Origin of the sequence: Candidatus Caldatribacterium saccharofermentans (genome assembly GCF_050267035.1) — a bacterium.
In the GTDB taxonomy this organism is placed as follows: Bacteria; Atribacterota; Atribacteria; order Atribacterales; family Caldatribacteriaceae; genus Caldatribacterium; species Caldatribacterium saccharofermentans.
In genome coordinates this window covers 506,478-560,164 of sequence record NZ_CP187957.1, presented here as the reverse complement: position 1 = coordinate 560,164, position 53,687 = coordinate 506,478, and the positions used below count along the sequence as shown (strand labels likewise).

Annotated in this window: 62 protein-coding genes and 3 tRNA genes (2 of these 65 cut by a window edge); 46 read left to right on the top strand and 19 right to left on the bottom strand. The window is 57.0% G+C overall.

Annotated elements, in window-relative coordinates; all coding sequences use genetic code 11:
- The 4 genes in view from ACPT9Q_RS02910 to ACPT9Q_RS02895 are tightly spaced (at most 5 nt apart) and all read left to right on the top strand, a layout consistent with a single transcriptional unit that may run on beyond the window.
- On the top strand, positions 1-404 hold the end of the coding sequence (locus ACPT9Q_RS02910) for an NAD(P)/FAD-dependent oxidoreductase (protein ID WP_427366704.1). 982 nt of this gene lie to the left of the window's left edge; 404 of the gene's 1,386 nt are visible here — the last part of the coding sequence; its start codon lies off the left edge, out of view; the stop codon is at positions 402-404.
- Positions 401-1,159, top strand: a complete 759-nt coding sequence (gene surE / locus ACPT9Q_RS02905) for a 5'/3'-nucleotidase SurE (RefSeq protein WP_427366247.1) — start codon at positions 401-403, stop codon at positions 1,157-1,159. The genes ACPT9Q_RS02910 and surE overlap by 4 nt, the downstream gene beginning before the upstream one ends.
- A 5-nt stretch (positions 1,160-1,164) precedes the next feature.
- Entirely contained in the window at positions 1,165-1,446 is a 282-nt protein-coding gene (locus tag ACPT9Q_RS02900) for an acylphosphatase (protein ID WP_017872147.1), read from the top strand.
- Position 1,447: 1 nt separating this feature from the next.
- Positions 1,448-2,110, top strand: coding sequence for a protein-L-isoaspartate(D-aspartate) O-methyltransferase (locus ACPT9Q_RS02895; protein WP_017872146.1), 663 nt, complete (start codon positions 1,448-1,450; stop codon positions 2,108-2,110).
- Here ACPT9Q_RS02895 and ACPT9Q_RS02890 read toward each other — a convergent pair.
- A complete protein-coding gene (locus ACPT9Q_RS02890) occupies positions 2,031-3,488 on the bottom strand; it encodes a sodium:solute symporter family transporter (protein WP_017872145.1) in 1,458 nt (485 codons plus the stop codon). The two genes, ACPT9Q_RS02895 and ACPT9Q_RS02890, sit on opposite strands and share 80 nt — an antisense overlap.
- Positions 3,481-3,642 carry a hypothetical protein gene (locus tag ACPT9Q_RS02885; protein WP_017872144.1) on the bottom strand — a complete coding sequence of 54 codons (162 nt, stop codon included), beginning with the start codon at positions 3,640-3,642 and terminating at the stop codon, positions 3,481-3,483. Before ACPT9Q_RS02885 ends, ACPT9Q_RS02890 begins: the two co-directional genes overlap by 8 nt.
- A gap of 67 nt (positions 3,643-3,709) precedes the next feature.
- On the opposite strand from ACPT9Q_RS02885, the gene ACPT9Q_RS02880 reads away from it, so the two are divergent.
- From ACPT9Q_RS02880 to wecB, 17 genes are all read left to right on the top strand, one after another.
- A complete protein-coding gene (locus ACPT9Q_RS02880) occupies positions 3,710-4,255 on the top strand; it encodes an isochorismatase family cysteine hydrolase (protein WP_427366243.1) in 546 nt (181 codons plus the stop codon).
- The gene (ftcD, locus tag ACPT9Q_RS02875; protein ID WP_017872142.1) at positions 4,228-5,121 is read left to right on the top strand and encodes a glutamate formimidoyltransferase; all 894 of its coding nucleotides are present in this window, start codon (positions 4,228-4,230) and stop codon (positions 5,119-5,121) included. Before ACPT9Q_RS02880 ends, ftcD begins: the two co-directional genes overlap by 28 nt.
- A 98-nt stretch (positions 5,122-5,219) precedes the next feature.
- Positions 5,220-5,705 carry an Hsp20 family protein gene (locus tag ACPT9Q_RS02870; protein ID WP_017872141.1) on the top strand — a complete coding sequence of 162 codons (486 nt, stop codon included), beginning with the start codon at positions 5,220-5,222 and terminating at the stop codon, positions 5,703-5,705.
- Between the two features lie 83 nt (positions 5,706-5,788).
- A tRNA-Pro gene (locus ACPT9Q_RS02865) sits at positions 5,789-5,866 on the top strand.
- Positions 5,867-5,882: 16 nt separating this feature from the next.
- Positions 5,883-6,467 (top strand): 1-acyl-sn-glycerol-3-phosphate acyltransferase, encoded by a 585-nt coding sequence (locus tag ACPT9Q_RS02860; protein WP_026137171.1) that lies wholly within the window; start codon positions 5,883-5,885, stop codon positions 6,465-6,467.
- Positions 6,457-7,800 carry a hypothetical protein gene (locus ACPT9Q_RS02855; RefSeq protein WP_427366241.1) on the top strand — a complete coding sequence of 448 codons (1,344 nt, stop codon included), beginning with the start codon at positions 6,457-6,459 and terminating at the stop codon, positions 7,798-7,800. Before ACPT9Q_RS02860 ends, ACPT9Q_RS02855 begins: the two co-directional genes overlap by 11 nt.
- A complete protein-coding gene (locus tag ACPT9Q_RS02850) occupies positions 7,794-8,633 on the top strand; it encodes an MEMO1 family protein (protein WP_017872139.1) in 840 nt (279 codons plus the stop codon). Before ACPT9Q_RS02855 ends, ACPT9Q_RS02850 begins: the two co-directional genes overlap by 7 nt.
- Positions 8,634-8,734: 101 nt before the next feature.
- Positions 8,735-8,935 carry a cold shock domain-containing protein gene (locus ACPT9Q_RS02845; RefSeq protein WP_017872138.1) on the top strand — a complete coding sequence of 67 codons (201 nt, stop codon included), beginning with the start codon at positions 8,735-8,737 and terminating at the stop codon, positions 8,933-8,935.
- A gap of 106 nt (positions 8,936-9,041) precedes the next feature.
- Complete coding sequence (gene rpmE / locus ACPT9Q_RS02840) at positions 9,042-9,248, top strand: 50S ribosomal protein L31 (RefSeq protein WP_017872137.1); 207 nt, start codon at positions 9,042-9,044, stop codon at positions 9,246-9,248.
- A gap of 18 nt (positions 9,249-9,266) precedes the next feature.
- Complete coding sequence (gene thyX / locus ACPT9Q_RS02835) at positions 9,267-9,923, top strand: FAD-dependent thymidylate synthase (protein ID WP_017872136.1); 657 nt, start codon at positions 9,267-9,269, stop codon at positions 9,921-9,923.
- On the top strand, positions 9,896-10,813 hold the full coding sequence (locus ACPT9Q_RS02830) for a DUF1385 domain-containing protein (protein WP_427366238.1): 918 nt from the start codon (positions 9,896-9,898) through the stop codon (positions 10,811-10,813). Before thyX ends, ACPT9Q_RS02830 begins: the two co-directional genes overlap by 28 nt.
- The gene (prfA, locus tag ACPT9Q_RS02825) at positions 10,795-11,865 is read left to right on the top strand and encodes a peptide chain release factor 1 (RefSeq protein WP_427366236.1); all 1,071 of its coding nucleotides are present in this window, start codon (positions 10,795-10,797) and stop codon (positions 11,863-11,865) included. Before ACPT9Q_RS02830 ends, prfA begins: the two co-directional genes overlap by 19 nt.
- Before the next feature lies 1 nt (position 11,866).
- Positions 11,867-12,781, top strand: coding sequence for a peptide chain release factor N(5)-glutamine methyltransferase (gene prmC, locus ACPT9Q_RS02820; protein WP_427366234.1), 915 nt, complete (start codon positions 11,867-11,869; stop codon positions 12,779-12,781).
- Positions 12,739-13,191, top strand: a complete 453-nt coding sequence (gene rpiB / locus ACPT9Q_RS02815) for a ribose 5-phosphate isomerase B (protein WP_017872132.1) — start codon at positions 12,739-12,741, stop codon at positions 13,189-13,191. The genes prmC and rpiB overlap by 43 nt, the downstream gene beginning before the upstream one ends.
- The gene (locus ACPT9Q_RS02810) at positions 13,136-13,642 is read left to right on the top strand and encodes a deaminase (RefSeq protein ID WP_051040737.1); all 507 of its coding nucleotides are present in this window, start codon (positions 13,136-13,138) and stop codon (positions 13,640-13,642) included. Before rpiB ends, ACPT9Q_RS02810 begins: the two co-directional genes overlap by 56 nt.
- Positions 13,632-14,687 (top strand): MraY family glycosyltransferase, encoded by a 1,056-nt coding sequence (locus ACPT9Q_RS02805; RefSeq protein ID WP_427366231.1) that lies wholly within the window; start codon positions 13,632-13,634, stop codon positions 14,685-14,687. Before ACPT9Q_RS02810 ends, ACPT9Q_RS02805 begins: the two co-directional genes overlap by 11 nt.
- On the top strand, positions 14,674-15,810 hold the full coding sequence (gene wecB, locus ACPT9Q_RS02800) for a non-hydrolyzing UDP-N-acetylglucosamine 2-epimerase (protein ID WP_427366229.1): 1,137 nt from the start codon (positions 14,674-14,676) through the stop codon (positions 15,808-15,810). The genes ACPT9Q_RS02805 and wecB overlap by 14 nt, the downstream gene beginning before the upstream one ends.
- Here wecB and atpC read toward each other — a convergent pair whose 3' ends face one another.
- Genes atpC through ACPT9Q_RS02750 form a run of 10 tightly spaced genes read right to left on the bottom strand, consistent with a single transcriptional unit; the run spans position 15,811 to position 22,243 of the window.
- On the bottom strand, positions 15,811-16,233 hold the full coding sequence (atpC, locus tag ACPT9Q_RS02795) for an ATP synthase F1 subunit epsilon (protein ID WP_026137170.1): 423 nt from the start codon (positions 16,231-16,233) through the stop codon (positions 15,811-15,813).
- Positions 16,230-17,639: a F0F1 ATP synthase subunit beta gene (atpD, locus tag ACPT9Q_RS02790; RefSeq protein ID WP_427366227.1), complete on the bottom strand. Its 1,410-nt coding sequence runs from the start codon at positions 17,637-17,639 to the stop codon at positions 16,230-16,232. Before atpD ends, atpC begins: the two co-directional genes overlap by 4 nt.
- A complete protein-coding gene (locus ACPT9Q_RS02785) occupies positions 17,632-18,486 on the bottom strand; it encodes a F0F1 ATP synthase subunit gamma (protein ID WP_017872126.1) in 855 nt (284 codons plus the stop codon). Before ACPT9Q_RS02785 ends, atpD begins: the two co-directional genes overlap by 8 nt.
- Complete coding sequence (locus ACPT9Q_RS02780; protein WP_427366225.1) at positions 18,486-20,006, bottom strand: F0F1 ATP synthase subunit alpha; 1,521 nt, start codon at positions 20,004-20,006, stop codon at positions 18,486-18,488. Before ACPT9Q_RS02780 ends, ACPT9Q_RS02785 begins: the two co-directional genes overlap by 1 nt.
- Entirely contained in the window at positions 19,990-20,244 is a 255-nt protein-coding gene (locus ACPT9Q_RS02775; RefSeq protein WP_427366223.1) for a F0F1 ATP synthase subunit delta, read from the bottom strand. Before ACPT9Q_RS02775 ends, ACPT9Q_RS02780 begins: the two co-directional genes overlap by 17 nt.
- Entirely contained in the window at positions 20,234-20,749 is a 516-nt protein-coding gene (atpF, locus tag ACPT9Q_RS02770; RefSeq protein WP_427366221.1) for a F0F1 ATP synthase subunit B, read from the bottom strand. Before atpF ends, ACPT9Q_RS02775 begins: the two co-directional genes overlap by 11 nt.
- A gap of 14 nt (positions 20,750-20,763) precedes the next feature.
- Positions 20,764-21,030 carry an ATP synthase F0 subunit C gene (gene atpE / locus ACPT9Q_RS02765; protein ID WP_017872122.1) on the bottom strand — a complete coding sequence of 89 codons (267 nt, stop codon included), beginning with the start codon at positions 21,028-21,030 and terminating at the stop codon, positions 20,764-20,766.
- Positions 21,031-21,068: 38 nt separating this feature from the next.
- A complete protein-coding gene (locus ACPT9Q_RS02760) occupies positions 21,069-21,734 on the bottom strand; it encodes a F0F1 ATP synthase subunit A (protein WP_017872121.1) in 666 nt (221 codons plus the stop codon).
- Positions 21,718-22,005: a hypothetical protein gene (locus ACPT9Q_RS02755; protein WP_017872120.1), complete on the bottom strand. Its 288-nt coding sequence runs from the start codon at positions 22,003-22,005 to the stop codon at positions 21,718-21,720. The genes ACPT9Q_RS02760 and ACPT9Q_RS02755 overlap by 17 nt, the downstream gene beginning before the upstream one ends.
- Positions 21,986-22,243: an AtpZ/AtpI family protein gene (locus ACPT9Q_RS02750; protein WP_017872119.1), complete on the bottom strand. Its 258-nt coding sequence runs from the start codon at positions 22,241-22,243 to the stop codon at positions 21,986-21,988. Before ACPT9Q_RS02750 ends, ACPT9Q_RS02755 begins: the two co-directional genes overlap by 20 nt.
- Before the next feature lie 99 nt (positions 22,244-22,342).
- On the opposite strand from ACPT9Q_RS02750, the gene ACPT9Q_RS02745 reads away from it, so the two are divergent.
- The 14 genes from ACPT9Q_RS02745 to ACPT9Q_RS02680 all read left to right on the top strand — a co-directional run bounded on the left by ACPT9Q_RS02745 (position 22,343) and on the right by ACPT9Q_RS02680 (position 35,286).
- Positions 22,343-22,417 (top strand) — tRNA-Gly (locus ACPT9Q_RS02745).
- A 221-nt stretch (positions 22,418-22,638) separates the two neighbouring features.
- The gene (nusA, locus tag ACPT9Q_RS02740; RefSeq protein WP_017872118.1) at positions 22,639-23,685 is read left to right on the top strand and encodes a transcription termination factor NusA; all 1,047 of its coding nucleotides are present in this window, start codon (positions 22,639-22,641) and stop codon (positions 23,683-23,685) included.
- Positions 23,682-23,987, top strand: a complete 306-nt coding sequence (rnpM, locus tag ACPT9Q_RS02735) for an RNase P modulator RnpM (RefSeq protein ID WP_017872117.1) — start codon at positions 23,682-23,684, stop codon at positions 23,985-23,987. The genes nusA and rnpM overlap by 4 nt, the downstream gene beginning before the upstream one ends.
- Positions 23,965-25,893, top strand: coding sequence for a translation initiation factor IF-2 (infB, locus tag ACPT9Q_RS02730; RefSeq protein WP_427366218.1), 1,929 nt, complete (start codon positions 23,965-23,967; stop codon positions 25,891-25,893). Before rnpM ends, infB begins: the two co-directional genes overlap by 23 nt.
- Positions 25,890-26,171: a DUF503 family protein gene (locus ACPT9Q_RS02725; RefSeq protein WP_017872115.1), complete on the top strand. Its 282-nt coding sequence runs from the start codon at positions 25,890-25,892 to the stop codon at positions 26,169-26,171. Before infB ends, ACPT9Q_RS02725 begins: the two co-directional genes overlap by 4 nt.
- A 10-nt stretch (positions 26,172-26,181) precedes the next feature.
- Complete coding sequence (rbfA, locus tag ACPT9Q_RS02720) at positions 26,182-26,529, top strand: 30S ribosome-binding factor RbfA (RefSeq protein WP_017872114.1); 348 nt, start codon at positions 26,182-26,184, stop codon at positions 26,527-26,529.
- Positions 26,526-27,512: a DHH family phosphoesterase gene (locus ACPT9Q_RS02715; protein WP_017872113.1), complete on the top strand. Its 987-nt coding sequence runs from the start codon at positions 26,526-26,528 to the stop codon at positions 27,510-27,512. Before rbfA ends, ACPT9Q_RS02715 begins: the two co-directional genes overlap by 4 nt.
- An 18-nt stretch (positions 27,513-27,530) precedes the next feature.
- Positions 27,531-28,418 carry a tRNA pseudouridine(55) synthase TruB gene (gene truB / locus ACPT9Q_RS02710; RefSeq protein WP_017872112.1) on the top strand — a complete coding sequence of 296 codons (888 nt, stop codon included), beginning with the start codon at positions 27,531-27,533 and terminating at the stop codon, positions 28,416-28,418.
- Positions 28,408-29,382 carry a riboflavin kinase gene (locus ACPT9Q_RS02705; protein WP_427366214.1) on the top strand — a complete coding sequence of 325 codons (975 nt, stop codon included), beginning with the start codon at positions 28,408-28,410 and terminating at the stop codon, positions 29,380-29,382. The genes truB and ACPT9Q_RS02705 overlap by 11 nt, the downstream gene beginning before the upstream one ends.
- Positions 29,383-29,514: 132 nt before the next feature.
- Complete coding sequence (locus tag ACPT9Q_RS02700; RefSeq protein ID WP_427366213.1) at positions 29,515-30,861, top strand: TolC family protein; 1,347 nt, start codon at positions 29,515-29,517, stop codon at positions 30,859-30,861.
- Positions 30,858-32,186: an efflux RND transporter periplasmic adaptor subunit gene (locus ACPT9Q_RS02695; protein WP_427366211.1), complete on the top strand. Its 1,329-nt coding sequence runs from the start codon at positions 30,858-30,860 to the stop codon at positions 32,184-32,186. Before ACPT9Q_RS02700 ends, ACPT9Q_RS02695 begins: the two co-directional genes overlap by 4 nt.
- A gap of 9 nt (positions 32,187-32,195) precedes the next feature.
- Positions 32,196-32,951, top strand: a complete 756-nt coding sequence (locus ACPT9Q_RS02690; protein WP_427366209.1) for an ABC transporter ATP-binding protein — start codon at positions 32,196-32,198, stop codon at positions 32,949-32,951.
- Positions 32,948-34,165 carry an ABC transporter permease gene (locus ACPT9Q_RS02685; RefSeq protein ID WP_427366207.1) on the top strand — a complete coding sequence of 406 codons (1,218 nt, stop codon included), beginning with the start codon at positions 32,948-32,950 and terminating at the stop codon, positions 34,163-34,165. Before ACPT9Q_RS02690 ends, ACPT9Q_RS02685 begins: the two co-directional genes overlap by 4 nt.
- Positions 34,166-34,179: 14 nt before the next feature.
- Entirely contained in the window at positions 34,180-35,286 is a 1,107-nt protein-coding gene (locus ACPT9Q_RS02680; protein ID WP_427366205.1) for a TolC family protein, read from the top strand.
- Here ACPT9Q_RS02680 and ACPT9Q_RS02675 read toward each other — a convergent pair.
- Positions 35,280-35,353, bottom strand: a tRNA-Gln gene (locus ACPT9Q_RS02675). The genes ACPT9Q_RS02680 and ACPT9Q_RS02675 overlap by 7 nt on opposite strands.
- Positions 35,354-35,495: 142 nt before the next feature.
- Here ACPT9Q_RS02675 and ACPT9Q_RS02670 point away from each other — a divergent pair.
- On the top strand, positions 35,496-36,788 hold the full coding sequence (locus ACPT9Q_RS02670; RefSeq protein WP_427366203.1) for a DJ-1/PfpI family protein: 1,293 nt from the start codon (positions 35,496-35,498) through the stop codon (positions 36,786-36,788).
- On the opposite strand, the gene ACPT9Q_RS02665 is transcribed toward ACPT9Q_RS02670, so the two are convergent.
- From ACPT9Q_RS02665 to ACPT9Q_RS02655, 3 genes are all read right to left on the bottom strand, one after another.
- Positions 36,785-37,801 (bottom strand): YbgA family protein, encoded by a 1,017-nt coding sequence (locus ACPT9Q_RS02665; RefSeq protein WP_427366201.1) that lies wholly within the window; start codon positions 37,799-37,801, stop codon positions 36,785-36,787. The genes ACPT9Q_RS02670 and ACPT9Q_RS02665 overlap by 4 nt on opposite strands.
- Before the next feature lie 230 nt (positions 37,802-38,031).
- A complete protein-coding gene (locus tag ACPT9Q_RS02660) occupies positions 38,032-39,264 on the bottom strand; it encodes a serpin family protein (RefSeq protein ID WP_427366199.1) in 1,233 nt (410 codons plus the stop codon).
- Between the two features lie 12 nt (positions 39,265-39,276).
- The gene (locus tag ACPT9Q_RS02655; RefSeq protein ID WP_427366197.1) at positions 39,277-39,741 is read right to left on the bottom strand and encodes a methylglyoxal synthase; all 465 of its coding nucleotides are present in this window, start codon (positions 39,739-39,741) and stop codon (positions 39,277-39,279) included.
- Between the two features lie 73 nt (positions 39,742-39,814).
- Here ACPT9Q_RS02655 and ACPT9Q_RS02650 point away from each other — a divergent pair, with 73 nt between their 5' ends.
- From ACPT9Q_RS02650 to ACPT9Q_RS02625, 6 genes are all read left to right on the top strand, one after another.
- Positions 39,815-40,912 carry a tetratricopeptide repeat protein gene (locus ACPT9Q_RS02650; protein WP_026137338.1) on the top strand — a complete coding sequence of 366 codons (1,098 nt, stop codon included), beginning with the start codon at positions 39,815-39,817 and terminating at the stop codon, positions 40,910-40,912.
- A 202-nt stretch (positions 40,913-41,114) separates the two neighbouring features.
- Positions 41,115-42,131, top strand: coding sequence for a rhamnose ABC transporter substrate-binding protein (gene rhaS / locus ACPT9Q_RS02645; RefSeq protein ID WP_017873611.1), 1,017 nt, complete (start codon positions 41,115-41,117; stop codon positions 42,129-42,131).
- 59 nt (positions 42,132-42,190) lie between these two features.
- Positions 42,191-43,735, top strand: a complete 1,545-nt coding sequence (locus ACPT9Q_RS02640; RefSeq protein ID WP_017873610.1) for an ATP-binding cassette domain-containing protein — start codon at positions 42,191-42,193, stop codon at positions 43,733-43,735.
- Complete coding sequence (locus tag ACPT9Q_RS02635) at positions 43,725-44,753, top strand: ABC transporter permease subunit (protein WP_017873609.1); 1,029 nt, start codon at positions 43,725-43,727, stop codon at positions 44,751-44,753. Before ACPT9Q_RS02640 ends, ACPT9Q_RS02635 begins: the two co-directional genes overlap by 11 nt.
- The gene (locus ACPT9Q_RS02630) at positions 44,743-45,732 is read left to right on the top strand and encodes an ABC transporter permease subunit (RefSeq protein ID WP_017873608.1); all 990 of its coding nucleotides are present in this window, start codon (positions 44,743-44,745) and stop codon (positions 45,730-45,732) included. The genes ACPT9Q_RS02635 and ACPT9Q_RS02630 overlap by 11 nt, the downstream gene beginning before the upstream one ends.
- 3 nt (positions 45,733-45,735) lie before the next feature.
- On the top strand, positions 45,736-46,542 hold the full coding sequence (locus ACPT9Q_RS02625; protein ID WP_017873799.1) for a DeoR family transcriptional regulator: 807 nt from the start codon (positions 45,736-45,738) through the stop codon (positions 46,540-46,542).
- 254 nt (positions 46,543-46,796) lie between these two features.
- Here the strand turns inward: ACPT9Q_RS02625 and ACPT9Q_RS02620 are convergent, their stop codons facing one another.
- Entirely contained in the window at positions 46,797-47,570 is a 774-nt protein-coding gene (locus tag ACPT9Q_RS02620) for an acyl-CoA dehydratase activase (RefSeq protein WP_427366193.1), read from the bottom strand.
- Positions 47,571-47,720: 150 nt separating this feature from the next.
- Between ACPT9Q_RS02620 and dhaK the strand changes: the two genes are divergently transcribed.
- From dhaK to ACPT9Q_RS02600, 4 genes are all read left to right on the top strand, one after another.
- A complete protein-coding gene (gene dhaK / locus ACPT9Q_RS02615) occupies positions 47,721-48,719 on the top strand; it encodes a dihydroxyacetone kinase subunit DhaK (RefSeq protein WP_427366191.1) in 999 nt (332 codons plus the stop codon).
- A 13-nt stretch (positions 48,720-48,732) separates the two neighbouring features.
- Positions 48,733-49,377, top strand: coding sequence for a dihydroxyacetone kinase subunit DhaL (dhaL, locus tag ACPT9Q_RS02610; protein WP_427366189.1), 645 nt, complete (start codon positions 48,733-48,735; stop codon positions 49,375-49,377).
- Positions 49,378-49,380: 3 nt separating this feature from the next.
- On the top strand, positions 49,381-51,183 hold the full coding sequence (locus ACPT9Q_RS02605; protein WP_427366188.1) for a DUF2207 family protein: 1,803 nt from the start codon (positions 49,381-49,383) through the stop codon (positions 51,181-51,183).
- A 264-nt stretch (positions 51,184-51,447) separates the two neighbouring features.
- On the top strand, positions 51,448-52,611 hold the full coding sequence (locus tag ACPT9Q_RS02600; protein WP_427366187.1) for a M24 family metallopeptidase: 1,164 nt from the start codon (positions 51,448-51,450) through the stop codon (positions 52,609-52,611).
- A gap of 528 nt (positions 52,612-53,139) precedes the next feature.
- Here the strand turns inward: ACPT9Q_RS02600 and rd are convergent.
- Positions 53,140-53,298 carry a rubredoxin gene (rd, locus tag ACPT9Q_RS02595; protein WP_017873734.1) on the bottom strand — a complete coding sequence of 53 codons (159 nt, stop codon included), beginning with the start codon at positions 53,296-53,298 and terminating at the stop codon, positions 53,140-53,142.
- Positions 53,299-53,358: 60 nt separating this feature from the next.
- Positions 53,359-53,687: the 3' end of a ZIP family metal transporter gene (locus ACPT9Q_RS02590; RefSeq protein ID WP_427366186.1), read on the bottom strand. 421 nt of this gene lie beyond the right edge of the window; only the last 329 of its 750 coding nucleotides appear in the window; its start codon lies off the right edge, out of view; the stop codon is at positions 53,359-53,361.

Sequence of the window (53,687 nt, the reverse complement as noted above, 5' to 3'; positions counted from 1 at the left end):
TGGTCAGCGGTGGGGTCATCATCCAGAGGCTCCGGGACCTGCAGCTTGGCCGGCGTTCCACCTCCGAGCGTATTGCGAAATCTGTGGTCAAGCCCACGCTTGAAGGGGCAAGCCCGGGAGATCTGAGCTTTGTGCTCCCCTACCGTTTCCTCCAGGATATTCTGGAAATGCTCACAGCTCTTGACCGTTTCATTCCCGGGATCAACTCCCCCCATACGCTCCTTTACGGGGTGGAGGTGAAATTCTATTCCTCAAGGGTTGAGCTCCGGAGAAACTTAGAAAGCGAGATTCAGAACCTCTTCCTCATCGGGGACGGAGCAGGCATTACCCGGGGTCTTGTGCAGGCCTCGGCATCAGGAGTAGTGGTGGCCCGGGAGATCCTTCGAAGGGTAGGGAAACGATGATGGAGCGCATACTCATCACCAACGACGATGGGTTCGAGAGCCCTGGAATACGGGCTCTCGTGCGGGCATTCCGGAAAGAAGCGGAGATCATTCTTGTTGCTCCCCGAGAGGAACGGAGCTGTTCAAGCCACAGCATCACGGCCCGGAATCCTCTACGGGTGCGGGAAGTTGAAGTGGAAGGAGTGCGGGGGTATGCGGTGGATGGTACTCCTGCTGATACGGTCATCCTTGGCCTGAATCTTTTTCCAGACATTGACTTTGTAGTTTCGGGAATTAACCGCGGACCGAACCTTGGTTTTGATGTGTTCTACTCGGGAACGGTGGCGGCTTCGCTTGAGGCCGCAATGTCGGGGATTCCGGCACTCGCGGTGTCGCTGGTCCTCAATGGCTACGAGAACTACGACCTTGCGGCAGCGATTGCCGTGGAGGTGTGGAGGACTTTCAGAGATATCCTTCGGGGGGAACGGAACCTCGTGCTGAACGTCAATGTCCCCGATGTACCCGGTCGAGAGTTCCTGCGGGGTCTTCGCATTACTGAACTCGGGGACCGATTCTACGTCACCGGGGTGCGGGAGATTGCCCAGAGCAACGGAGAGCGAGTGTTCGTCTTTGAGGAGGTCCAGAGGGATCCCCTCTTTCTCGAGAACTCCGACTTTGAGGCCGTTCGGGAGAACAGGGTTTCCGTGACCCCTCTGCGACCCAATCTCACCGACTACCTTGTTCGGCGAAGACTCGTGGGGATTCTGGCGAGGTGAGAGTGATGCGGCAATGGGTGCAGGGTCGGCTGGTCCTTCGGGGGAGAGTGCAGGGCGTGGGGTACCGGTACTTTGTGCTCCGGAAGGCAGGAGAGTTTGACGTCACCGGGATGGTGCGGAATCTCCCCACGGGAGAGGTGGAGGTCATCGCTGAGGGAGAAGAGGGGGAGGTCCGTCGTTTCTTTGAGGAGGTCAAAAAAGGGCCTGCGTCGGCCCATGTGACCTCTTTCACTGAGGAGTGGTTGCCTTTTAGCGGTCTGTACCACGATTTCCGGGTAGGGTACTGAGATGCACGACGATGGAGCTTGTGAGCGCCGGAAGAAAATGGTGGAACGCCAGCTCATTGCCCGGGGGATCGCCGACCAGCGAGTACTTGAGGCCTTTTTAAAGGTTCCCCGCCATCTCTTCGTTCCGGAGGAGTACGAGGATCTGGCATACCAGGATTCCCCGCTCCCAATAGGAAGCGGACAAACCATCTCGCAGCCCTATATCGTTGCGCTCATGCTGGAGCTTCTGGAGCTTTCGCCCGAGGACCGGGTGCTTGAAATTGGCACGGGTTCGGGGTATCAGACGGCGCTTCTGGCAGAAATCGTTCGCGAGGTCTACAGCATAGAGCGCATTCCAAAGCTTTTCTTTGAGGCCAAGGAACGACTGCACCGCCTTGGGTATACAAATGTATACCTTTTCCTTGGCGATGGGAGCAAGGGCCTGCCAGAATTCGCTCCCTACGACAAGATCATCGTCAGTGCCTGCGCGAAACACATTTACGAGGCGTGGGTTGAGGAGCTCCGGGAGGGGGGAATCATGGTCCTTCCCTTAGAAGATGCCCACGGCCAGAGTCTCGTCCGGGCCTGGAAAAGGAAGGGGAAACTCAGGCTTGAGTACCACGGCGGTTGCATTTTTGTCCCTCTCGTTGAGGAGGATGCTCACGGGGAGCAAGAAAACCTGTGAGGAGGTAGACGCCGGAGGCCACCCCAAGGACTGAAGGGGCTGTCCATCCGCCAAAAATCCTTACTCCCGCAAGCTGCAGAAGGGCAAGCACGGCTCCAAGGACCATGCTGAGAAGAGCGGCCCTGTCGCTTTTTCGCCTGCTGAAGAACGTGCCGACAATGGTCGGCACCACGCTGAGGAGTCCAAGAGAAGAAGTGACCGAGAGCAGGGCAATGAGGTTGAATCGCCCCAGGGCAAAGAAGAAGACGGCAAGGCAGAGCAGAGGGATGAAGAGGAGCTGGGCGAAGAGGAGCCGTTTTTGCTCGGAGATACCCTTTGGGAGGATGTCCTGAAGGAAGAGCGAGGAGAGGGTGAGGATGATGGAGTCGGCGGTAGAAACGGCTGCGGAGATAATCCCCACCACCACGAAAAGGGCAATCCAGGAGGGGATGGGGAACTCCAGAAGCAAGGTGGGTGTGGCAAGATCGGGGTTTTTCAGGCCTGGCAGAAGCACCAGGGCTCCAAACCCTAAAGTGACGGTGATGAGGGTGTACACAAAACCGTACCCCAGAAACCCTGTAATGGTTTTGCGCATTTCTCTGAGGTTTGCTGGCACAAGAAGCCGCTGGAAAACCTGGGGATTGGAGATACTGAAGAAGAACCAGGGAAGGGAGAGGTTGAGAAAGGTTCGAAAAGTGAAAAAGCCGTTTCCCGGAACGCTCAACCACTGGGGATGAGTGGTCTCGACTGTGTGAAAGAAAACGGAGAATCCCCCAAGAAGGCGCACGACCACGAAGAAGACTAAGGCGATAGAGCTTACCATCATGATGCCTGCCTGGAGTGCATCAGTTGCTGCCACGGAGCGAAGTCCAGCAATTGATGTCCAGAGGATGATGAAACACAGGGCAAGGAGCAGTCCCACAGGATACCCGATTTTCCCTCGGGAGAGCACCTCAAGGAGGTACCCGATTCCTGTGAGCTGCACGGAGGTATAGGGGATGAGGAAACCCGAAACGATAAGGGCGTACACAGTTCCCACCAGGGGATTCTGATACTCGAGGCTCAGGACCTCTCCAGGGCTCACGCATCCGTGACGTTTGCCGGCTTCCCAGAACTTCGGTCCCACAAGGACTGCCCAGAAAAGCCCCGAGAGGTAGATGAGCTCAAAGCCTAAAGCACCCACACCTCCGCGATAGGTGAGGCCCACGAGCCCAAGCATCATGAAGGCGCTGTAGGTGGTGGCACCGTAGGAGAGGGCGGCAACGAGCCAGTGGAGTTTTCGTCCCGCCAGGAAGTACTCGATGAGACTCAGGCGAGCTCCTCTCCGGACTGCCAGGGCAAAAGCACTCCCCCATCCGGCATAGAGCGCGATGGCAAGCCAGAGGTACTGCTCACTCATGCCAGGACCTCATCATGCGGAGGAGAAGGAGAATGGCCAGAATCGCAAAAATGTTCCAGAAGAGGAAGCTCCCACTGAAGCGCTGTACCCGGGAGAGGACGGTGAAGGGAAGAAGGTAGGCCAAGACCACAAGGGAAAGAAAGGCAAGAAGCACTCTCCTCCCTCCCCGCTTTTTGCTACAATGTAGCAGAAAGTGAGACGGGAGTAAAGGGGGGAGAGGGATGCCCAGAGCCTTTCTGGTCATCGATATGCTCAACGACTTCGTGCATCCCGATGGGGTGCTTTTTGTGGGGCATCAGGTGCAGGGGGTCATCGCCACCATTGGAGAACTCCTTGAAGAACGGAGAAAGCAGAAAGACCTCATCGTCTACGTGTGCGATGCCCATCGCAGGGATGACGCCGAGTTCCGGCTCTTTCCACCGCACTGTGTGGAAGGGACCTGGGGGGCCCAGGTGGTTGCGGACCTTGCGCCCCAGGAGGGGGATTTCGTCCTCCCGAAAACGAAGTTCAGCGCTTTCCTTGGAACACCCCTTGACCTCATTCTCCGGGAAAAGAACATCACGCACCTTGAGCTTGTAGGGGTGTGCACGAACATCTGTGTGCTGTACACTTGCGCCTTTGCGCGGATGCTCCATTACGAGGTAACGGTTTTCCGGGAGGGGGTAACCTCCTTTGACCTTGGAGCCCATGAGTGGGCGCTCCGGGAGATGGAGAACACCCTGAGGGCGGAGGTTCGCTCATGCGGGAAGTTATCCAGAGCGCAGTGAACGTGAGCACGTCGTCTTCTGCAGTTGTTCAGGAGATAGTGGAGCGTCTTGCTGCTTTTGAGGGCCTGAAGGTGGCGGATTATTCTCTGGACCCGGACCACAACCGCTCGGTTGTCACCCTCCTTGGGACCCAGAAGGCCCTGGAGGCGGCTGTCCCTGTTTTTTTCGAGGTTGCCGAAAAGTACCTTGATATTCGCCTGCACCGGGGAGAACATCCCCGCATCGGCATTGTGGATGTGGTCCCCTTCACGCCCTGGAGGGGCGTCGGGATGGAAGAGTGCAAGGCACTGGCCTGGCGGGTTGGGGAGGAAATTGCCCGCCGTTTCCGCGTTCCGGTGTATTTCTACGGGGAAGCCGCAAAAAGGCCTGAACACCGGGACCTTTCGCAGATTCGCCGGGGAGGGTACGAGGCACTGCGAGAGGAAATCGCCCGGATTCCGGAACGCTTTCCCGATGTCGGCCCCTGTGAGGTGCACCCCACGCTGGGGGCTACAGCTATAGGAGCTCGGGGACCGCTTGTGGCCTTCAACGTGAATCTCAGAACCCAGGATGTCGGTGTGGCTCGAAAAATTGCCGCACGGGTTCGGGAAGGGTTGCAGGCAGTGAAGGCCATCGGGGTTGAACTGAAAACCCGGGGGATGGTTCAGGTTTCCATGAACGTCCTGGACTTCCGGCGGAACTCGCTCCTTGAGGTTTTCAGGTTTGTGGCCCTTGAAGCTCGCCGGTATGGAGTGGACGTGGCAGGATCAGAGATCATCGGTCTTGTCCCCCTCGAGGCTCTGGTAGATCTTGCGCAGGTTGTCCTCGGCGTTCCCGATTTGCGGGTGAGTCAGGTGGTGGAGCACCATCTGACAGACGGTTTTTGACTTTTTTTGACTAACCCCCTTGACAGTTTGACCTTATTTGATTATAATGGGAGCCGGAATTCGGGAATGCTTGAACAGGGCGAAAGGAGGGATGACCTATGGTGAGAAGAAGCGTTCCTGCCCGTCGTGAAGAGCGGCGAGTAAGCCCGATTCGGAGACTCTGGGATCTCTTTGATCTCCGTAGCGACCTTGACGAAATCTTCGACGAACTCCTGGAGGCACCATTCTTCAGCACACCGTCCTGGTTCGGCAACTTCCCTGCTGTAGACGTTGCTGAAACTGAGAACGAGGTCATTGTCAAGGCGGAAATCCCAGGAATTGATCCCAAGAACCTCGAAGTGCACGTCACCGAAGATTCCCTGGACATCAAGGGTGAAGTGAAGGATGAGTGGGAGGAACGGGACGTTGGATATTGCCGCAGAGAGCGTTACTGCGGTACCTTTGAACGTACCATTGCCCTTCCGGCAAAGGTGAAACAGGACGAGGTGAAGGCGCAGTACAAGGATGGCATCCTCACCATCACGCTCCCCAAGGTCGAACCGAGCAAGCCCAAGGCCAGGAAAGTCGAAATCGAGGTGGCATAGCATTCCAAGAAAAGCCCCGGAGAGGGAATCCTCTTCGGGGCTTTTCTTTTTCCCCCAAAATGTGTACAATGTAGAAGAGGTGTCGGGGCGTGGCGCAGCCTGGTAAGCGCACACGGTTCGGGACCGTGGTGTCGGCCGTTCAAATCGGCTCGCCCCGACCAGTTTCCGGGTGATAGGATGATCTATTATCTCTGTAAGTACCTCGCCCTGTTTCTTCTTAAGCTCTTTTCCTCCTTTCGGGCAAGTGGCAGAGAGCATATTCCCCGGCATGGTCCCTGTTTCCTGGTTTCGAACCATTCGAGCTACCTCGACCCCGTGGTCCTCGGGTGCGCTTCGCCCAGGCGTGTGTACTTTGTGGCCAAGGAAGAGCTCTTTCGGAATCCCCTCGCTGCGTTTTTCCTGAGACAGCTCGGGGCCTTCCCCCTGCGAAGGAGCGAAGTGGATAAAGAGGCAGTGCAGACAATTTTTCGGCTCCTTCGGGAGGGGAAGGTGGTCTGTTTTTTCCCCGAGGGAACCCGGAACGAAGGAACGCTTTTGCCTTTCCGCAAGGGTGCCCTGAAGCTTTTGCTTCGGGGGAATGTCCCAATTGTGGTGGCGAGCATCCGGGGAACATACGAGAGCTTTTCCCGGCACCGGAAGTTCCCCCGCCCCTTTCCCATCCGGGTGGTGTTTTCCCCACCCTTTTCTCCGGAAGGCCTGACCCCTGAGACCCTTGAAGGGGAAATACGCAAACGCATGGAGGTTGCCTTCCATGGTTCGTAGAATGCTCCTCATCGTTCTTTTTGGCTTTCTTTTGACCTCTCCGGCACTTGCCCTGGTTTTCAGGGTCGATGCGGTTTTTGAAGAAGTGGGGGGAGAGATGCCCTTTCTGGACTACCCGGTGGGCATTGCTGTGGACGACGTAGGGGGAAGGGTATTCGTGAGCGACTGGGGGAATAACAGGGTTCTGGTGCTTGAGAAAACCGGAAAGCTTCTCCGAGAAATCAGAGACCTGAAAAGTCCTGTAGGGCTTGCCCTTGACAGAGAAGGGAGGAAGCTCTTTGTGGTGGAACAGAAAGGGAACCGGGTGGCTGTCTTTGACCTTGAGACGCTCAGTCCCCGGGGGAGCCTGAAGACCAGAAAGACGCCCCTGAGTGAGCCCCGGGGGATCTGGGTAGCGCAGGATGGTACGGTGTATGTTGCGGATACAGGGTGGTCGCGTATCGTGGTCTTTGGGGTTCAAGGGGAGGAGCTCTTCTCTTTTGGTCGGGAGGGCATGGGGGATAACGAGTTCTATCAGCCCAGAGGGGTGGCTCGAGACCCGCAAGGGCGCATCTGGGTGATGGATACCCTTCATCACTGTGTGAAGGTTTTCGACGAGAAGGGGAGCTATCTCTTTCGTTTCGGTGAGGGTCTCAATCAACCCCGCTACGTCGGCTTTTTTGGCGATCTTGCTTTTCTCTCCGATTACCGAAACCACCGGATTCTCGTCTATGACCTCCAGGGAGTGCTTCAAGGCGCTATTGGTGAAGAGGAGAAGCTCTTCTCTTTCCCTGAGGGGCTCTGGATTGACGGTGAGGGGAAGCTCTGGGTGGCTGATGCTGGGAACAACCGGATTGTCCGGATCGACCTGGGGTACCTTGCCTCTCCTGAGGAGTACCTGAAAACCCTCCTTGCGGAGGGGAAGGACGAGGAATTCTTTAAGGTCCTGGGTCGCCTGTCCCCTGAGGTCCGAAGACAACCCGGAGTCGGTCGTTTGCTCTTTGAGGCGTATGAGCGCCAGGGAGACCTTGAAGCGCTCATTGCCCAGGCGGAGGAGCTTTTTCTCTCCGATGAAGAGGAACGCTCCCGGTGGAAGAGGACGCTTGGCGAGCTCTACGCCGAACAGGGACGTATCCTCACCGGGCAGGGCGCTTTTGAGGAAGCGAAGGACTTCCTGCTCCGGTCTTTCCGGTACGGTCGACTGGCCTCGCTTTTCTCCTACCTCTGGGTGGCCTTCTTGGATGCAGGAGGAGAATATCTTGGCATCCTTTTGCTTCTGGTGCTTTTGGGTGTGTTACTCTTTGTCTACCTGCGGCTTCGAGCCGAGCGGGAGAGGAGGTGGCGCCGGTGGTGAGGAAGGAAGCGGTGGCAGGGTACTTCTATCCGGGGAAGGTTGAGGAGCTGCGGCTTCTTTTTGAGGAACTCTCTGCCTCTGCGTCGCGGGTTTTTCCGGAAGATCTCTCTGGGGTTCAGGATGCCAGTGGTGTGGTGAGCCCTCACGCCGGGTACATCTACTCGGGGGTGGCTGCCTGCGTTGCCCATCGCTTTCTCGCCCTTCTTCCCCCTGCACAGACGATTGTGCTCCTTGGTCCAAATCACCGGGGGGTGGGGAAGCGGGTGGCCATAAGCAGCGTTGAGTACTGGCAGACTCCTCTGGGGCAGGTGCCTGTGGACAGGGAATCGGCGGAGTTCCTTCTCTCGTACTCTTCAATGTTTGCCCTGGATGAGCTGGCGCATCAGTTTGAGCATTCTCTTGAGGTTCAGGTCCCCTTCCTCCAGTACTTCTTGCCCTACGAATTTCAGATTCTCCCCATTGCTCTGCTTTCCCAGGACAGGGCAACGTCTGAAGTCCTGGGGGAGGCCCTTTTTGCCCTCTCGGAGAAGAAGCGGATTCTCGTTGTGGCAAGTAGCGACTTCTCTCATTACGAGCCGGAGGCAGTGGCCCGGACCAAAGACAGAGAAGTCATCGAACGCATCTGCGCCCTGGATGTTGAGGGATTCTACCGGGTGCTCCGGGAAAAAGACGTGAGCGTCTGTGGACCTGGAGGAATTGCCGCACTCCTTGTGTACCACAAAAAGCGGGGAGGGAAAAGGGGCGAACTCCTCTTCTACACCCACAGCGGTGAGGTAACGGGTGAACGGCACCAGGTGGTTGGGTACGCGGCGGTTGCCTTCCCTCTGCCGTGAAAAAATATTTTTCCTTTCCCCTTGACAGGGGGTGCAGAGGGTGGTACTCTAAGCGCAACGCTTGCGCAGGCGTCAAGTTCAGATTGAGGAGGCTCAATTCAATGGCAACAGGAAAAGTCAAGTGGTTCAGCACCACCAAAGGGTACGGGTTCATCTCTTCCGACCAGGGTGGTGACGTGTTTGTGCACTACACGGCAATCGAAGGAAACGGCTTCAAGACTCTCGAAGAGGGTCAGGCAGTGGAGTTCGATATCCAGCAGGGGGCAAAAGGCCCTCAGGCTGTCCGCGTACGAAGAATATAGCATTCTTCCGGAAAAGCCAAAAAGCCCACCACACTCGTGGTGGGCTTTTTCTTTTTCTGTCCCCATGCTATAATTATTCCCACGCGCTGAAAGGAAGGTGGAGGATATGAAAAAGGGCATTCACCCTGAGTACGCTGAGACCCGGGTCATCTGTGCCTGCGGGAATACGTTCGTGACAAGGTCGACGAAGTTCCCCGAAATCCGGGTAGAAATCTGTGCCAAGTGTCATCCCTTCTTCACCGGTCAGCAGAAACTGGTAGACACGACCGGAAGAGTGGAGAAATTCCGCAGTAAATACGGGGATAACTACTGACCCGGTCCCGCGAACTCCATGCGGGTGACCCTCCTTGCCCACACCCCTGATCCTGAGAGAGCTATCGCCCTGGCTGCAAGGGTCTGTTACAGCAAGGAACCTCCTCAGGATATCGCCCCTGAAAAGGCCAGGAAGCTCATTCGGGAACTCTTTGCGCGGGGGCATGAGTCGGTGCTGGAACACGCTTTCTTTTCTTTTCTCCTTGAGGGTATCTCCCGGGTGACCTCCCACCAGCTTGTCCGGCACCGTCTGGCGTCCTATGCTCAGCAGAGCCAGCGGTACGTGGACCTTGGAGAGGCGAGCTTCGTCTGTCCGCCCTCGATTGCCGAACACCCCCGTGCTAAAATAGTATTCGATGGGGTCATGGCCCATGCCCGGGAGGCGTACGAGGAGCTCTGCCGCCTTGGGGTGGCAAGAGAAGACGCCCGGTACGTTTTCCCTCAGGCCGTGGCGACCAATATTGTCGTTTCCCTGAACGCGCGGGAACTCCTGCACGTTGCCCGGGTACGCCTGTGTCGCCGGGCGCAGTGGGAAGTTCGGGAAGTGGTGCTGAGGATGATCGCGGAAGTAGGGAAGGTTGCGCCGGTTCTTGCAGAAATCGCCGGCCCTCCCTGCAAGTTCGGCCCCTGTCCGGAGGGGGAGAAGGGTTGCGGAAGACCATGGGGGACCCCGTGAGGAGAGAAGGATTTTGTGACATTGGAGGGCAAGCGCTGATTGAGGGAGTGATGATGCGGAGTCCTCACCGCCTGGCGATGGCGGTGCGCCGGCCCGATGGGAGCATTGTTCTCGAGGTCCGGGAAGAGGTTCCCCTTTCGCGCCGGAGCCCCTTCTTTGCCCTTCCGGTGATTCGGGGAATGGTGGGCCTTGTCGATTCACTGGTGGTGGGCCTTCGGGCGCTCTCCTATTCCGCTCAGGTGGCCCTTGATGAGGAGCATCGCCTTACCGGTTTCGATATGGGGCTGGCCCTGCTCCTTGCCGTGGGTCTTTTCGTGGGGCTTTTTGTTGCCCTTCCCACGTTTTTGACCTCGCTCCTTGACCGTTTCCTGCACTCCACCGTGGTGTACAATCTCGTAGAGGGGGCAATCCGGGTTGGCGTTTTTCTTCTGTATCTTCTTGTAATTTCGAATCTCCGGGATATTCGGAGAGTCTTCGAGTACCACGGGGCGGAGCACAAAGCTATTTTTACCTTTGAGGAAGGAGAGGAACTTACGCCTGAGAATGCGGCGAAGTTCACCACCCGTCATCCCCGTTGCGGGACGAGCTGGCTGCTCCTTGTCATGGTGGTAAGTGTCCTCATCTTCTCTTGTCTTGGAAGACCGGGGGTTTTTATCCGGATCCTGAGCCGGGTTCTTGTGGTGCCTCTTGTGGCAGGGCTGGCCTATGAGGCAGTGAAGCTACTCTCACGCCACCGCCAGAGCCTCATTGCCCGTCTTGTGAGTCTTCCTGGTCTCTGGCTCCAGTACCTCACAACCCGCGAGCCGGATAAAGACCAGCTTGAAGTGGCCTTTGCGGCGCTGCGGGGGAGTCTCGGGGAGGAGTACACGCCATGTGGCGAGAAAAGGTGAAGGCTATCGTCGAGCAGTACCGGGAGCTCACCGAGAAGATGGCCCATCCCGAGGTGGTGCAGGATCTGGCCCGCTACCGCAGTTACGCCCAGACCATTGCAGAAATCGAACCCATTGTGGAGAAGTACGAGGAATACGAGCGGGTGGAGCGGGAACTCGAGGAGGACCGGCTTTTACTCCGGAGTGAACACGATCCGGAACTCCGGGAACTCCTCGAGGAGGAAATTGCCCGGCTTAAGGAGCGCCACGAACAGCTTGAAGAAGAACTCAAGGTCATGCTCCTTCCCAGAGATCCCCGGGACGACAAGGACACGCTGGTGGAGATTCGGGCCGGTGCGGGAGGGGAGGAAGCGGCGCTCTTTGTGGCCGACCTTTTCCGGATGTACACCCGCTTCGCCGAGCGCCATGGTTTCAAGGTCGAGGTTATGGATGCAAGCCCCACGGAGCTTGGGGGGTTCAAGGAGATTATCTTTGCCGTGGAAGGGAAGGGTGCGTACAGCAAGTTCAAGTTTGAAAGCGGTGTGCACCGGGTGCAGCGGGTGCCCATCACCGAAGCCAGCGGTCGTATCCATACCTCTACGGCAACGGTGGCGGTGCTTCCTGAGGCCGACGAGGTTGAGGTAGTCATTCGGCCGGAGGATATTCGGGTGGAGATATTCCGGGCGTCCGGGCCTGGTGGGCAGCACGTGAACACGACCGATTCCGCCGTTCGGATTACCCATCTCCCCACGGGGATTGTGGTCACCTGCCAGGACGAGCGGTCGCAGCACAAAAACAAAGCAAAAGCCTTACGGATTCTTCGGGCCCGGCTCCTTGACCTGGAACGAAAAGCCCAGAAAGAGGCTATTGACCGGGAACGGCGGGCACAAATCGGCACCGGAGAGCGGAGCGAGCGTATCAGGACCTACAATTTTCCTCAAAACCGGGTGACGGACCATCGCATCAACCTTACCCTGTATCGCCTGGAGTCCGTTCTCGATGGAGACCTCGATGAGATCGTTGAGGCCCTTGCTGCTGAGGAACGGGCCAGGCTCCTGGAGAAGGTTGGATAGGGTGACGGTCAGAGAGCTCTTCCGGAAAACGGTGAGAACGCTGCGCGAGCGGGGTATTCCTTCCCCGACGCGGGAAGCTCGTCTTCTTCTGGGGAAGCTCCTTGCGACCTCGCCAGCACGGCTTTACCTTTTCTGGGACCAGAGGGTTCCCGAAGAGGACGAGCGAATGTTGCAGGCTCTGGTTGAGGAACGCCTTCTCGGTGTGCCCCTCCAGTACGTCCTTGGAGAGTGGGAGTTTTTCTCCCTGCCTTTCCGCCTGAGGCGAGGGGTCTTCATCCCCCGGGTGGATACCGAAGCGTGGGTGGAAGAGGCAGTGGTCCTCCTCCACTTCCTCTCGGGGAAAAGGAAACAGCTTGTGGGATGCGACCTGTGCTGCGGAAGTGGTGTCATCGGGCTTTCCTGTGCTTTCTTCGTGCCTGGCCTTGTCCTTTACGGAGTGGATATCTCGGAAGATGCGGTGGCTTTAGCCCTTGAGAATGCCCGTTTTCTTGGTCTTGAGGAACGGGTAACGTTTCTTGTGGGGGACCTTTTCAGCCCCTTTGCATCGCGGTCTTTGACCTTTGACGTCATCCTCTCTAACCCTCCTTACGTTCCCGTGGCTTCCTGGGAGAAGCTTGAGGAGGGTATTCGCCTGTATGAACCCCGGGAGGCGCTGTGTGGGGGAGAGGATGGGCTTGAGGTGATACGGAGAATCCTCCGTGAGGCCCCCCGTTTCCTCCGGGAAGGAGGATTCCTCTTCATCGAACATGACCCCTCACAGAAAGAGGCGGTGGCCGAACTCGGAGAAAAAAGTGGCCTGACGTATGTTCGGGCTCTTCGGGATTACACCGGGAGTATCCGGGCAAGTGTGTTGCAGCTTGGGAGGGAGAGGGAGTGCGAATTCTCATCGGATGCGACCACGCCGGCTTTCACCTGAAAGAAGACCTCAAGGCGTACATCCAGTCCCTGGGATATGAGGTTGAGGATTACGGTGTGCACCAGGAGGAAGCCTATGATTACCCTGATGTGGCCTTCAGAGTGGCGGAGGACGTCGCCCGGGGAAGAGGCGACCGGGGGATTCTCATCTGTGGAACCGGGGTGGGGATGGCTATTGCCGCGAACAAGGTTCGGGGCATCCGGGCAGCTCTGTGCCATGACGTCTTCTCTGCCCGGGCTTCCCGGGAACACAACGACGCTAACATCCTCACCATGGGAGAACGGGTGATCGGGAAAGGCCTTGCCCGGGAGATTGTCCGGGTGTGGCTTCAGAGCGAATTCCAGGGGGATCGACATGCCCGAAGAGTGGCCAAAATCCGTGCCTACGAAGAGCGAAAGACCGAGGCCTGACTGGGATGAGTACTTCATGGCCATTGCCCACCTTGTGGCCACACGTTCAACCTGCATTCGCCGCCAGGTCGGTGCTGTGCTTGTAAAGGAGAAGCGGATTCTTGCCACCGGCTACAACGGTGCGCCAAGCGGTGTGGCCCACTGTACGGAGGCTACCTGCCTCCGGAATCTGCAGAATGTCCCCCCCGGGCAGATGCACGAACTCTGCCGGGGTCTCCATGCAGAACAAAATGTGATTATTCAGGCTGCCCTCTATGGGGTGAGTACCAGAGGGTCGACGCTCTACTGCACCCACAAACCCTGTATCCTCTGCGTGAAAATGCTCATCAACGCCGGAATTGTCCGGATTGTCTATGAGAACCCCTATCCGGACCCTCTGGCCGATACGCTTTTAGAAGAGGCAGGGATTAAAGTTCTGGCGTTTTCGGGAGGGCAAGTCGGTGATTCGTGAGGTGCTCTTTTTCCCGTTCCTGGCTTTTCTCTGTGCCCTGGGGTTAACACCCCTCGTCATCAGGTGGAGTGAATGCCGGGGGTGTCTGGATTTACCTGACGGGGAGCGCAAAATCCACGATCGGCCTGTGTCTCGCCTTGGAGGGATAGCGGTTTTTGGGGCCTTTTTCATCGCCCTTTTGCTTCTTGCCCTCTCTTTCCCCCTTACACTTTCACCCCTTTTTCTTCTGGGGATTGGGGTCATTTTTGCCACAGGGCTTTGCGACGACTTCTGCTCTCTCCCTCCCTGGGGGAAGCTCGCCGGCCAGTGTCTGGGGGCGGTGCTTTTGCTTTCTGGGGGTGTGGTCATCCGTTTTTTCACGCTCCCCTGGAACCACGTGGTGTACCTGGGCTGGCTTGGGTACCCTCTTACCATGCTCTGGATTGTGGGGGTATCCAATGCCCTCAACCTCATCGATGGGCTTGATGGGTTATCTGGAGGAGTGGGTGCCATTGCGGCCTTCACCCTGGGGGTTATCGCCTGGCAGGAAGGGCGTGTGGAGCCGGCACTCCTTTCGCTCCTTCTTGTGGGGTCGATCCTTGGCTTTCTTCTGTACAACTTCCCCCCTGCCAGGATTTTCCTCGGCGATGGTGGGGCGCTGTTCCTTGGGGGAATGCTGGCAGTTATTTCGGTTCAGGGGGCTTTAAAAAGCGCTGCAGCCTTCACCCTGGCGCTTCCGAGTCTCATCCTCGGTGTCCCGATTTTCGACACCCTTTTCGCCATCGTGCGTCGCAAAAGGAACCGCCTCCCTATCGCTTCCCCTGACCGGGGGCATCTCCACCATCGTCTCCTTGAGCGGGGGTATTCAAAGCGGGAGACGCTCATCATCTTCTACGGTCTCAGTGCGCTCTGCGGGGCGGTGGCCGTTTTTATGAACGCTTTTCTCGCCAACAGTACCTATTCGCTCCTGCTCTTTTTCCTCTTCGTTCTCTTTTTCCTGAGCCTTGGAAGAAACCTCCGGGTGACTGAGTTGCCCAGGGAGAAGAAGTCCATTGCCAGAGATTAGCGTTGCTTTTGTTCTTGGAACAAGGCCGGAAATCGTGAAACTTGCCCCCGTTGTGCTTGCCCTGCAAAAGCGCCAGGAATTCCTTCCCTGGATCGTCCACACCGGTCAGCACCGGGAAATGGCGGAGACCTTTTTCGCCGTTTTTGGTCTTTCTCCCCGGTACGATTTACAGGTCATGGTCAAGCAGCAGTCCCTCTTCTACCTCACCTCCCGGATTCTCGAGGATCTTGAAAGGGTCTTTCGCTCGGATCGCCCGGATCTCGTCGTCGTTCAGGGGGATACCACATCGGCGTTCTGCGGTGCCCTGGCGTCTTTCTATCTTCGGGTTCCCTGTGCTCATATTGAGGCAGGGCTCCGGACCTTCACGAAATACAGTCCCTTCCCTGAAGAGATGAACCGTGTCCTCATCGGACGCCTTGCGGACCTCCATTTTGCCCCCACCTCCCGGTCCCGGGAGAACCTCCTCCGGGAAGGCATTCCGGATGACAGAATCTTTGTCACAGGGAATACGGTTGTGGATGCCCTCTTTGCCGTCCTTGGAAGACACACCACCTTTGAGCACCCGGTTCTGGCCCAGGAGGTACAGGATGGTGTGACCATCACGGTCACAGCGCATCGGAGGGAAAATTGGGGAGAGGGAATTGCCGAGGTTGCCCTGGCCGTCAGGGATCTCGTGGTTTTACGGGAGGACGTGCGGGTCTTTTTCCCCCTCCATCCCAACCCCCTGGTGAGGGAAATGGTGGAGAGGGAACTCGCTTCAGTCCCCCGGGTGTTTCTCCTCGATGCTCTCCCGTATCCGGACTTTGTGCGATTGCTTGCCAGAAGCCATGTGGTGGTGAGCGACTCAGGAGGAGTTCAGGAGGAGGCTGCGGCACTGGGGATTCCGGTTGTGGTGACCCGGGATACCACAGAACGGCCGGAAATCATTGAGTGCGGCCTCGGGGTGCTGGCCGGATGCCGGAGGGAATCCATTGTTCGGGCGGTAGTGGACTTCCTTGAGAAGGGGGTAGTACAGCGAAGGGCACATGTGTTTGGGGACGGCAGGGCTGCAGAACGAATCGTTCAGGTTCTCCTGCAGTTTTTTGGCTTTCCCGGGGTGTATGAGGAATTCACTCCGGGATGATTACCCTCGAGGCGACCTTTTGAGACTTGAGGCGGCACGGAGGCGTGCCAGCGACCGCAGGAGTGCTGCCTGGGCCCGGGCAAAATCCACCTCTCTCCCGCGTTCTCTGAGTCGCCTTTCTGCTCTCCTGGCGGCTTCCTGTGCCCGTGCAACGTCAATCTCGTGAGCCTCTTCGGCACTGTGGACAAGGAGGGTGACCTTTTCCTGGGTGACCTCGGCCACTCCCCCACCCAGGGCGAAGAATTTCTCTTCCCCGTCTTCGGTTCTGCAGTACAGCACCCCGATGAGGAGTTCGAAGACAGCCGGAGCATGTCCGGGGAGAACACCCCGTTTGCCATCGGGGCATTCGAGGATGAGGGAACGAACCCCCTCAACGGTGATGCGCCTTTCCGGGGTGAGGATATCGAGGGTCATCGTCCTCATGATTTTCTGAGCTCCCTCACTCTGGCCTCCACCTGAGCAATGGTTCCCGTCATGTAGAAGGCCTGCTCTGGCCAGGCGTCGCACTCACCGTTTACGATCATCTCCACGCCCTTCAGGGTCTCCTCCCGGGGGACAAACTCTCCCGGAATTCCGGTGAAAGGCTCTGCGGTGAAAAGAGGCTGGGTGAGGAAACGCTGGAGCTTTCTTGTGCGGTTCACCACAAGCTTGTCTTCCTCGGAGAGTTCCTCAACACCAAGAATGGCGATGATGTCCTGAAGCTCGAGGTAGTGGGCGATGAGCTTTCGCACCTCCTGTGCCAGGCGATAGTGCCGCTCCCCCACGATGGTTGGATCAAGGGCCCGGGAAGTGGACTGGAGGGGGTCAACCGCCGGATAGAACCCCTGCTCGAAGAGCCGCCGTGAGAGGACCGTGATGGCGTCAAGGTGGGCAAAGGTTGTTGCTGGAGCAGGGTCTGTAAGGTCATCGGCAGGAACGTAAATTGCCTGCACCGAGGTGATGGAACCGTTGACCGTTGAGGCAATCCGCTCCTCAATCATGCCGATTTCCTCAAAGAGCGTGGGCTGGTATCCCACAGCCGAGGGAATGCGTCCAAGGAGGGCTGAGACCTCTGCCCCTGCCTGGACGTAACGGAAGACGTTGTCGATGAAGAGGAGAACATCCTGGGAGAGTACATCCCGGAAGAATTCCGCCATGGTGAGAGCAGTGAGGGCCACACGGAATCGTGCTCCAGGTGGTTCGTTCATCTGCCCGAAGACCAAAACGGTGTGACTGAGCACCCCGCTTTTCTGCATCCCAAGCCAGAGTTCGTTCCCCTCCCGGACACGTTCCCCCACACCGGCGAACACCGATACTCCCCGGTGGGTTGTGGCCGTGCGGTGGATGAGTTCCATGATGAGGACAGTCTTGCCCACTCCTGCTCCCCCAAAAAGCCCTGTTTTCCCTCCCCGGACATAGGGACAAAGGAGGTCAACAATTTTGATGCCCGTTTCAAAGATTTCGGTGGAGGCGATTCGCTCGCTGAGGGGCGGAGCGGGACGGTGAATGGGGTGCTTGGTTTGTGTCCGTACCGGTCCTTTCCCATCAATAGGTTCTCCAAGGACGTTGAACATGCGCCCCAGGGTTTCCTTCCCCACCGGAACTTTAATGGGTTCTCCGGTATCCTGTACAGGCATACCCCGCTGCAGGCCAGTGGTATCCTGGATGGCGATGCAGCGAACCCGTCCCTCACCGAGGTGACTGTGGACCTCAAGAACCAGGGGATCTCCCCGGTTTTCCTCATTTCTCTTTGGGACGAAAAGAGCGTTGTGGATGGCCGGGGTTTCCCGGGGTGGGAAACGAACGTCCACCACCTGACCGATAACCTGTTCGATCACACCCTCACCCATGGATATCACCCTCCTCGAGCTTGCGAAGCGCTTCGGCGGCCCCTGTGACCTCATTGAGCTCCTGGGTGATGCTTTCCTGGCGTTTTTTGGCGTAAAGGAGTGAAAGAGCTTCGAGGGTTTCCCGGGCATGGGTGGTGGCAGTGTCCATGAGGAGGAACCGGGTCGCTTGCTCACTCATGAAACTCTCAGCCAGTGCCTGGTAGAGTTTCCCTGCTACATGCTCGAAAAGGAGCGTATGGTAGAGGTGCTCCACATCGCTTAAGAAGAGGTAACGGTCCTCTGAGCTTTTTGGGGAGATAGCAGGGGGCAGAAGCCTCTCCACAACAGGTTTCTGTTCACTCAGGGAAATATAGCGCATGAAGCTCACATAAAGGTGAGTGAAGACTCCGTGGTCTTTCATCTGGAAAATGCTGTACGTGAGTTCCCGAACGTCCCTGTAGTGGGGGACCTGGTGCACCGGGAGGGGATGGGAGGCAATGATGCGAGGTTCAAGCTCCCTGAGTGCTCGCTTCCCCTGACTTCCGAGGACAATAATGCTGAACTCTTCAAACTTCTGGGTTTTGAGAAAGCTACGGAGATTCTGGGCGAGAATGTCGCTGAAAGCCCCCACGAGGCCGCGGTCGGGGAAGATGCCCACAAGGAGTGATTTCGGTACTTCGGGAAGAACTTCCCGGAATCCCACGAGTTCCAGGAGGCGGGAGAGCTGTTCTCCAAAAACTCTTGCCTTTTCCAGAGCGCTCTTTCCCATCCGCAGGCGGGCAGCGGAGATGGTCTTCATGGTATTCGTGATGCGCTGGATTTCCCGAATCAGCGTGATCTGCCGCTTGATGCGCGAGAGTTTCGCCATTATACCGCCTCCTGGAGGAACCGCTCGTTGAAGTTTGCCAAAACCCTGCGCATCTCCTCCTCAAGGTCGTGGGTGAGGTCCCGTTCCTTTTCCAGGCGCTCAAGGAGGTCGGTGTGTTCCTCTCTGAGGTGGGCGACGAAGGCCCTTTCCCATTCCTTGACCCGGTCAAGAGGCACAGGATCAAGAAATCTCTGAGTGGCGGCGAAAACCTCCATGATTTCGATACTCAAGGGGAGAGGAGTGAAGGAGGTCTGCGTCATGAGAGCAAGAACCCTTTTCCCGTGTTCGAGCTGTTGCCTGGTGAGTTCGTCAAGGTCTGCTCCAAAGCGGGCGAACTCCTCAAGCTCGAAGTACTGGGCAAGATCCAGGCGCAGGCGCCGGGCGACCTTCTTCATGATGTTCGTCTGTGCCTCGCCCCCCACCCGGGAGACCGAGAGGCCAATGTTGATGGCCGGAAGGAATCCCTTGTTGAAGAGCCCGGTCTCGAGGTAAATCTGCCCATCGGTGATGGAAATGATGTTCGTGGGGATGTAGGAGGCGATATCCCCCTCCTGGGTTTCCACAATGGGCAGAGCGGTCATGGAACCTCCCCCTCGGGACTCGGCGAGCTGAGCACCTCGTTCAAGGAGGCTCGAGTGGATGTAGAAGATGTCCCCGGGGTACGATTCTCTCCCTGGAGGGCGACGCAGAAGCAGAGACAGCGACCGGTATGCTACGGCGTGCTTGGTGAGGTCATCATAGACGATAAGGACATCCTCTCCCTGGTACATGAAGTACTCCCCCATGGCGCATCCGGCATACGGAGCAAGGTATACAAGCGCCGGGGGGTCCTCAGAAGACGTGGCAACGATAGTGGTGTACTCCAGGGCCTGGAATTTCCGCAAGATTTCCACCACCTGAGTGATATTGGCCAGGCGCTGACCGATGGCCACGTAAATACAGATGACTCCCTTCCCTCTCTGGTTGATGATGGTGTCTAAAGCAATGGTGGTCTTTCCAGTTCGCCGGTCCCCGATGATGAGCTCTCGCTGTCCCTTGCCCAGAGGGATCATGGCGTCGATAATTTTGATGCCAGAAAGGAGTGGCCGCTGTACCGGAGCACGGTCGATGACCTGTGGTGCGGGGAAGAACACTGGCCGTTTTCCCCGGCACGTGATGGGTCCCTTGTCATCAAGGGGTTCTCCCAGGGGATTGACGACCCGACCCAGGAGTTCCTCCCCTGCTGGGACCTCAAGAATGGTCCGGGTACGGAAGACCTGGTCCCCGGCGTGGATGGTGGTGTAATCCCCAAAGAGGATGCACTGCAGGCTCTCCCGCTCAAGTCCCAGCACCTGGCCCTGGACGGCCTTTCTGCTCCCGAAAAGAAGTGTCTCTCCGATCATGGCCTTCCGCAGGCCCCGAACACGGGCAACACCGTCCTGAACTTCGAGGACTTCCCCAATCTCCTCAATTTCTGGCTCGGGGCGGTAGGTAGTGATGATGTCCCTGGTTTTTTTGAGGATGTCACCGACCATGGACATGGGGAATCCCCTCTCTGAGGATTCGCTCTTTCAGGCGCTCGAGCTGGGTCTTCACGCTACAATCGATGAGGATTTCTCCCCAGAGGATGACCACACCCCCAATGAGGGAGGGGTCAATCTCCTCCTCAAGGAGAAAGGGTCCCCGAATGATCCGGCTCAGCTTGGAATAGAGAATATCTTTCTGCTCGTCCGTTAGGGGAAAAGGAGTGATGACCTTCACTTTCTCTCTATCCCTCATGGGTACTCCTGAGCTGAGCTTCAAGGCGACTCACGGCTTCCTCAAGCATTTCTTCAATGATCCGGGTTTGCACCTCGGGAGTGATGTGAACCTTGAGAAGCTTTTTTACGACTTCTTCGGAGATATCAACGATGTCTTCCTTAAGTTCCAGAAGGAGCTGTTCAATCTCCCTTTTTGCTCGCCGCTCGTATTCCCTTTTGATTTTCTCGGCTTCCCGGTATGCCTCCTGGATGATGGTCTCCTTGATTTTCTGTGCCTCTCTGCTGGCCTGGTCGAGCATTTCGAGGTACTTCTCCTTCAGGTTTTTGAGTTCTTCCTCAAGGCGGCGTCGCTCCTCTTCAAGGGCTCTCTTTTCCTCTTCGATTTTCTCGAATTCTCCACGGATCCGGTTCGATCGCTCGTCCAGCGCCTTCACCACGGGTTTAAAGAGGAAGCGAAGGAGGAGAAAAACCAGAGCGAGGAAGTTAATAATCTGGAAGATAATGCTCCGATCTATGCGGATCATGGAGGGGAACCCTCCTACTTGAAGACGTATCGGAGAAGCGGGTTGGCGAAAAGGAGAATGAAAGAGACGACAAGAACATAGATGGCCAGGGACTCAAGCATGGCCAGTCCCACAAAGAGTGTCCGACTTATGGGACCGGCGGCCTCAGGTTGCCTGGCGATACTCTCTAAAGCCTGCGAACAGGCCTTGCCTTGCCCGATAGCAGGGAACATTACCCCCAGGGCAATGGAAAACCCTGCGGTGAACACGGTGACGCAGAGGAAGAGTATCTCTCCTTGCATGTCTCTCGACCTCCTTCGCATTGGCACCAATTATACTCCTAATGTCCTGAGGATTCAACGGCAGCGCTCAGGTACACCACGGAGAGGACCGTGAAGATGTACGCCTGGATGATTCCGGTGAAAATACTGAAGAGCATCATCGGGAGAGGGAGGAAAAGCGGAGAGAGGAGGAAGAGGATGGCGATAATGATTTCCTCCCCCATGATGTTGCCAAAAAGTCGAAGGGCTAAGGAAATCGTCCGGGTAATTTCGCTGATAACATGGAAGGGGGCAAGGATAGGCGAGGGAGAGAGGTAGCTTCGGAAGTAGCCTCTCACACCCTTTGTGGCAATGCCGTAGAAAGGAACGGCGAGGAAGACGACCAGGGCAAGGGCCAGGGTGGTGTTGAAGTCACTTGTGGGGGACCTGAGCCAGGGCACAAGACCAGCCAAATCGGAAGTTCCGATGAAGAGCGCCAGGGTCCCCACAAGGGGAAGGAATCTTTTGCCATTGCCCGGGGACATCTCTTCCACAAGGTGCAAAATGGCCTCAACGAAGAGTTCAAGGACATTCTGCAGGCGGGTGGGGACAGGGCGCATCCTCCGGGTAAGGAGGAAGGAGAAAAGCACCAGAAACCCCATGACCACCCAGGTTGAAACCACCGTCTTGGTTACCGGTATACCCAGGAACACAAAGAACACCTGAGGATTAAAGATTTCTTCCATGGCTTGCCCTCCCAAAGTGGATGCTGGCAAAGAGTATCAGGAAGACAAAATAGCTCAAAAGGAACGAGGCCACAAAGGGACAGAGTCGAACACGTACGTAGCGCAGAAAGAAGAAGAACCAGCTTCCCACGATGCTACAGCGGATAAGGATTCCCCTCCAGGCGATGTACCGTCTTTTGTGAAGCACTGCCTGCACCTCAAGGGCAATGAGCTCAAGAAGCAGCACGGCAAGCGCTGCTCCACCCAGGAAGCTAAGAACGGTTCTTCCCACGGCTCTTCTTCTCCATTCCCCTGCTTACCCTCATGAGGGTCTCGTAGAGATTGTAGAACCCGAAAAGTGTCCCGAGGGCAAGCAGCGACAGCGTCCAGGAGAACCCTAGGGGATGCTTTCGGTCAAGGTACTGCCCCAAAAAAAGCCCCAAAAGCATGGGAGCCACCGTTACCCATGCCAGGTCCCAGACTTCTCCAAGAACCCTCCACAGATTCTCGCCGTTGAATTTCTCCTTCACAGAAGTATTATACGACGGAAAGGGAAGAGGAAGGTGGCGAAAATGTGGTGGAGGTACTTGAAAAAGGTGGCCCCGCCGAGTATATTATGTAGTTGAGGAGCGGAAATAGCTCAGGGGTAGAGCATCGGCTTCCCAAGCCGAGGGTCGCGGGTTCGAATCCCGTTTTCCGCTCCAGTTTTTTTCCTCATTTTTCCCCCAGAGGTTTCGGCCCTCAGGAGCATGCCCTGTGGAGACGTTGCCAGTTGCTTCGCCACTTATGAAGCCTGCCGGAAGCAGGCTTTTAGAGAAATTTGGTTTGCAATTCCTCCCAGGTTCCGGTAAAATTATGGTATCGCTGACAAAGAGTGGGGTTTATCCCACTCTTTGTCATTTATGGTCGCTTTTCAGGGGGGCTTATGAGCAAGGACATTCTGGCAGTTATCGAGCAGATTGAGAAGACAAAGGGCATCTCGCGAGATACCCTGAAACAGGCCATTGAGGCGGCGCTGCTTTCTGCGTACCGGAAGAACTTCAGGAGTTCCCACAAGGGGGTCTCTGTGGTTCTTGATCCTCAGTCGGGAGAAATCAAGGTTCTGGCACGCAAAATGGTGGTGGAGAAGCTACGGGACTCCACCACAGAGATTCTGAAAGAAGAAGCGGAACGCTTGGGCTTCCGGGCCGATGTGGGAGAGTGGATTGAGATCGAAGTGACCCCCCGGGACTTTGGGAGGATTGCTGCCCAGACGGCCAAGCAGGTTATCGTGCAACGGCTTCGGGAAGCAGAACGGGACAGAATATACGAGGAATTCTCAGAGAAAGAGGGAGAGGTTATCACCGGGGTTGTGGTCCGGCGAGAGGGGAGAAACGTCATTGTGGATCTTGGGAAGACCGAAGGAATCCTCCCCCCTGATGAGCAGGTGAGCACTGAGGAGTACCGTCCCGGGAGTCGGATGAAGTTTTTCATCGTTGAGGTGAAAAAGACCACCAAGGGTCCGCGGATTATCCTTTCCCGGACTCATCCGGGGCTGGTGCGACGGCTCCTTGAACTCGAGGTTCCCGAGGTTCACGAAGGATGGGTGGATATCAAGGCCATCACCCGTGAACCTGGAGTGCGGACAAAGGTCGCGGTGGAGAGTCGCAACGAGAAAATTGACCCTGTGGGTGCCTGTATCGGCAACCGGGGGGTCAGGGTGAAGAACATCACCGATGAGCTTCGGGGAGAGAAAGTGGACATCATCCGCTGGAGCAATGACCCCGAGGTGCTCATCAAGGAAGCCTTGAGCCCGGCCCAGGTGCTTGAGGTAATACTCGACGAGGAGACGAGAACCGCTCAGGTGATCGTTCCTGAGGACCAGCTTTCTCTTGCCATTGGAAGGGATGGCCAGAATGTTCGTCTGGCGGCACGGCTCAGCGGCTGGAGGATTGATATCAGGGGGAGCGGGAAAAAAGAGGAAGAACAATGAAAAAGGTTCCCATACGCATGTGTTTGAGTTGCCGGGAGAGGAAAGAAAAGAAATCCCTGATTCGTGTGGTGCGGACTCTTCAGGGGACGCTTGAGGTTGATCCGACAGGGAAAAAAGCAGGAAGAGGGGCGTACGTGTGCCCGGTTCCGGAGTGCGTGGAACGCCTGGATCGCAAGAGTCTCTCTTTTGCTTTTCGCATAGAGGTGAGCGAGAAAGAAGTGTTATCTCTCAAAGAAGCTTTGCGGACGTACCTTGGGGGACAGGCAAAGGAGGTTCGGCATGACAAAGGTCAGAGTGTATAAGGTCGCTGAGCGGCTGGGGATGCCAACCCATGAGGTCATGAATATGCTCAGAGAACTCGGGGCGGACATCAAGAACCACATGAGCAGCATCGACGAAGACCTTGTGGAGCTTTTGGAAGAGGAAGTCGAGTTCCGTCGAAAGAGGGAAGAAGAGCTTCGGAAGAAACGGGAGAAAACCGTCGTTCTCGAGAATCCCCCCACCTTGCGGGAGCTGGCACGACTCCTCGGAGAGGAGGAAGTCGAGGTTTTGCTCCGCCTTGCCGATCTCAACGTTATCCCCCACAGCAAAAAGCCTCTCCCACCGCTTGTGGTGGAACGCCTGCTCCGGGAGAAAGGTTTTGAGGTGGAGTGGAAGGGAAACCTCCGCGAAGAGGTGCTCAAAAGCCTCGAAGTGGAAATGCTCCCCCGTCCTCCTGTGGTGACCATCCTTGGTCACGTTGACCACGGGAAGACGACACTCCTTGACGCCATCCGTCGTTCAAGGGTTGCGGAATCGGAGTACGGTGGCATCACGCAAAAGATTGGTGCCTACCAGGTGGATTTAGGAGGACGGAAGATCACCTTCATCGATACGCCAGGTCACGAGGCCTTCACCACCATGCGGGCTCGAGGGGCACAGGTTACTGATATCGCGGTTCTTGTTGTGGCTGCCGATGATGGTGTTATGCCCCAGACGGTTGAGGCCATCCAGCACGCTAAAGCTGCCGATGTCCCTATCCTTGTGGCCATCAACAAAATTGACAAACCGGGGGCAAACCCCGAGAGGGTGAAGCAGCAACTTGCCGAGCACGGTCTCATTCCTGAGGAATGGGGTGGAGAGACCATCTGTGTGGCCATCTCAGCCCTCCAGCGGAAAGGCATTCAGGACCTCCTGGATATGATTCTCCTCCAGGCGGATCTTCTGGAACTTCGGGCAAGGTATACAGGTCCAGCTGTGGGGGTCATCATCGAATCACGCCTTGACCGGGGGAAGGGGCCAGTGGCCACGGTGATCGTCCAGGAGGGGACACTCCGGGTTGGAGACTTCTTCGTTGCCGGGACAACCTGGGGGAGGGTACGTTCACTCTTTGATGACCTGGGGAAGTCCATCAAAGAAGCTCCTCCTGCCACCCCGGTGGAGGTCGTGGGCTTTGCCGAGCTTCCTCCGGCAGGAACGAAACTCGTTGTGGTTGAAGAGGAGAAGACGGCTACTGTTGTTGCTGAGCGACGGAAAGAACGAGAGCGCGAGCGGGTTCTTCGAGAGGCGGGGAACCGTGTCGTTTCTCTTGAAGAGCTTCTGGCCCCTGAAGAGGGGAAGGTCAAGGAACTGCACCTTGTCCTCAAGGCCGACTATCAGGGGTCTCTCGAAGCCCTGGAACGGGCGATATCCCAGCTTGGAGATGAGCGGGTCAAAGTCAACGTGGTGTTCCGGGGGGTCGGCAACATCAGCGAAGCCGATGTCATGCTGGCCTCGGCCTCATCAGGGGTGGTGATTGGGTTCAATGTCAAGCTTCCCAACGAGGTGGCTAAGGTTGCCAAGCAGGAGGGAGTGGAGGTACGTCTTTACCGGATTATCTACGATGTGGTGGAGGACATGAAACGAGCTATTCAGGGTCTTGTTGAACCCCGAAAGGTCGAGGAAGTCATCGGCAGAGCCGAGGTCCGGGCACTTTTCAAAGTTCCCCGGGTTGGGATTGTGGCAGGGTGCTATGTCCTTGAGGGGAAGATAGACCGGAACGCCTTCGTGCGGGTGCTACGCGGGGGAGAGGTGCTCCAGGAAAAACTCCGCATTGCCTCCCTGAAGCGCTTCAAAGATGACGTTCGGGAAGTAGCCCAGGGGTACGAGTGTGGCATAGCACTTGAGGGTTTCGAGGGCTTTGCAGAAGGCGATGTTTTCGAAGCGTACGTGGTGAAGGAAGAGCGATGAGGGTTGGAGTGTGCTGTGTGGAGCTCTTCATCAACGGGAGTTCTTCGCTGAAAGACCGAAGGCGTGTGGTGGACTCGGTGAAGCAGCGCCTCCGGAACCGCTTCAACGTGTCGGTGGCTGAGCTCTCTGAGGATTCCCAATGGCAGAGGGGGCGCCTTGGGATTTCCTGTGTGGCACGGGATGAACAGTCGGTGGAGTCCCTGCTCCATCAGGTGCTCGAATTCATTGAGAACGACGACCGGGTGGAAGTCACTGACTGGCTCTTTGAAATCTACTGAGGTTACCGCCATGAAAGAACAGAGACCCCTCCGGGTGGCTGAACTGATCAAGAGGGAAGTATCTCGAATTCTCCTTTCTGAGGTTGAGGACCCACGTCTTCGGGGGTTTACCATCACCCGGGTTGAGGTGTCTCCAGACCTCAAACAGGCCAAAATTTTCGTGGGCTTTCTGGGTGAGGCAGAGGAAGGTGAAAAGTACGAGGCCTTGAAGAGAGCGACGAAGTTCATTCGGGGGGTACTGGCCTCGAGAATTCGCATCAAGTTTATGCCTGAGATTGTCTTTGTGGCTGATCCAACTCTGGAGAAAGCTTTTCAGGTTGTGGAACTCCTGAACCGTCTGGAACAGGAGAACCAATGAGGGACGAAAAGAAGGAAATCTGCCGGATTTTCTCGGAAGCTTCCCACTTTGTGGTTACCTCACACCAGAACATTGACGGTGATGGTCTGGGGTCGGCTCTTGCTCTCTATTTTCTCCTCCGGCGAATGGGGAAAAGAGCGAGGGTCGTTTATGATGGCCGGGTGCCTTACTTCTACCGTTTCCTGCCTGGGTCGGCTCAGGTGCTTTCCTTTGAGGAGTTTTCCGTGGAAAAAGAACCTTTTGAAGTCCTGGTGGTTGTGGATTGTTCCAATCCTGCTCGGGTGGGGAGGGTGGAGGGTTTCCTGAAGGAAGCCCGCTACGTGGTGAATATCGACCACCATCCCGACAACGCCTTCTTTGGCCACGCGAACTTTGTCGTTCCCGGGTCCCCTGCTTCGGCACTCCTTGTATACGAACTGGCCCGGGAGCTCCATATCCCCCCTGATGCCGATATCGCCACCAGTATCCTGACCGGTATCGTGACCGATACCGGGGGGTTCCAGTTCGCTGAGCTCAACCAGAACCTCTTCGCCGTTGTTGGGGAGCTTGTGGCCTCGGGCGCTTCCCTGAGCACCATCATGTACCATGTGTTCCGTTTCCGACGCCTTGAAGCCTTGAAGCTTCTGAGCCGGGCGCTCCATCACCTAACTTTTGACCCTGTCTGCGGGTGTGCATCGATGCACCTTACGCAGGAGGACTTCAGGGAATGCGGTGCTCAGGAGGAGGATGCCGAGGGTGTCGTGGATTACGGTCTCTACATCCCTGAGGCCAGAGTTTCGGTGTTCTTTAAGGAAATTGCCCCCAACACCTACAAGGTGAGCCTCCGTTCCCGGGACGACTTTGATGTCCTCCCTGTGGCCCACCACTTTGGGGGTGGAGGACACCAGAGAGCAGCGGGCTTCAAAATCACGGGTCCTTTCCCCTCGGTGTACCGGGAAGTTCTGGATTTTTTGCGGACTACGGTCCTGGGATCTTCGAAATAGGGCGAAGGAGCGACTGTCATGCTGGGTGGGGTGCTGAATCTGTACAAGCCTGTCGGAGTCACTTCTCGGGTTCTTGTGGAACGGGTTGGGCGAATACTGAAGACCAAGGCAGGTCACACTGGGACCCTTGATCCCTTTGCCCGGGGAGTGATCCTTGTGTGTTTTGGGAAGGCCACGCGTCTTGTGTCCTTCTTCCAGGAGCTTGACAAGGTCTATCGGGCGCGATTCCGTTTCGGGATTACCACGGACACTTATGATGTGAAGGGGAGAATCACCACGGTTTCTTCGGGGGAGCTTAGAGAAGAGGACCTGCTTCGGGTGCTCGGTGATTTCCGGGGAACCTTTGTCCAGGAGGTTCCGCCCTTTTCGGCGTGCAAGTACCGCGGACGTCCACTCTACCAGTATGCTCGTCGGGGGGAGCACATCACGCTCAGGCGAGAGGTCACTGTTCACCGACTGGAGCTCCTCTCTTGCCTCGAAGGAGCATTTGGGGAGGCGGAGTTCCTCATCCACTGCTCCGGGGGGACGTACGTGCGAAGCCTTGCCCATGAACTTGGGAAGCGGCTTGGCCTTGGGGCCTATGTGGCTGCTCTTGTCCGGGAGAGAGTGGGCCGGTTCCGGATTGAGGAGAGCATCGATGTTATGCAGAAAGGTATCGAACGGGACTTCCTCCTTGAGCGGTCGCTTCCACCAGAAAAAGCCCTGTACTTCCTCGACGCGGTGGAGGTGGGTGAGGAAGAAGCCAGATGCTTCCTCCACGGAACTCCTTTCTCATCGCCCGTATCCCTGCAGGCCCCCGGCATGGTGAAGGTGCTCCATGGTGGCGCTTTCCTGGGACTGGCTTTCTGGGATTCATCCAGGCTCCTCCCCAGGGTTGTTCTTGCCGAGTCCTGCCATGTTGCTTGAACGGGGCTGGAAGAGGTTCCCCCAAAAGAGTATCGTGGCCATCGGGTTTTTTGACGGTTTTCACCGTGGCCACCGCCGGGTTCTGGCTGAGGCTCTGGCGAGGTCGTCACCGGAGGCTCCTCTCTGTGTGGTGACCTTCTACCCCCATCCCCAGACGGTGCTACTCCCCCGGGAGGGCGTGAAGTACCTGACCTTATATGGCGAGAAGTACCTCCTCCTTGAGCACTTCTTCCCCGGGGCCTTCCTGTGCTTCCTCCGGTTCGACCGGACTCTTCGGGAAACTGCCCCTCTGGGTTTCCTGAACATGGTGGTGGAGTATTTCCACCCCCGGGCAATCTGTGTGGGCGAGAACTTCCGCTTCGGCTTTGAGCGCCGGGGGGACAGTGTGCTCCTTCGGGATTTTTTCGCTCCCCGGGGCACGGAGGTTGTGGTGGTTCCCTCATACCGGGTGCAGGGGGAAGTGGTCTCAAGCTCCCGAATTCGGGAACACCTCCTTGATGGAAGGCTCACCCAGGCGAATGAGCTCCTCGGATTCCCCTTTTCAGTTATCGGGAGGGTCCGGAGAGGGCGGGGGATTGGGAGAAGCCTGGGTTTCCCCACTTTGAACCTCCACCCACCTTCGCGGAAACTCCTGCCTCCGCCGGGAGTGTACACCGGGAGGGTCTTTTGGGAAAGCCCGGGAGAAGCTTCCTGGAATGCCCTGATTTATACCGGGAGCCGGCCAACCTTCCGTGATACGCACCGCCGGGTTGTCGAAGTCTTCGTTCCCTCATCCCCTTTCCCAGAGCTCTATGGCCGGAGAATCTGCGTTACTTTTGAGGAGTTTGTGCGGGAAGAGATGGTCTTCCCTTCAGAGGAAGCTCTCAGAAGACAGATGCAGAAAGACCTTGAGGTCTTCCTCCAGAAGGCTTCGGCTGGTCTTTCCGCTCCAGAGGGGCTGCGCAGGGGCTTCGGGAGCATTTAAGAGAGTATAGCAGGAATTTCACAGATTTGTCACAAATTCTTCACAGAGGGCTGCTATACTTCCCTGTAGCATGCCGGAACTTCCGGGAACCCGGCGTGGTACAATGGGAAAAAGCTGAAAGGCGGGCTGAAGGTGGAAAGGTACCGGGAACTTCTGCTCTCTGTGCTGCTTTTTGTGGGGATTTGCCTGTTTTCTGGGGCCCAGGGGAGGGGCGAGGATATCTCTCTTAAGGAGGCTCTGGAACGGGCGCTTCTGGGGAACCGGGAGATTAAAAAAGCCGAGATTGAAGTGGAAATTGCCCGCTCTGCGCTGCGAAAGGCTCGGGAAAACACCTTTTCCCCGGCGATTGCCGTTGGAGAAACGATACGGCTTTCTGGAGAGTCCCTGGAAGGGTTTTCGTTAGAACTTCGGGATACCATCTCCTTTGACCCTTCACTCTGGGAAGAAGCAAGGGTCAACCTTGAGGGAGCAGAGAGGGCTCTGGGAGCAACGAGGGAAGAAGTGAAAAAGAGCGTCGTCACCTCGTACCTGGAGATTCTCAAGGCGAAGAACACCCTTGCTCTTGAGGAGAAAAGCCTCGAGCTTCTCAAGGGGCGTCTTGAGCGCCTCAGGGAAGGGTATGAGAAGGGGGAAGCAGCGACTTTCGCCCTCCAGGAAGCTGAAGGACAGTACAGAGAGCAGGAAGGAAAGGTTCGGGTCCTGAAAGAGAAGCTTCGTCTTCTTGAGGAACGGTTCTTCCAGTTTCTTGGGGAGGAAATGCCCGGGGAAGAGGTGACGTTTAAGCCCCTTCCTCAAAAGCTCCCTGTGTTTTCCAGAGACCTCACCCTCCAGGATTTCGTTTCTATACGGGATGAAGTTGAGGATCTTGAGGGACAGAGAAGAGTTCTCGAAGCGCAAAAGATGCAGCTTCGCCGGAAGGGCCTTCCTCAGATTACCCTTGAGGGGACCTACAGCAAGGACGGCTGGTCTTTGACCGCAGGCTACAACTTTTCGGCAAAATCCCTCGACATTGCTCTTAAGAAACCTCTTGGTACTCAGGGAGTTTCCTCGGGGGAGCATTTCGGTGTGGGCCTTTCCGTTTCGTGGTCGTTCTCCCCGAGCCTTTCGGAAGAAAAAAAGCAGGTGGAGCTCAGGAAAAAGGCCCTTCTCCTTGACCTTGAGACGGAAAAGGCCACCGTACTTTTCGATATCCGGGAGAAGTACCTTTCCCTCTGTGAGGCCCGGGATACTCTGGAGGGGAAGCGGATGCTCCTTGAGGCCGAAAGGGAACGACATGCCCGGGTAATGAAGCAGTGGGAGTTTGGGAGTATCGACCAGGTGACCCTTCTTGAGAGCGAACACCGTCTTTTCCAGGCCCAGGTGGCGTACGAGAATGCTTTTTGTGACCTTCTGGCAAGCTTTGTCGCCTTTCTCCGGAGTACGGAACAGCCCATCCTCTGGGAAACCCTGTTTCCTCAGGAAGGAGACGAGAGGGAATGAAAAAAGTCGTGGTACTCTTTGTTGCCCTTATTCTTTTCGCTGTCTTTCTCGGTGGATGTTTTCCCCAGCAGGGGCAGAGGACCTCTCAGGTGCAACAGAAAGCCGTTGCATCTTCTCAGACCGTTCCCGTGCGACGGGGGAGGATTGCCGATACGGTATCGGAACTCGGCACCCTTGAGCCGCTCTCGAAGGTCTCGATTATTGCGGAGGAAAGTGGAAAAGTTGCGGAGGTCCTCGTTAGGGAAGGGGAGAGCGTTGAAAAGGGCCAGGTGCTGCTTCGCCTGGACACCGAAGACCTTGAAATCACCCGCTCGCAGATTCTGGCGCAGCTCAAATCAGCCCAGGTCGACCTTGAGGAGTTGCTTTCCGGGCCGACTGAGGTGGAGCTCCGCTCAAAAGAGGCCCAGTATACGGAGGCCCTTCTGGCGTATGAGGAGGCAAAGAAGACCCTTGCCCGGAATGAACGGCTCTTTGCCTCGGGAGCCATATCCCAGGAAGAGCTCGAAGCCAGCCGGAACGAGGTGACGAAAAGGGAGAAAGCTCTTGCTGTAGCAAAGGCAGAGCTTGAGGAGACGAAGAGGAAGCCGAAGAAAGAAGACGTGGAGCGAGTAAAGGCGCGGATTGAAGAAATCGAAGCCTCTCTGCGTTCGGTGGAGCGGCGAATTGCAAAGGCCGAGATTCGTTCTCCTCTTAAGGGAATCGTCCTTGAGGTGAACGTGGAGGAGGGTGATTTCGTTTCAAGCGGCACCAGCGCCTCGGGAGGGACAACTCCTGTCGTGGTTGCTGACCTCTCAACGATGAAGGTGGACGTTCCGGTGAACGAGGTGGACATCCCCAGGGTACGGATTGGGCAAACTGCCCGGATTACCCTTGATGCCTTCCCCGGGAAAACTTTTGAGGGTCAGGTTGTGGCGGTGGCCTACCAGGGGAAAACCAGCGAGAACGTGGTGACCTATGACACCACGGTGCACCTGGCAAATCCCGACAACCTCCTTCGGGCGGGGATGACGGCCAATGTGGAGATTATCATTCAGGAAAAGGAGAACGCCTTACTTGTTCCGGCAAGTGCGGTGAAAGAGGAGGGACAAAGAACCTTTGTCTTCGTGAAGAATGCCCAGGGACAGCCCGAGCGCAGGGCGGTGGTCCTTGGGATTCGGAACGACGCTTTTGTTGAGGTCATGGAAGGACTTCAGGAGGGTGAGGAGGTTTTTGTGACCCCGCCGGAGGGTGCAGGGGTTTCTCCTTCGAGCACCTCAGGGGGTGCACAGGGGAACGTGCGGATTCGTGTGGGTCCAGCGCCTCAGGGTCCTCCACCGGGACGGTGAACTCAGGGAATGCCACCCATCATCCGTGTTGAGAACCTGGTCAAGGTGTACCGCACGGGGAAAGTGGAGGTTCGGGCGCTCCAGGGGGTGACCTTTGAGGTGCATCCTGGGGAGTTCATTGCCATCATGGGTCCCTCGGGCTCGGGCAAAACCACCCTTATGAACATCCTGGGGTGCCTTGACACCCCAACAGAAGGTCGGTACATCCTCGACGGTGTTGAGGTTTCTTCCCTGCGGGAGAATCAGCTCGCCGAAATCCGGAACCGGAAAATCGGTTTCGTTTTCCAGAACTTCCACCTTCTGCCGCGCCTCACCGCTTTCCAGAACGTGGAACTCCCCCTCCTCTACGCTTCGGTGCCGAAGAGCATCCGGGTCCGGAGGGTCCGGGACCTCCTTGAGCGGGTGGGCCTTGGGGAGAGAATGCACCACCGGCCGAATGAGCTCTCGGGAGGGCAGATGCAGCGGGTGGCCATTGCCCGGGCACTGGTGAACGATCCGGCCATCATCCTTGCCGATGAGCCCACGGGGAATCTCGATACCCTCTCGGGAGAAGAGATCATGAGCATTTTCCAGGAACTCAACGAGGAGGGGCGGACCATCATCCTTGTGACCCACGAGCGGGACATTGCCCAGCACGCTCGCCGGGTCATCCACTTCCGGGATGGAAAAATCCTCAAAAACGAGGACGTCACCGACCGTATTGACGCCCGCCGGCTCCTTGAGGAGCTCAAGAGGCAGCGGAGTTTGCTGGAGGAAGCAGGATGAACTTCTCGGAGAGTTTTCAGACCGCACTGTTCAATCTTTTCGCCAACAAGCTCCGGTCCTTCCTCACCATGCTTGGGGTCATCATTGGGGTGGCAAGCGTCGTCGCCATGGTGAGCCTCGGGCAGGGTATGCGGGCACAGATTGTGGATCAAATCAGCAGCCTCGGCTCGAACATCCTCACCGTCATTCCTGGGAGGGTTCGCCAGGGTGCAGGACCCATGGGGATGTTCATGGCCCGGGGAGGGGGAAACGTCCTCAAGTACGAGTACTTTCAGGAGCTCCGGGCTACTCCCTTCCCCGGCATTCGGGCAGTCACGACGGAGGCAACGACCAGCCTGCCTGTGACCTTTGCCCGGGAAAGCGTTTTCGTGAACGTGGTGGGAACGACACCGGAGTTACTGGAAATTCGTAACTTCACGCTCCTTGGTGGTCGTTCCTTCAGTGGATACGACTACTCCTATTCCCGGAAAGTGGCGATTCTGGGACACACGGTGGCCCAGGACCTTTTTGGGGATCCCCTCCTTGCGGTGGGGGCCTCAATCCGGGTCGGACGAACGATTTTTACCGTGGTGGGAGTGCTTGAGCCGAAGACCATGGGCGGCCAGGACCTCGGGAACCAGGTGTTCATCCCCCTCACGACGTTCCGGCAGTACCTCACAGGAAGCAGGTACCTCCGGAACATCATCGTCCAGGTGGATGAGAAGGAAAATATTCCCCTTGTGTCGCAGTGGCTTTCCGACTTCTTCAGGAGGAAAATCGGGGACCCTGAGCAGTTCTCCATCCTGAACCAGCAGGACCTTCTGGAGACCGTGGAGAGCGTGACGGGAACCGTAACGCTTTTCCTTGCGGTCATTGCTGGTATTTCGCTCCTTGTGGGGGGCATCGGCATCATGAACATCATGCTTGTGTCTGTGGCGGAGAGAACCCGGGAGATTGGGCTTCGCAAAGCTATTGGAGCAAAACCCCGGGATATCCTCCTGCAGTTCCTCCTGGAATCTTCGCTTTTGAGCCTTGTGGGGGGGGTGGTGGGGCTGGTTCTTGGAATTCTTGCCGGCAGGACCATGGCGTCTTTCTCTCAGCTTCCCTTTGTGCTCTCACCGCAGGTTATGGCTCTGGCCCTTTCGGTTTCCCTGGCTGTGGGGCTCTTTTTCGGGATATATCCGGCCCGGAGGGCGAGTCGTCTCGACCCCATTACGGCACTCCGTTACGAATAGAAGGAGGGATGGGTATGAAGGCAGGGGTTTTGGGAATTCTTGCGATTCTGGTGTTCACTGTCTTCTGGGGTATGGGGCTGGCCTTTGGGGAGGAGGCAAAGACTCCACCGTCTCTCTCGCTCAAGGAGGCGATTGAGCTTGGCCTCCAGAAAAGCCGAACGATTCGCCTTGCTGAGTTATCCCTGAAGGTTCAAGAGCTGCAGTACAGGGAGGGGAAGGCTAACCTTCTCCTGAACCCTTCAGTGGTCTCTGAGCTCCAGCTTGAGAACACCTGGCAGAGCGCGCAGAGGAATTTCGCCCTGCAGCGCATGCAGCTTGCCCTCAGCATCGAGGAGGCATACTACAACGTCCTCAGAGCAGAACGGGCCCTGAGTCTCGCGCGGGAGAATCTCGCCCGGCTTGAGAAGCAGCTTGAGGACACCCGGACCAGGTTCTCTCTGGGTGTTGTGGCGAAAATCGATGTGCTCCGGAACGAACTCGAGGTTGACCGGGCCCGCCTTGAGGTGGAGAGGGCCGAGCGAAACCTTGCCCTTTCCCGAATGAATCTGGGGAACATCCTGGGGCAGGGACTTGAGGCAAACTTCACTCTTTCGACGGATCTCTCCTTTGAGCCCGAAGAGCTCGATCGTGATGCCTGCATTCAGTATGCTCTGCTCCACCGACCGGAAATCAAAGAAAAAGAGGAGACTCTCGCCCTGCGCCAGAAAGAGCTCGCAGTGGTAACCTCCTATACCCCCGCCCTGGAGCGAGAAAAAGCCAGGGTGAATCTTGAGGTGGCAAAAGAGGAGCTTGAGAACACCAGGGAGTCGATTATCCTCGAGGTGGAACAGAAGTTTTCGGACCTCCTCGCTGCTTTGAAGAACGTCCCCATTGCCCGGAAGAACCTTGAAGTGGCACGGGAGACTCTCGCCGTTCAGCAGGCCCGGTTCGATGCGGGGGTCATTACGCTCCTTGACCTTCTTGAGGCGCAGAACGACCTTTACAAGGCGGAAAGCGACTACCTCCAGGTGCTCTTTGACTACCACATCGCCCGGGCAAAGTTCTATAACGCTTTAGGAGCGGACCTCGAGGAGCGGGGGAAGCTTACTCCGAGAAAAGAGACAGGAAAAGAAAATGGCTGAGAGGGGTGGATTCGAACCACCACTACGTGATCCAGAGTCACGTGTCCTACCCTTAGACGACCTCTCAGCAGGAGCAAAGGTATCATACCACGGTTTTTCCGGATTTTCAAGGGGATTTGGAACTTCGAAGGGGAGGGTTTTGCAGAGGAAGTTCCGGCATTTCTCTGGTCTTTTTATCCTTTTATCTCTCGGTGAGGGAGGTGGCAGAGATGTCCTCTTTCCTTGAGGTTGCGAGGAGAACTGGAGTGAGTATTGTGGAACGGGAAGGGTCCCTGTTCTGGGAAGGTCCTCACGCTGGGAAGAAGAAACCCCAGGGCCCCCTTGCAGGGAAGACCATCGGCCTTCTTGTGGCTAGCGAATTCAGCGATTTCCAGGCGTACTACCTTGCCGAGTACCTGAGCGAATTCGGGGGCTGGCCCGAGTTCCTTCTCGTTGACTGGGTAACCTGGAAGTGGACGCGGCCTCACGTGAAGGGGAAAGGGGTCACCGGAATGTGGGATATGAGCGTTGACCCTATTCCCACGATAAGCCCTAACCGGTACGGTTTCAGGCCTCTTAGAGAAGCAAGACCGGAAGAGTACGACGCCCTCGTGGTCCTTGGAGGTCACTCCGCCGACGTCATGATGACCGAAAACGAGGTGATTCGCTTCCTCCAGGCTCTGTACGAGCGTGGAGCACTCGTTGGAGCCATAGGTGACGGTGGTCTCACCCTCATCAGTGCCGGGATTCTCCAGGGCAGGCGGGCCACAGGGAGCAAAGTGGTATCGTTTTTCCTGCGCCGGATGAAGGTGTTTGAAGATGCCCCGGTGGTCCTTGATGGGAATATCCTCACCGCCCGGGACACCGTGGATACTCCACGGTTTGTTCGGGCACTCTGCAAGTACTTTGATCCCCGGTTTGTGGATGAGCGTGAGGGAATCCTTCGGGGAAAACACGTGGTCGTCATCGCTGGAGAAGATTTCGAAGACGTAGAGCTCGTTGTCCCTGTCCTCGAGTTCCTCTTTCGGGGCGCAGCGGTGACCCTGGGGACCTTCAAGGCCCCTCTGCGCGCCCGTCCGCCCCTTCTCGGCCTTGATGTGGTTGTGGGGAACTTCGGCATTTCCGTGCCCCTCCAGGAGATCCCCCTGGGGTACTACCGCATTGCCCCCCTTGAGGACATTCCCGAAGAATGCGTGAACCTCGTCATGGTGCCGGGGGCCTTCTGCCCCTGGAACTGCATCGTGGCTGAGGCACCTCTTGACTTTCTCTGGAAGGTCTATGAAGCGGGGAAGGTTGTTGCCGGGATATGCCACGCACCCATTGCACTGGCGGCTGCAGGGATTCTTGAGGGGAAGAAAAGCGCCGGGTGGCTGGCCTGTAAAGACGCCGTGCCCATCATGGGTGGGGTGTACAGTTTCGACTGGTCTGCGGTCATTGATGGGCGGGTGGTGACCGGGAGGGTCCCCGACGACGTCCCGGAATTCATGGATGCGATGACCGAAGCACTTTTGCGCTCTTCTTAAGGGGTTTTCCAGAAGTCCCGTTCTGGAAGGAGGTCCCGGAATTCCTTTGGTCGCAGGGCTTCGGGATACGGGCGGAAGAAGACCTGACGCAGGAGGTACGGTTCTTCAAAGCGCAAAACCCACGATTCCACAAGGCTTGTGAGGACAAGAAGGGGGATGGTACCCTTTCGGAATTCCTCAAGAAGATGCAGGAAGAAAGCTTTCTCCTGCGGGGTGATTTTGTCCTTGAAGTAGCCGAGGACATGGTACAGGACGTTTATGACGAGTTTTCGGTTCATGGCACGCCGGATTGCCTGGAGGAAGTGGGTCGCATAGGCGGTAAAAGCCTCGTCCACGTTTTCAGAAACCTGGGCGACGATCTTCCCTAAAAGCTGTGTTTCCCTCTGGTGGTGGGCAAGGAGGAAGAGCTTGTATCGGGTATGGAAATCCACGAGTTTCCCCGGGGATTTCGTCCTGAGCGTTGCTTCAAGGTCGGCAAGGGCGAAGACCTTCTTCAGGAAATGCTCACGAATGGCCAGGTTCTCAAGGCGCTTTTCGCTTTCAATGGCAAGGTAGGGGTATTTCCTGAGAACCGCTTCGGCAAACATCCCGTTCCCCAGGGCAAGGACTTTCCCTGAAGGGGCATGGATTTTCACGTCCCTAAGACCACAGGAGGGGGATTTTGCCTTGAGGATGAATCCGTGAACCCCCTGGAGGGTGAGGAACGTTTCCGAAAAATGCTCCATCACCTCTGTAAGGTCCTTTGCGGTTTCCTCCTGAAGGAGGCGTCGTTCTCCGCCTTTGAGGACGATGCGGATGGGTTTTCGGGGGACCCCAAGCCCAATGGCAACCTCAGGGCACACCGGGATGAATTCAACAAAGGATGCAAGCTCCCGGACAAAAGCATCCTCGATGATTGCTCCATCGTACCGGCAGGGAGCAAACCCGAGACACTGGCTCACCACGATTCTGGGCCTTGGAAAGCTCCGGTTCCAGAAAACCTCGGCCATAATCCGGAGTTCTTGAGAAGACACTTTGCTCCATTGTACCGGTTACTCCATTGAGAGTAAAGCCTTGATTTCTCCAACCTCTTCCCGGTACTGAAGGAGGGCGAGGAACCCCGTACCTCGCCCTTTTAGCGGCACAGGGAACCCAAACAGTGACCCTGAACGGCGGGCTTTTCGTCACGGCATCGGAATATCAACGCACGGGGTAGCTCGTAAAAACCCAGGAAGTACCGGCCATAAAGGAGTGCCTCTTCTCTTTACTGACTTTCGGGGTTCTCTATGGCCCCGGCAAAAAGCACGCTTCCGTCCCTTTCATCCCGGGTGACGAGGAAGAACGGATGGTCCACGCGCATGATGAAGCGCTCACCGGGGAGCGGCACAGCGGTGATGGCAATAATGCCTGAGGTGACCGCAGAGGCTTCGGTCCCCTCTTCGTTGACCTCGAGGAAGCTCTTGTGTTTGACCTCGCTGAGATAGGCATTGGCGCTGGGGGATACCGGGAGCATCCCGCTCAGGTCTGCCCGGGAGGGGTTGAAGACGTTCTCCATTCCCAGGGCGATGAGGATGTCGTTGAGCACCCGCTCGAAGGTTACCCGGAAACGGGGGAGGGAGATTTCTCCCTGCCGCTTTTCCATGGCGGCAATCCAGTCCTTGAGGGCGCTTTCGCTGAGCTTTCCAAGGAATGCCCCAAGGCCGTCCTGTTTTCGGGGCAAAAAGAGGTACATGCTAAACCGGTCATCGGCATAGGGGAGTTTTACGGCCTGGAAGTCTTCGGTTTCGAGGTAGAGGAACGAGCCCTCCTGCCACATGGTGGGGAGGTCTTTTGGAGTGCCGTTTTCGGGAAAGAAGGGGAGATCTTGCGTGTGGGCAGGGTCGAAAGCCGTTTCCCATTTTCCCTTGAAGTACGTGGCGTTGAGGAGGACGAGGATGGCGTTTTCCGGAAGGCGATCGAGGATGGTGGGAATAGTCCCCCGGGTCTTCTCCCTCACCCACTGGTTGATACGGGGAATGGTGGCAGGATCGGTGAAATCAATGGTTTCCGCTTCGGCCCTGTAGTACGTTTTGAGGTCCTCGAGGTATGTCTGGTAGAACGGGATGCCCTCCCGGGCCCAGAGGGCGTTTGCCGTGTACAGGGTAACATCCGAACTTGCGGTGTTCAGGGTCTCGACAAGACGCGCGCTTTGTCTTTTAACCTCTTCAGGAGCGAGCGCTGCGAGGCCCAGGGCTTCGTACATTTCCCTCTGGGTTTCCCCACGGGCACCGTGGGCCACCATGGAAAGGCACAGTGCGATGCTTGTGGGGGAGAGAAAGACGTTGCCACCCTCCTGTTCCCAGAGGGCTTTCACGAGGCGAAGACCGAAGTCGTTCACCCCTTCGGTGAAGGTCTGGGAGGAAGATGGGGTACCCGTAGCCAGCAGCGACCCTCCCAGGCACCCCGAGACGACAACCACAAGGACCACCAGAGTCACAACAGTTCCAAGAAGTCGCACGTTTCCCCCTCCTCACTCTTTGACCTTGAGTCGTTCGCGGTAGGCCGAGTAGTCGGGAACGAGGCGTCGGTACTCCTCATGCATCAAGGGCGAAGAGATAAGGAAATCCGCCGAGGCCCAGTTGCAGGCAACCGGAATGTTCCAGACCACGGCAATCCGGAGGAGGGCCTTGACGTCAGGGTCATGGGGCAGGGGCTCCAGGGGATCCCAGAAGAAGATGAGAAAGTCAATTGCCCCTTCGGCGATTTTTGCCCCGATTTGTTGGTCCCCTCCGAGAGGACCACTTTCGAGTTTCACGATGGGGAGATGGAGTTCCCGCTCAAGGATTTCCCCTGTTGTCCCCGTGGCGTAGAGTTTGTGCTGTGACAGGGTTCCCCGGTTGAACCTTGCCCAGGCCAGGAGTTCGTCTTTTTTGTTGTCGTGAGCAATAAGGGCAATACGTTTTTGAGGCGTCATGAGGACTTCCCGGTACTTCATGCTCTCGACCTCCCGTGCTGTTCCTCTCCATTGTACCATGAAGCAAGATGCTTTTTGCTATAATAGGAACGCCATGAGGAAAGAGGAACTGTACGAAAAGGGTGAAGAGCTTCGCGCTGCTTCTTGTTTCCGGGAAGCTGTCCTGGCCTTTCAGAAAGCCCTTGAGGTTACGCCTTCCGGGGACGGTGCCTTTCGACTTCTTGTGCTGAAGCGCCTTGGGGATTGCCTCCGGATGGTTGGGGCTTTCGACGAGGCGAAGAGAGCCTATACGGAGGCCCTGCATCTTGCGCAGAGTGTCCAGGATGACCTCGAGGTTGCCGACTGCCTCGCAGGTCTTGGGCTGGCCCAGCGGGGTCTTGGAGAACTCGAGGAGGCCCGGAAGAACCTCGAAAAGGCCAGAGAAATTTACGAGGAGTACGATGACCCCGAAGGTGAGGCCTTTGCCCTCTGGGCTTTGGGAGGGTTGTGGAGGGCAGCGGGGGAGCTGAAGCGAGCCCGGGAGCATTTCACGGAGGCACTCTTCCTTTTTGAGCAACTCGAGGACCCTTCAGGCATCGGGTACTGCCACTGTGGCCTTGGGGGGCTTGAGCGGGTGGCAGGGAACTTCGAGGAGTCCCTCGTCCACTACGGTACTGCCAATGCCATTTTCCAGGAGATGGGGGACCGCTTTGGGCAGGCGTACTCTTTCTGCGGTATTGGCAATGCCCACCGGATGATGGAGCACTTCAGTGATGCCCTGGAGTATTTCAGGAGAGCCGAAGAGCTCTACAGAGATATCGGGGACGAAGTCTCCTATGCCTGGACGCTGTGGTCTTTTGGGACCGCACTGAAGGTGCTTCAGGACTGGGAAGGTGCGGAAGGAAAGCTCCAGGAGGCCCGAGAACTCTTCACAAAAACCCGGGACACCCGGGGCATGGTGTACCACCTTCTTGCTCTTTCGGAGATTCGGGTTTTTGAGGGTCGCCGGGAAGAAGCCTGTTCTCTCCTTGAAGAGGCTGAAAGGCTCCTTGTGGGGAAGCCCTTTCAACTCGAGCGTATCCATCTTGAGCTGTACCGGTGGCTCATCCTGGGAGGGGATGGGGCGGTCCTCGAGGATATACGAAGGAGTTACAGAAAACTTGGAGCAAACTTCCTCCCAATTTCCCCCAAATTGCCTTTGAATCTCCCATAGTCTGGTTTTTCCGGCTGAGTTTCCCAATCCTTTTTCGAAGCATCCAGCAGGTAAAATGCTGTCATAGTGGGTGTTGACAGATTTCCCGGTCCCTTTTAGAATTTTTCCTGAGAAATAACGAGGAGGTGAGGGCAAAAAGGGGGAAATAATCGGTGCATCCAGGAAATTTTTCTGAAGAATTTCGGAGAAAATCGAAAGGAGGATGGAGAGAGTGCGGAAAGCGCTTCTGGTACTGGGTCTTGTGGTACTTGTGTCTCTGGCGCTTGTTTCCGGGGTATGGGCGAAAGGATACACCATTGGTATGCTGGTGAAGAACGTGGGGAATCCCTTCTTCGAGGCCTGTGCCCGGGGTGGTCAGGAGGCCTGTGAGGAGCTTGGGAACAACTTCATCTTCCAGGGACCTGCAACGCCTACGGTGGAAGGACAGATTGAAATCATCGAGAACTTCATTGCCCAGAAAGTTGATGCCATCTGCGTGAGTGCCAACGATTTCGACGCCCTTGTGCCGGTCCTCAAAAAGGCCATGGCAGGCGGCATCAAGGTCATCTCCTTCGACTCCGCGGTGAATCCCGAAGGCCGCCTGGTCCATGTCAACCAGGCCGATGCCGAGCAGATTGGGAAGCTCCAGGTTCAGGCCATTGCGGAAATGATCGGGTATGAGGGAGAGATTGCCATTCTCTCCGCAGCTGCTACCATGACCAACCAGAATACCTGGATCCGGTACATGCAGGAGGAGCTGAAGGATCCGAAATACGCCAAGATGCGCCTTGCGGCTATTGTCTACGGCGATGACCTCCGGGACAAAAGCTACAACGAAGCGATGGGGCTTTTCAAGTCCTATCCCAACCTCAGGGGTATCATTTCGCCCACCACGGTTGGAGTCAGCGCGGCGGCAAAGGCCATCACCGATGCCGGGCTCATTGGAAAGGTGAAGCTCACGGGTCTTGGTCTGCCGAGCGAGATGGCCGAGTGGGTGAAGAACGGTGCCTGCGAGGCCTTCTTCCTCTGGAACCCGGTGGACCTGGGTTACCTTGCGGCTTACGTTGCCGGGCTTCTGTGTGAGGGAACCATCACGGGCAAGGAAGGCGAGACCTTCAAGGCAGGGCGGCTCGGTGAGTACACCATCCGCAAATCCGGTGACGGTGGTACCGAGGTACTCCTTGGACCTCCGTTCCGCTTTGATGCCACCAACATCGACGAGTGGAAGGACGTATTCTGATTCTGAAAAGAAGGGGCGGGGAATTCCCCGCCCCCCTCGTTTTTGCGAGGTGAGAAACTTTGGGAGAACGTGTCCTTGAACTCCGCGGCATTTCCAAGTTCTTCCCCGGGATCCGGGCCCTTGAACGTGTAGACTTCGACCTTGAGGAAGGAGAGATTCATGCCCTGGTGGGGGAGAACGGTGCGGGGAAGTCCACTCTGATCAAAATCATCACCGGGGTGCACCAGCCGGATGAGGGAGAGATTTTCTGGCGGGGCCAGCGGGTCACCTTTCCCAATCCTACTGTCGCAAGCCGCTATCAGATTGCTGCGGTGTATCAGCAACCGGCATCCTTTCCCCATCTGACCGTCACAGAGAACATTTTCCTGAGCCATCCCTTCGTTCACCCCCTCTCCAGGCGGCTTCGCTGGCGGGAAATGCACAAGAGAGCTCAGGAACTCCTCGAGTCTCTGGGTGCAGAAATCGACCCCCTGGCTCCGGTGGGGGCTTTGAGCGCCGCTCAGCAGCAGATTGTGGAGATTGCCAAGGCGCTTTCCATTCACGCCCGCATTCTCATCATGGACGAACCCACCGCTGCGCTGACCAGGCGTGAGGCGGAGGAGCTCTACCGGATCATGATGAAGCTCAAGTCCCAGGGGACGTCGATCATTTTCATATCTCACCGCTTTGAAGACATCTATGAGGTTGCTGACCGGGTAACAGTTCTTCGAGACGGGAGAAAGGTCGGCACCTGGATGGTCCGGGACATCGCCGAACAGGACCTCATTCGGGCCATGGTGGGGCGGGAAATCACCCAGCTTTTCCCCAAAGCCCAGGTCACCCCGGGGAAGGAGTTGCTGCGGGTTGAGGGGCTCTCCCGGGTGGGGTATTTCTCCAACGTCTCCTTCACCCTGCATGCCGGGGAGATTCTCGGCATGAGTGGGCTTGTGGGTTCAGGCCGGACTGAAGTTGCCCACGCCCTTTTTGGCATCGCTCCAGCGGACCGGGGAAAAATTTTCGTAGAGGGGAAGGAAGTCACCATCAGAAGTCCCATGGATGCTATTGCTCTTGGTATCGGGTATCTTCCCGAGGACCGTCTGCAACAGGGGCTCTTCCTCCCCATGAGCATCACTGACAACATCACCATTGCCGTTTTAGACGAGCTCACAAGACATGGCTGGCTCTGCCCCGAGCGGGAATACGAAGTCGCCACGAAGATGCTCGAACTTTTGCAGATTAAAGCTCCCACCATTTTCCATCCGGTGAGCTCGCTTTCTGGAGGAAACCAGCAGAAGGTCGTGGTGGCGAGGCTCCTTGCGGCGAAGTTGCGCATCCTCATTCTCGATGAGCCGACCCACGGGGTTGATGTGGGAGCAAAGGCCGCCATTCACCAGATTATGTCGGATCTTGCCAGGGAAGGGTTTGGGATTCTCATGATTTCCTCGGAAATGCCTGAAATCCTCGGGATGAGCGACCGGATTCTCGTAATGTGTGAGGGGCGGGTGAGTGGAATCCTCACCCGTGAGGAGGCAACCCAGGAGAAACTCATGGAGATGGCTGTCAACATTGACCGGGGTCGGGTCCGGAAAGCCCAAGAGGTGGTGGGTACTGGCCATGGAATCTAGGCGGGGACTTTTGCGCTTTGCCTCTGGAGTTCGAGGCCTTCGGGAATTCGGGATTATCGTTTTCATCCTTGTCCTCTCGGTCCTCATCGGCATCCGCAACCCCAGATTCCTCACCTGGGGGAACATCCACGACATGCTCGTTGATACTGCGGTGCTTCTTGTTGTGGCCGTGGGGATGATGCTGGTCCTCGTGACAGGAGGCATTGACCTCTCGGCAGAATCTGTGCTTGCCCTGACGGGGATGGTGGCGGGAATCATCATCAAGGACCACCCGTATCTTTCGCCTCTTTTTATGCTTGTCTTTGGTCTCTGTTTTGGGGGTCTTCTCGGGTCGGTTACGGGTCTTGTCGTTTCCCGGGGGAGGGTGCTGCCCATCATTGCCACCCTGAGCATGATGTACATCTACCGGGGGATTACCTTTATCGTCAGCAAGGGTGAGTGGATTGATGCGCACGAAATGCCCGAGTCCTTCAAGGCCCTGGCAACGGGGAGGGCTCTGGGGTTTTCCAACCTCATCGTCATCGCCCTTTTAGTGTACGTCGTCTTCTACTACTTTACCGCCCACACCCGTACGGGTCGGGAAATCTACGCCGTGGGGAGCAACCTCGAAGCCGCCCGCATCATCGGCATCAACACCACATTCATCACCTGGCTTGTGTATACGATCTCAGGGGCACTTTCTGGTCTTGGTGGCGTGATGTGGGTGGCCCGGTATGCTTCTGCCCAGAACGACACGGCGGCAGGCTTCGTCCTTACGGTTGTGGCTGCCTGCGTGCTCGGGGGGGTGAGCATTTCCGGAGGGGCTGGGACCATTCCCGGGGTTTTGCTCGGGTCAATCACCATCGGCATCATCAACAACGCCCTTCCCATGATTCGGGTTTCTCCCTTCTGGAAGATGGCCCTGCAGGGAATCATCATCCTCGTGGCTGCTCTCGTCAACGTTGCCGTTGCCCGGAACATCGAGCGAACACAGCTGAGACAGCGTGAGGAACTGAGGATGGTGCGCTATGGCGCTTGAGACCGTTCGGGTGCAGCGGGTACGGACTTCGGCGTTTCGCTGGGAGTGGCTTCTACTTGTGCTCATCGCGGGGACGTTTCTTGTGAATAGCCGCATCTCGCCGCATTTCCTCCGTTACACCAGCCTGATGAGTGCGCTCTCTGTTTTCCTTGAGGCCGGGTTCATGGTGCTCTCCATGGTCTTCATCCTCGTTGCCGGGGATATTGACGTCTCCGTGGCTTCTATTGTGGCGCTTGCTTCTGTACTCATGTCCCTGTCCTATAAGGCGGGGTTGCCCATGGGGCTTGCGATGCTTGTGGCCCTGGGGGTCGGGGCAGGATGCGGGTACCTCAATGGTCTTCTCATTTCCCGGGTTCCGAACCTCTCGGCCATCATCGTGACGCTTGCCGGGTTTTCCCTGTACCGGGGTATTGCGTATATCCTTCTCGGGGACAGGGCCGTTGGTGGTTTCCCCTCCTGGTACTCCTACCTTGCCTGGGGAGACATCGGGGGAACCGGAATCCCCTTCATCCTCGTGGCCTTTCTGGCCTGTGCCCTGGTGTACGGTCTTGTGCTCCACCGGACTTCCTTTGGGCGGAAGGTCTTCGCCATCGGGACCAATAGAACAGCGGCCATCTTTTCCGGAATTCCTGTGGCCAGGATTCGCCACACCCTGTTCACGCTGAACGGGCTCATGGCAGGGGTGGCGGCCATTTTTCTCACCTCAAAGCTCGGTAGCTCCCGGCCCAATGTGGCCACGGGGTATGAGCTTGAGGTCATCGCCATTGCCGTCCTTGGGGGTGCAAGTCCCTCGGGAGGGAAAGGGAGCATTGCGGGGGCCTGCCTTGCTCTCGTTCTCATGCGGTTGCTTCGCTACGGGATGGGCCTCCGGAACGTCCCGGGCCAGGTCATGATGGTCATCATCGGGATTGTTCTCGTCTGTGTGGTGATGTTCCCTAACCTCCTTGCTACCCGAAAGCGGCGGCCGGCGGGGTCGTGACCTATGCCAAAAAGAGCAGGGCTCATTGCTGAAGAGCGGCGGCTCAAAATCCTCGAGGCTCTGGGAGTCCGCAGGACCCTCACGGTGAAAGAGCTTGCGGAGATGTTTGGGGTCAGCGAGGATACGGTCCGCCAGGACCTGAGGGTCCTCGAAAAACAGGGACTCCTCCGCCGGATTTACGGGGGAGCCTCCCGGGTGAAGACGAGTAACGTCGAGATTCCGGTAGAACTTCGGGAGATCACGAACCGTGAGGTGAAGGAGGCTATAGGAAAAGAGGCGGCAAAAATCATCGAGGACGGAGACTCGGTGATTTTCGATGCCAGCACCACGGCCCTCCAGGTTGCCCGGAACATCGACCCTGCCAGACGGGTGACCATTCTCACGAGTTCTCTCGATATCTGCGTGAGCCTGGCGAGGCAGCCCAATTTCAACATCATTGCCACCGGTGGGACCCTTCACCCGCTCTCCTTCTCCTTTGTCGGGCCTCAGGCGGAGAATGCGGTGCGGAACTACTACGCCGACAAACTCTTCCTGGGGGCCAGGGCAATCCTTGTGGACGAGGGGTACCTTGCCGACGTCTTTGAACTCGAGGCCCACCTCAAGAAGGTCATGGTTGCCTCGGCACAGGAGGTCATTCTCGTTGCCGAGAGCCGGAAGTTCCGGGAGGTGGCCTTCTTCAAAATCTGCGAGCTCACCAGGGTGAACAGGATTTTCACCGACGAGAACCTCGATGCTACTCTCGTGAGAAAACTCGAGGACCTGGGCATTCGGGTAACCCTGGTCCGGGTGGGGTCCTGTAGCTCCTCTTGAGGCAATTCACAGTTCTATCTGTGCGTAATCCGTTTTTTTCGTTCTGGGGATTGCGGGGGCTGTCTTTGCCGAGTATACTTCCTTTTAAGGAGCGCAGGCACAGGTGGTTGAGACTCCCCGGAGGGACACAAGAGCAACAAAAGGCAAATCCTTCCCTCAAGGAGGAATGGTGCTGGGTCTTTTGAACTCCTTCGTCTCCCCAAAGGTGCAGGGATTGCCCTTTGGCGCAGGGTACATCAGGCCGTGGTTTCTGGCTAAGCCTTCTTCGCTGCCACAAGGCATGCTCCAAGGCCAGCGGTAAGGAGCGGTTCAGGAGGCACAAGAATCTCGCATCCGGTGCGTTCCTCAAGGAGTTTGAGGACGGCCTGGTTTTTTGCCACACCCCCGGTGACCACAAGAGGGGGAACTATTCCCAGACGTTCCCCAAGGGCTTTCACCCGTTCAGCTACCGCAGCGGCTACGGCCCACACAAGGTCTTCCTTGCGCTTCCCCTGAGCGATGTATCCGATGAGCTCCGATTCGGCGAAAACCGCACAGGTTTGAGAGAGTGTTAGAGGTTCCCGGGCCCTGGCAAAGAGGGTGCCGTAGTCCTCAAGCTTGATTTCAAGCACCTGGGCCATGAGTTCTAAGAACCGTCCCGTTCCGGCGGCGCATTTGTCATTCATCACGAAGTCAAGCACCCGTCCTCCCTCACCGAGGCGAATGACCTTGCTGTCCTGTCCTCCGATATCGATGACCGTCCTCGCTTGAGGAAAGAAGTACGCCACCCCCTGGGCCTGGCAGGTGATTTCACTTACCACAAGCTGCGCACCCTCAACCTGGTAACGACCGTAACCTGTGGCCACGATAAAGCAGTCCTTCTCCAGTAGTCCTGCGGTTTCGAGGGCCCGTTTCAGTGCCTCTTTCGCCCGTTCTCTGGGGTTGACGCCACTTGGGAGGACCGCAAAGCCGCGGATGGTTTTTCCATCCCAGAGGACGCAGGCAGTGGACTGTGACCCAACATCTATTCCGGCAAAGAGCATGGGCATCACCTGGTTTTCTATGGTCCGAAGGAAAGGTACCACAGAGGGAGTTTCCGGGCAAGGGGGTTCTTTTCCGGGAAGTTTTGTCTTTTGGGTCTTGATGGTCATGGGTCTATCTGCGACAATAGGGACAGCGCAAAGGAGGAGGGGCAGGCAATGAAAAAGTTCATCAACCGTCCAGAAAACCTCATTGAGGAGATGCTCGAAGGCTTCGTGAAGGCCCATCCTGACAAAGTCCGCCGTCTCGAAACCGAGCGGGTCCTCGTCCGCAAAGACGCCCCGGTCAAAGGCAAAGTGGGTATCGTCACTGGAGGGGGTTCAGGGCACAAACCGGCCTTCATCGGCTACCTGGGGAAAGGACTCGTCGACGCCGTGGCGGTGGGGGATATCTTCGCTGCCCCACCAGTTGCCAGGGTCTATGAGGCCATCAAGGCCGTGCACAGCGGTCAAGGAGTGCTCCTCTGCCTTGGGAACTACTCCGGGGATGTCATGAACTTCGGCATGGCCAGAGAACTCGCTGAAGCCGAGGGGATTCCTGTAGAGCACATCATCGTGAACGACGATGTGGCCTCAAGCCCGAAAGGGCAAGAGGAGAACCGCCGGGGTGTGGCCGGAGAAGTGGTCCTCTGGAAGGTGGTTGGGGCTCTGGCTGAAGAGGGGGCAGACCTTCCAAAGCTCAAGGAAGTCGGAGAGCGGGTCGTCCGAAACACCCGGAGCATGGGTGTGGCCCACACCCCCTGCATTCTCCCCACCACCGGGAAGCCGAGTTTCACCATCGGTGAGGACGAGATGGAGATTGGGGTGGGGCACCACGGGGAGCCGGGGATCCAACGCACCAGGATGATGTCTGCCGATGAGGTGACGACCCTCATGATGGAGGCCATCCTCGAAGACCTCCCCTTCCGCTCAGGGGATGAGGTCCTCGTTCTTGTGAACGGCCTTGGGTCCACCTCCCTCCTTGAGCTGTACATCGCCTTCCGCAGAATCGCCGAAATCCTTGCAGAGAGGAACATCAGCATCCACCGCACCTACATCGGGGAGTTCTTCACCTCCCTGGAGATGGGTGGGTTCTCCATCACCCTCACGAGACTCGATGACGAGCTCAAGCGCCTCATCGATGCCCCCTGTGATGGGGTGCACTTCGTGCAGCACTGAGCGGAGGTGTCCCATGGAGGCCATTCCCTTTTCCCGGTTCAAAGAAGCCTTCATCCGAATCCTCGAGAACCTCGAAAAACACCGCGAAGAGCTCAACGACCTCGACGCCCCCATCGGGGATTCTGACCACGGGGAGAGTGTCTGCCGGGCCTTCGCCAGGGTCAAAGAGGCAGTGGAGGCCTTCCCCGAAGACCACAAGGACATCGGTGCCCTCTTTACAGCGGTCGGGAAGACCATCCTCTTCTCCGGGGGTGCTGCCATGGGGCCGCTCTACGGGACGGCCTTCCTTGACGCCGGAAAGGTCGCCCAGGGGAAGTCCTCCCTCACCCTCCCCGAGTTCGTTGAGGTCTTCGCCGCTTTTGTGGAGGGAGTGCGGCGCCGGGGTAAAGCTGAGCCCGGAGACAAGACCATGTACGATACCCTTTACCCTGCCCTTCTTGCCCTCAAGGGTGCCTGTGAAGCGGGGAAGCCCCTCGAAGAAGCCCTGGAGGAAGCAAAGAAAGCCGCACGCCTTGGCATGGAGTCCACGAAAGGAATGCTTGCCAAAAGGGGCCGCGCGAGTCGCCTTGGAGAGCGGAGCATCGGCCACATTGACCCTGGAGCTGCCTCGAGTTACTTCATTGTTGAAGCGTGGTTTGAGCGCTTGAGGAAGGAGTAAGATGTGACCGGAAAAGAGGTACTCAAGAAACTCATCGTGCTGCTTCTTCTGGTCTTTGTCTTTTTCCTCTTCCAGCTGAGGAACCCCTATCTTTCTGCCTATTTCTCATCTCTCTATACCATTGAGCAAGCCACAATCACCCAGCGGATGCTGCCAACGGGAGAGTTTGAGGTTGAGGAGGAGATTGTCTACCGCATGCGCAAACCCTTTCGGGGGGTGTTTCGGGAAGTCCCCCCTTCCCGGTATGTGGAAATTGAGGACGTCAGGGTCTTGACCGAGGGGGTTTCGGCGGAGTACCTTGAATGGGAGTACCTCACGCCCAGGGGGTTTTCTGTCCGGGTGTGGCTGGTGCCCTTTGGCAGCGCTTTTCGCCTTGACCCGAGAACCTACCCCCGGGTGGTGCTCCGCGTTGCCTACAGGGCCCGGTACGTCTATGAAAACGGTCCCTCTATTGCCCAGGTTTTCCGTCAGTTCTGGGGGGAGTGGGATTCGTGGGCTTCAGGCGTTCGGAGCATCTTTGAGTTCCCTAAGAACGTGACGATTGAGCGGATCTACACCCATCCTGCTCTTCGGGTCACCCGGGAGGGGAATCGTTTCGTTATCTTTGCCCGTCACCTTCCTCCCAGAGCCCTGGCCGAAGTTCGCTTTGTGGCACAACCCTTGTCTGGTCTTCCCTATGCCGCCTTAAATCCTTCTCTGACTCTTGAAGACATCGAGCGGGAGGAGGGTTTCTACCGGAGCGAGGTACGGAATGCCCTGCTTTTCTCTCTGGGGCTTTTTGGGATTTTCTGCGTTCTGCTCCTTCTCGTTTTCCTCCGCTTTGGGCGGGAACCTGAGGTTTCGTATGAGCGCCTTTACGAAGAGGAGCCACCTTATGATGATCCTCCCGATGTGGTCAACGCGATTGTGAAAAACTTCGGGTGGTCTGTGGACGACGATGGCATTGCTGCCGTGCTTTTACACCTGTACCATCTGGACCTTGTGGATTTCGCCGAGGAAGGGAAGGCCATTGTCCTGAAAGGTAGCGTCGTTCCCCAGAACCTCCCTCGGACCGAGAAGGCCCTTTTTGCGCTTCTCCAGCGCTTTTCCGAAAATGGAGTATTTCGCTTTGAGCGTCTCAAAGAGAAACTTGAACGGTCCCTGAAAGAGGCCAGGAACTTCAACAGTGCTCTTTCGTCGTACCGGAAAGAGGTTGGCAGAGAGCTTGCCCGGCGAAAGTACCTCCGCACCACGGGGAATATCCTGGCGAAGGTCATCGCCGTGTTCATGGTGCTTGCCTCCTTCGGACCCCTGAGCGTGACTGACCAACCTGCTCTCGCTCACCTTTTGCCCTTCTTTACCGTTCTTTCAGGAATGTTCTTCTTCACCGGGGCCGGAGTTCTTTTGACCCGCCGGGACCGTTTCGGGAGCTGGAGCACGGAGGGTCGCCTTTACTACCTCCGCTGGAAGGCTTTTGCCCGCTTTCTCAACGATTACTCCCTTATAGCGGAGCATCCACCTGAGTCTGTTGTCCTCTGGGAGAAGTACCTCATTTACGCTACAGCTCTGGGTATAGGGGAGAAGGTCCTGCAGCACCTCCGCAAGCTCGTTCCCCAGGAGGTGTGGGAACGGGAAAGCTCTCACCACGTCTTCTATGGGCCTTTCGTGTTCTTGCCAGGGAGAAATTTCCGGAAACTTGCAACCACGGCCTCAACGACTGTGGCTCAGGCCTCTTCGGGGAAGGGTGGAGGGTTCGGCGGAGGATTTGGGGGCGGGGCCGGAGGTTTTGGTGGTGGTTCTGGAGGAGGCCGGGGCGGGGCGTTTTAGCAGAGTGGGAGAGCGCAAGGAACGGTAGTCTCCCTCAATTTATTGAGGGGAGGACGTCACAGTTCCCATCGGAGTTATTGACCATGAAGTGAAAGGTCCGTTTTTTTGCCAGCTTCGATATGACGCTGGGGGTGTTAAGGGCCTTTCGAGAGCTCGGGTTTTGGTTCCCGCCGGGTTACGTATACGGAGGTCTTGTGGTTGTCCTTATCCCGTGGGGTAGTGATGGAGGAAGAGTGACATAGTGAATAAAGGGGTTAGAAGGATATGTTGCGGGGAATCCCCGAAAGCGAATTTCAGGAACGTATCCGGAGAATCCAGGAAAAGCTCGAGGAGCACAACTTCGATGCGTACCTCGTGCACTCGAACGAAGCCGACCAGGGGAACATCCGTTACCTCAGCGACTACTGGCCCCTCTTTGAGAGTGCCGGGGTCATCATCCCCAGAGAGGGCGAACCGATTCTCCTTGTGGGCCCTGAGTCCGAGACCTTTGCCAGGGAACGGAGCAAAATCCGGAAGGTCCGCAAACTCCTCGAGTACCGGGAACCGGCCGACCCGGAGTACCCGGAGATTGCCGTCTCCACCTTCCGGGACATCTTCGACGAGGTTTCGGGCGGTAAGGGAGTGCGGCGCCTGGCCCTGGGAGACTACACCATCCTCCCCATGCCGGTTGTCGAAGGGATAAAAGAGGCCCTGGGAGAAAAAGGTGAGATCGTCCGTGCGGAGTGGATAATCGCTGAGCTTCGGTCCGTGAAGTCGGCGAACGAAATTGCCCTCCTCCGGGAAGCCCACCGTATCAGCGAGCTCGTCCTTGAAGACGTCCTCCACCGCATCAGGCCCGGTATGACCGAGCGGGAGGTTCTGGGGGTGGTGTACGAGTCCATGTACCGCCATGGGGCAGAATGTGAGGCCTTCCCGAACTATGTCTTCGGGGGGAAGAAAACCCGGAATGCCATTGGACGTGCAACCGATGAACCCCTGAGAGAAGGAGAACTCATTCAGCTCTGCATCGGTGCCCGTTTTGGGGGGTATGCCTCCTCTGTGGGGCGGCCCATCATTTTCGGGAAGATGCCAGAGGAGATACGCAAAAGGGTCCAGTTCGGCCTGGATGCCCACCGGAAGACCCTGGAGTGGATTCGGGAAGGGGTCATTGCCGGGGAGGTGGCGGTGAAGTTCTACGAGTACTTCGTGGAACACGGATATGCGGCCAACTACCTCTACGGTCCCTGCCACGGAACGGGAATCATCGAGGTTGAGAAACCATGGATGGAGAAGACCTCCAGCTACCCCCTGCAGGAGAACATGACCTTCATGGCCGATACTTTCTTCACCTCGGAGGAATACGGCTTCCGCTGGGAAGACGGTTTCCGGGTGGCAAAGGACGGGGTCGAACTCTTCTCAAGTGCACACTGGGAGATTCTCGAACTGTAGGAGATGGTAAAAGCATGGAGCTTGCTGAAATGTTGCCCTCTCGGATTAAAAAGGCCTTGGATGGGGCGGCCTCTTTTTGGAAACTCGGTAGTACCTCAGGAATGTGGGCCCCGGAGGGCCTTAGAATCTCCAAGACTTGAGAAGGCAATTGCCATTCCCTGATCCCCCCTATAGGGAGGTCAGCGGTGATGGAGTTTTCCGAGGGTGTCTTCCTGTACCTGGTCTTGAGATCGGTTTCGTGAGGTATGGAGAGCAATCGGACTCCGTGGGTTTGCGGAAGTTGAGATGGAAAACTCCATGCTGAGGACACACCGAGCAAGCTGCTATGAGCAACCGGGATGGAGATGTTAGCTGGTTTGCTTTTCTTGCGGCACTCCACGAGGTCGGGTATGACTACGTGGTGAGCATTGAGCACGAGGACCGGAGCTTCGAGAAGGACACCGAGAGCAAACTCCGGGGGATTCTTCTCGCGAAGAACTTGAACCCTATATCGTGTGAAAAAAGGGCGGTAGCTACCGCCCTTTTTCGTCATTCTTTCTCAAACTGGTCTTTGCTTGCTCCACACACCGGGCACACCCAGTCGGGCGGCAGGGCCTCAAAAGGTGTCCCCGGTTCAATCCCCGCGTCCGGATCCCCCTTGGCCGGGTCGTACACGTATCCACAGATGCGGCAAATGTAGCGGTCCATCGTTCTCCCCCCTTCAAGGGTTTTTCTTTCCTAACCAGGAAAACGCGCTGAAATTCCTCTTCACCCGAAAACCGTATCAAGACCCATCATGACGACAAAGCCCACAAGGAGTGCATATGTGGAGTAGCGGGCCGAGGGACCATGGTGGGTCTCGGGGATGATTTCATCTCCAATCACAAAGAGCATTGCCCCTGCGGCAAAGGCAAGGCCAAAGGGCAGAAAAGCATGCATGATTGAGACAAGCCCCACACCCAGTATCCCTCCCAGGGGTTCCACAAGTCCGGTGAGAAGGGCATAAAGGAAGGACTTTTCTCGGCTGTATCCTGCCCCAAGAAGAGACACTGCCACTGCAAGACCTTCGGGGATGTTCTGGAGCCCGATGGCTACGG

What these genes read in the sequence shown, in the direction of transcription:
- surE (WP_427366247.1), top strand. Translation starts at nt 401, where the DNA reads ATGATGGAGCGCATACTCATCACCAACGACGATGGGTTCGAGAGCCCT.
- ACPT9Q_RS02900 (WP_017872147.1), top strand. Translation starts at nt 1,165, where the DNA reads ATGCGGCAATGGGTGCAGGGTCGGCTGGTCCTTCGGGGGAGAGTGCAG.
- ACPT9Q_RS02895 (WP_017872146.1), top strand. Translation starts at nt 1,448, where the DNA reads ATGCACGACGATGGAGCTTGTGAGCGCCGGAAGAAAATGGTGGAACGC.
- ACPT9Q_RS02890 (WP_017872145.1), bottom strand. Translation starts at nt 3,488, where the DNA reads ATGAGTGAGCAGTACCTCTGGCTTGCCATCGCGCTCTATGCCGGATGG.
- ACPT9Q_RS02880 (WP_427366243.1), top strand. Translation starts at nt 3,710, where the DNA reads ATGCCCAGAGCCTTTCTGGTCATCGATATGCTCAACGACTTCGTGCAT.
- ftcD (WP_017872142.1), top strand. Translation starts at nt 4,228, where the DNA reads ATGCGGGAAGTTATCCAGAGCGCAGTGAACGTGAGCACGTCGTCTTCT.
- ACPT9Q_RS02870 (WP_017872141.1), top strand. Translation starts at nt 5,220, where the DNA reads ATGGTGAGAAGAAGCGTTCCTGCCCGTCGTGAAGAGCGGCGAGTAAGC.
- ACPT9Q_RS02860 (WP_026137171.1), top strand. Translation starts at nt 5,883, where the DNA reads ATGATCTATTATCTCTGTAAGTACCTCGCCCTGTTTCTTCTTAAGCTC.
- ACPT9Q_RS02855 (WP_427366241.1), top strand. Translation starts at nt 6,457, where the DNA reads ATGGTTCGTAGAATGCTCCTCATCGTTCTTTTTGGCTTTCTTTTGACC.
- ACPT9Q_RS02845 (WP_017872138.1), top strand. Translation starts at nt 8,735, where the DNA reads ATGGCAACAGGAAAAGTCAAGTGGTTCAGCACCACCAAAGGGTACGGG.
- rpmE (WP_017872137.1), top strand. Translation starts at nt 9,042, where the DNA reads ATGAAAAAGGGCATTCACCCTGAGTACGCTGAGACCCGGGTCATCTGT.
- thyX (WP_017872136.1), top strand. Translation starts at nt 9,267, where the DNA reads ATGCGGGTGACCCTCCTTGCCCACACCCCTGATCCTGAGAGAGCTATC.
- prfA (WP_427366236.1), top strand. Translation starts at nt 10,795, where the DNA reads ATGTGGCGAGAAAAGGTGAAGGCTATCGTCGAGCAGTACCGGGAGCTC.
- ACPT9Q_RS02810 (WP_051040737.1), top strand. Translation starts at nt 13,136, where the DNA reads ATGCCCGAAGAGTGGCCAAAATCCGTGCCTACGAAGAGCGAAAGACCG.
- atpC (WP_026137170.1), bottom strand. Translation starts at nt 16,233, where the DNA reads ATGAGGACGATGACCCTCGATATCCTCACCCCGGAAAGGCGCATCACC.
- atpD (WP_427366227.1), bottom strand. Translation starts at nt 17,639, where the DNA reads ATGGGTGAGGGTGTGATCGAACAGGTTATCGGTCAGGTGGTGGACGTT.
- ACPT9Q_RS02785 (WP_017872126.1), bottom strand. Translation starts at nt 18,486, where the DNA reads ATGGCGAAACTCTCGCGCATCAAGCGGCAGATCACGCTGATTCGGGAA.
- ACPT9Q_RS02780 (WP_427366225.1), bottom strand. Translation starts at nt 20,006, where the DNA reads ATGTCCATGGTCGGTGACATCCTCAAAAAAACCAGGGACATCATCACT.
- ACPT9Q_RS02775 (WP_427366223.1), bottom strand. Translation starts at nt 20,244, where the DNA reads ATGAGGGATAGAGAGAAAGTGAAGGTCATCACTCCTTTTCCCCTAACG.
- atpF (WP_427366221.1), bottom strand. Translation starts at nt 20,749, where the DNA reads ATGATCCGCATAGATCGGAGCATTATCTTCCAGATTATTAACTTCCTC.
- atpE (WP_017872122.1), bottom strand. Translation starts at nt 21,030, where the DNA reads ATGCAAGGAGAGATACTCTTCCTCTGCGTCACCGTGTTCACCGCAGGG.
- ACPT9Q_RS02760 (WP_017872121.1), bottom strand. Translation starts at nt 21,734, where the DNA reads ATGGAAGAAATCTTTAATCCTCAGGTGTTCTTTGTGTTCCTGGGTATA.
- nusA (WP_017872118.1), top strand. Translation starts at nt 22,639, where the DNA reads ATGAGCAAGGACATTCTGGCAGTTATCGAGCAGATTGAGAAGACAAAG.
- rnpM (WP_017872117.1), top strand. Translation starts at nt 23,682, where the DNA reads ATGAAAAAGGTTCCCATACGCATGTGTTTGAGTTGCCGGGAGAGGAAA.
- infB (WP_427366218.1), top strand. Translation starts at nt 23,965, where the DNA reads ATGACAAAGGTCAGAGTGTATAAGGTCGCTGAGCGGCTGGGGATGCCA.
- ACPT9Q_RS02725 (WP_017872115.1), top strand. Translation starts at nt 25,890, where the DNA reads ATGAGGGTTGGAGTGTGCTGTGTGGAGCTCTTCATCAACGGGAGTTCT.
- rbfA (WP_017872114.1), top strand. Translation starts at nt 26,182, where the DNA reads ATGAAAGAACAGAGACCCCTCCGGGTGGCTGAACTGATCAAGAGGGAA.
- ACPT9Q_RS02715 (WP_017872113.1), top strand. Translation starts at nt 26,526, where the DNA reads ATGAGGGACGAAAAGAAGGAAATCTGCCGGATTTTCTCGGAAGCTTCC.
- truB (WP_017872112.1), top strand. Translation starts at nt 27,531, where the DNA reads ATGCTGGGTGGGGTGCTGAATCTGTACAAGCCTGTCGGAGTCACTTCT.
- ACPT9Q_RS02705 (WP_427366214.1), top strand. Translation starts at nt 28,408, where the DNA reads ATGTTGCTTGAACGGGGCTGGAAGAGGTTCCCCCAAAAGAGTATCGTG.
- ACPT9Q_RS02695 (WP_427366211.1), top strand. Translation starts at nt 30,858, where the DNA reads ATGAAAAAAGTCGTGGTACTCTTTGTTGCCCTTATTCTTTTCGCTGTC.
- ACPT9Q_RS02690 (WP_427366209.1), top strand. Translation starts at nt 32,196, where the DNA reads ATGCCACCCATCATCCGTGTTGAGAACCTGGTCAAGGTGTACCGCACG.
- ACPT9Q_RS02685 (WP_427366207.1), top strand. Translation starts at nt 32,948, where the DNA reads ATGAACTTCTCGGAGAGTTTTCAGACCGCACTGTTCAATCTTTTCGCC.
- ACPT9Q_RS02680 (WP_427366205.1), top strand. Translation starts at nt 34,180, where the DNA reads ATGAAGGCAGGGGTTTTGGGAATTCTTGCGATTCTGGTGTTCACTGTC.
- ACPT9Q_RS02670 (WP_427366203.1), top strand. Translation starts at nt 35,496, where the DNA reads ATGTCCTCTTTCCTTGAGGTTGCGAGGAGAACTGGAGTGAGTATTGTG.
- ACPT9Q_RS02655 (WP_427366197.1), bottom strand. Translation starts at nt 39,741, where the DNA reads ATGAAGTACCGGGAAGTCCTCATGACGCCTCAAAAACGTATTGCCCTT.
- ACPT9Q_RS02650 (WP_026137338.1), top strand. Translation starts at nt 39,815, where the DNA reads ATGAGGAAAGAGGAACTGTACGAAAAGGGTGAAGAGCTTCGCGCTGCT.
- rhaS (WP_017873611.1), top strand. Translation starts at nt 41,115, where the DNA reads ATGGAGAGAGTGCGGAAAGCGCTTCTGGTACTGGGTCTTGTGGTACTT.
- ACPT9Q_RS02635 (WP_017873609.1), top strand. Translation starts at nt 43,725, where the DNA reads ATGGAATCTAGGCGGGGACTTTTGCGCTTTGCCTCTGGAGTTCGAGGC.
- ACPT9Q_RS02630 (WP_017873608.1), top strand. Translation starts at nt 44,743, where the DNA reads ATGGCGCTTGAGACCGTTCGGGTGCAGCGGGTACGGACTTCGGCGTTT.
- ACPT9Q_RS02625 (WP_017873799.1), top strand. Translation starts at nt 45,736, where the DNA reads ATGCCAAAAAGAGCAGGGCTCATTGCTGAAGAGCGGCGGCTCAAAATC.
- ACPT9Q_RS02620 (WP_427366193.1), bottom strand. Translation starts at nt 47,570, where the DNA reads ATGCCCATGCTCTTTGCCGGAATAGATGTTGGGTCACAGTCCACTGCC.
- dhaK (WP_427366191.1), top strand. Translation starts at nt 47,721, where the DNA reads ATGAAAAAGTTCATCAACCGTCCAGAAAACCTCATTGAGGAGATGCTC.
- dhaL (WP_427366189.1), top strand. Translation starts at nt 48,733, where the DNA reads ATGGAGGCCATTCCCTTTTCCCGGTTCAAAGAAGCCTTCATCCGAATC.
- ACPT9Q_RS02600 (WP_427366187.1), top strand. Translation starts at nt 51,448, where the DNA reads ATGTTGCGGGGAATCCCCGAAAGCGAATTTCAGGAACGTATCCGGAGA.
- rd (WP_017873734.1), bottom strand. Translation starts at nt 53,298, where the DNA reads ATGGACCGCTACATTTGCCGCATCTGTGGATACGTGTACGACCCGGCC.